The sequence below is a fragment of the Pseudomonas botevensis genome (genome assembly GCF_019145475.1).
Lineage (GTDB): Bacteria > Pseudomonadota > Gammaproteobacteria > Pseudomonadales > Pseudomonadaceae > Aquipseudomonas > Aquipseudomonas botevensis.
Window position 1 is genome coordinate 56,521 of record NZ_JAHTKI010000013.1, and the last position, 57,671, is coordinate 114,191.

General features: G+C 62.7%; 44 protein-coding genes and 2 pseudogenes (1 of these 46 running past the window's edge). 35 read left to right on the top strand and 11 right to left on the bottom strand.

The features are described 5' to 3' along the window. The 3 genes from KVQ74_RS17690 to KVQ74_RS17700 form a co-directional block, all read left to right on the top strand. On the top strand, positions 1 to 871 hold the 3' portion of the coding sequence (locus KVQ74_RS17690; protein ID WP_217832465.1) for a nucleobase:cation symporter-2 family protein. Its footprint begins 596 nt before the window's first position; 871 of the gene's 1,467 nt are visible here — the last part of the coding sequence; the start codon falls outside the window, past its left edge; its stop codon occupies positions 869 to 871. A gap of 79 nt (positions 872 to 950) precedes the next feature. Beyond that, positions 951 to 1,424, top strand: a complete 474-nt coding sequence (locus KVQ74_RS17695; RefSeq protein WP_217832466.1) for an LEA type 2 family protein — start codon at positions 951 to 953, stop codon at positions 1,422 to 1,424. A gap of 53 nt (positions 1,425 to 1,477) precedes the next feature. Next, a complete protein-coding gene (locus KVQ74_RS17700) occupies positions 1,478 to 2,029 on the top strand; it encodes a GNAT family N-acetyltransferase (protein ID WP_217832467.1) in 552 nt (183 codons plus the stop codon). A gap of 12 nt (positions 2,030 to 2,041) precedes the next feature. Here the strand turns inward: KVQ74_RS17700 and KVQ74_RS17705 are convergent, their stop codons facing one another. After that, positions 2,042 to 2,965: a carbon-nitrogen hydrolase family protein gene (locus KVQ74_RS17705; protein ID WP_217832468.1), complete on the bottom strand. Its 924-nt coding sequence runs from the start codon at positions 2,963 to 2,965 to the stop codon at positions 2,042 to 2,044. A gap of 84 nt (positions 2,966 to 3,049) precedes the next feature. Between KVQ74_RS17705 and KVQ74_RS17710 the strand changes: the two genes are divergently transcribed. Continuing rightward, positions 3,050 to 3,964, top strand: coding sequence for a LysR family transcriptional regulator (locus KVQ74_RS17710; RefSeq protein ID WP_217832469.1), 915 nt, complete (start codon positions 3,050 to 3,052; stop codon positions 3,962 to 3,964). A 7-nt stretch (positions 3,965 to 3,971) separates the two neighbouring features. Here the strand turns inward: KVQ74_RS17710 and KVQ74_RS17715 are convergent, their stop codons facing one another. Further along, positions 3,972 to 4,226 (bottom strand): hypothetical protein, encoded by a 255-nt coding sequence (locus tag KVQ74_RS17715; RefSeq protein ID WP_038363082.1) that lies wholly within the window; start codon positions 4,224 to 4,226, stop codon positions 3,972 to 3,974. Between the two features lie 152 nt (positions 4,227 to 4,378). Here KVQ74_RS17715 and KVQ74_RS17720 point away from each other — a divergent pair, with 152 nt between their 5' ends. Next, entirely contained in the window at positions 4,379 to 4,696 is a 318-nt protein-coding gene (locus KVQ74_RS17720) for a DUF883 family protein (protein ID WP_217832470.1), read from the top strand. A gap of 57 nt (positions 4,697 to 4,753) precedes the next feature. Here KVQ74_RS17720 and KVQ74_RS17725 read toward each other — a convergent pair whose 3' ends face one another. Continuing rightward, the gene (locus tag KVQ74_RS17725) at positions 4,754 to 5,785 is read right to left on the bottom strand and encodes an Ldh family oxidoreductase (RefSeq protein WP_217832471.1); all 1,032 of its coding nucleotides are present in this window, start codon (positions 5,783 to 5,785) and stop codon (positions 4,754 to 4,756) included. Between the two features lie 192 nt (positions 5,786 to 5,977). Here KVQ74_RS17725 and KVQ74_RS17730 point away from each other — a divergent pair, with 192 nt between their 5' ends. Further along, entirely contained in the window at positions 5,978 to 10,732 is a 4,755-nt protein-coding gene (locus KVQ74_RS17730) for a dermonecrotic toxin domain-containing protein (RefSeq protein ID WP_217832472.1), read from the top strand. 65 nt (positions 10,733 to 10,797) lie between these two features. Here the strand turns inward: KVQ74_RS17730 and KVQ74_RS17735 are convergent, their stop codons facing one another. Further along, positions 10,798 to 11,067 (bottom strand): PepSY domain-containing protein, encoded by a 270-nt coding sequence (locus KVQ74_RS17735; RefSeq protein ID WP_217832473.1) that lies wholly within the window; start codon positions 11,065 to 11,067, stop codon positions 10,798 to 10,800. 154 nt (positions 11,068 to 11,221) lie between these two features. Here KVQ74_RS17735 and KVQ74_RS17740 point away from each other — a divergent pair, with 154 nt between their 5' ends. Beyond that, positions 11,222 to 12,223 (top strand): FecR family protein, encoded by a 1,002-nt coding sequence (locus KVQ74_RS17740; RefSeq protein WP_217832474.1) that lies wholly within the window; start codon positions 11,222 to 11,224, stop codon positions 12,221 to 12,223. A gap of 186 nt (positions 12,224 to 12,409) precedes the next feature. Here the strand turns inward: KVQ74_RS17740 and pvdQ are convergent, their stop codons facing one another. Then, a complete protein-coding gene (gene pvdQ, locus KVQ74_RS17745; RefSeq protein WP_217832475.1) occupies positions 12,410 to 14,755 on the bottom strand; it encodes a bifunctional acylase PvdQ in 2,346 nt (781 codons plus the stop codon). Positions 14,756 to 15,058: 303 nt separating this feature from the next. On the opposite strand from pvdQ, the gene KVQ74_RS17750 reads away from it, so the two are divergent. Next, on the top strand, positions 15,059 to 15,436 hold the full coding sequence (locus KVQ74_RS17750; RefSeq protein ID WP_217832476.1) for a fe2+ zn2+ uptake regulation protein: 378 nt from the start codon (positions 15,059 to 15,061) through the stop codon (positions 15,434 to 15,436). A 17-nt stretch (positions 15,437 to 15,453) separates the two neighbouring features. Here the strand turns inward: KVQ74_RS17750 and KVQ74_RS17755 are convergent, their stop codons facing one another. Continuing rightward, entirely contained in the window at positions 15,454 to 15,642 is a 189-nt protein-coding gene (locus KVQ74_RS17755; RefSeq protein ID WP_217832477.1) for a hypothetical protein, read from the bottom strand. A 157-nt stretch (positions 15,643 to 15,799) separates the two neighbouring features. Here KVQ74_RS17755 and KVQ74_RS17760 point away from each other — a divergent pair, with 157 nt between their 5' ends. The 6 genes from KVQ74_RS17760 to KVQ74_RS17785 all read left to right on the top strand — a co-directional run bounded on the left by KVQ74_RS17760 (position 15,800) and on the right by KVQ74_RS17785 (position 23,260). Next, positions 15,800 to 15,937, top strand: a complete 138-nt coding sequence (locus KVQ74_RS17760; protein ID WP_217832478.1) for a hypothetical protein — start codon at positions 15,800 to 15,802, stop codon at positions 15,935 to 15,937. A 272-nt stretch (positions 15,938 to 16,209) separates the two neighbouring features. Continuing rightward, positions 16,210 to 17,478, top strand: a complete 1,269-nt coding sequence (locus KVQ74_RS17765; protein ID WP_217832479.1) for an MFS transporter — start codon at positions 16,210 to 16,212, stop codon at positions 17,476 to 17,478. Further along, entirely contained in the window at positions 17,475 to 18,605 is a 1,131-nt protein-coding gene (locus KVQ74_RS17770) for a LuxE/PaaK family acyltransferase (protein ID WP_217832480.1), read from the top strand. Before KVQ74_RS17765 ends, KVQ74_RS17770 begins: the two co-directional genes overlap by 4 nt. A gap of 1 nt (position 18,606) precedes the next feature. Then, positions 18,607 to 21,003: an aldehyde dehydrogenase family protein gene (locus KVQ74_RS17775; RefSeq protein ID WP_217832481.1), complete on the top strand. Its 2,397-nt coding sequence runs from the start codon at positions 18,607 to 18,609 to the stop codon at positions 21,001 to 21,003. Between the two features lie 38 nt (positions 21,004 to 21,041). After that, positions 21,042 to 22,343 carry a phenylacetate--CoA ligase family protein gene (locus tag KVQ74_RS17780; RefSeq protein WP_217832482.1) on the top strand — a complete coding sequence of 434 codons (1,302 nt, stop codon included), beginning with the start codon at positions 21,042 to 21,044 and terminating at the stop codon, positions 22,341 to 22,343. After that, positions 22,331 to 23,260 (top strand): GNAT family N-acetyltransferase, encoded by a 930-nt coding sequence (locus KVQ74_RS17785; RefSeq protein WP_217832483.1) that lies wholly within the window; start codon positions 22,331 to 22,333, stop codon positions 23,258 to 23,260. The genes KVQ74_RS17780 and KVQ74_RS17785 overlap by 13 nt, the downstream gene beginning before the upstream one ends. A 40-nt stretch (positions 23,261 to 23,300) precedes the next feature. Here KVQ74_RS17785 and KVQ74_RS17790 read toward each other — a convergent pair whose 3' ends face one another. Continuing rightward, a complete protein-coding gene (locus KVQ74_RS17790) occupies positions 23,301 to 23,834 on the bottom strand; it encodes a hypothetical protein (RefSeq protein ID WP_217832484.1) in 534 nt (177 codons plus the stop codon). A 383-nt stretch (positions 23,835 to 24,217) separates the two neighbouring features. Here KVQ74_RS17790 and KVQ74_RS29600 point away from each other — a divergent pair. The 18 genes and pseudogenes from KVQ74_RS29600 to KVQ74_RS17875 all read left to right on the top strand — a co-directional run. Continuing rightward, positions 24,218 to 25,348, top strand: a pseudogene (locus KVQ74_RS29600) (HAMP domain-containing protein); the annotation flags it as partial. Between the two features lie 333 nt (positions 25,349 to 25,681). Beyond that, positions 25,682 to 26,209 (top strand): annotated as a pseudogene (locus tag KVQ74_RS29605) (methyl-accepting chemotaxis protein); the annotation flags it as partial. 173 nt (positions 26,210 to 26,382) lie between these two features. After that, positions 26,383 to 26,829: a DUF411 domain-containing protein gene (locus tag KVQ74_RS17800; protein WP_217832486.1), complete on the top strand. Its 447-nt coding sequence runs from the start codon at positions 26,383 to 26,385 to the stop codon at positions 26,827 to 26,829. After that, positions 26,829 to 27,263 carry a YqaA family protein gene (locus KVQ74_RS17805; protein ID WP_217832533.1) on the top strand — a complete coding sequence of 145 codons (435 nt, stop codon included), beginning with the start codon at positions 26,829 to 26,831 and terminating at the stop codon, positions 27,261 to 27,263. Before KVQ74_RS17800 ends, KVQ74_RS17805 begins: the two co-directional genes overlap by 1 nt. An 86-nt stretch (positions 27,264 to 27,349) precedes the next feature. Further along, positions 27,350 to 28,369 (top strand): alpha/beta fold hydrolase, encoded by a 1,020-nt coding sequence (locus tag KVQ74_RS17810; RefSeq protein ID WP_217832487.1) that lies wholly within the window; start codon positions 27,350 to 27,352, stop codon positions 28,367 to 28,369. A gap of 13 nt (positions 28,370 to 28,382) precedes the next feature. Next, positions 28,383 to 29,336 carry a D-2-hydroxyacid dehydrogenase family protein gene (locus KVQ74_RS17815; protein ID WP_217832488.1) on the top strand — a complete coding sequence of 318 codons (954 nt, stop codon included), beginning with the start codon at positions 28,383 to 28,385 and terminating at the stop codon, positions 29,334 to 29,336. 941 nt (positions 29,337 to 30,277) lie between these two features. Beyond that, positions 30,278 to 31,861, top strand: coding sequence for a glycogen synthase GlgA (gene glgA, locus KVQ74_RS17820; RefSeq protein ID WP_217832489.1), 1,584 nt, complete (start codon positions 30,278 to 30,280; stop codon positions 31,859 to 31,861). An 18-nt stretch (positions 31,862 to 31,879) separates the two neighbouring features. Next, entirely contained in the window at positions 31,880 to 33,682 is a 1,803-nt protein-coding gene (treZ, locus tag KVQ74_RS17825) for a malto-oligosyltrehalose trehalohydrolase (RefSeq protein ID WP_217832490.1), read from the top strand. Next, positions 33,679 to 35,757: a 4-alpha-glucanotransferase gene (gene malQ / locus KVQ74_RS17830; RefSeq protein WP_217832491.1), complete on the top strand. Its 2,079-nt coding sequence runs from the start codon at positions 33,679 to 33,681 to the stop codon at positions 35,755 to 35,757. Before treZ ends, malQ begins: the two co-directional genes overlap by 4 nt. Further along, the gene (locus tag KVQ74_RS17835) at positions 35,754 to 38,546 is read left to right on the top strand and encodes a malto-oligosyltrehalose synthase (protein ID WP_217832492.1); all 2,793 of its coding nucleotides are present in this window, start codon (positions 35,754 to 35,756) and stop codon (positions 38,544 to 38,546) included. Before malQ ends, KVQ74_RS17835 begins: the two co-directional genes overlap by 4 nt. A 21-nt stretch (positions 38,547 to 38,567) precedes the next feature. Continuing rightward, a complete protein-coding gene (locus KVQ74_RS17840; RefSeq protein ID WP_217832493.1) occupies positions 38,568 to 38,885 on the top strand; it encodes a DUF2934 domain-containing protein in 318 nt (105 codons plus the stop codon). A gap of 105 nt (positions 38,886 to 38,990) precedes the next feature. Beyond that, positions 38,991 to 41,150, top strand: coding sequence for a glycogen debranching protein GlgX (glgX, locus tag KVQ74_RS17845; RefSeq protein WP_217832494.1), 2,160 nt, complete (start codon positions 38,991 to 38,993; stop codon positions 41,148 to 41,150). Between the two features lies 1 nt (position 41,151). Then, a complete protein-coding gene (locus KVQ74_RS17850; RefSeq protein ID WP_217832495.1) occupies positions 41,152 to 42,150 on the top strand; it encodes an acyl-CoA dehydrogenase family protein in 999 nt (332 codons plus the stop codon). Continuing rightward, positions 42,147 to 42,905, top strand: a complete 759-nt coding sequence (locus KVQ74_RS17855; RefSeq protein ID WP_217832496.1) for a PIG-L deacetylase family protein — start codon at positions 42,147 to 42,149, stop codon at positions 42,903 to 42,905. The genes KVQ74_RS17850 and KVQ74_RS17855 overlap by 4 nt, the downstream gene beginning before the upstream one ends. Beyond that, complete coding sequence (locus tag KVQ74_RS17860; RefSeq protein ID WP_217832497.1) at positions 42,902 to 43,501, top strand: SAM-dependent methyltransferase; 600 nt, start codon at positions 42,902 to 42,904, stop codon at positions 43,499 to 43,501. Before KVQ74_RS17855 ends, KVQ74_RS17860 begins: the two co-directional genes overlap by 4 nt. A gap of 271 nt (positions 43,502 to 43,772) precedes the next feature. Beyond that, positions 43,773 to 44,531 (top strand): PIG-L deacetylase family protein, encoded by a 759-nt coding sequence (locus KVQ74_RS17865; protein WP_217832498.1) that lies wholly within the window; start codon positions 43,773 to 43,775, stop codon positions 44,529 to 44,531. Positions 44,532 to 44,623: 92 nt separating this feature from the next. Beyond that, positions 44,624 to 45,418, top strand: a complete 795-nt coding sequence (locus KVQ74_RS17870; RefSeq protein WP_217832499.1) for an endonuclease/exonuclease/phosphatase family protein — start codon at positions 44,624 to 44,626, stop codon at positions 45,416 to 45,418. 384 nt (positions 45,419 to 45,802) lie between these two features. Further along, positions 45,803 to 46,873 carry an autotransporter domain-containing protein gene (locus tag KVQ74_RS17875; protein ID WP_217832500.1) on the top strand — a complete coding sequence of 357 codons (1,071 nt, stop codon included), beginning with the start codon at positions 45,803 to 45,805 and terminating at the stop codon, positions 46,871 to 46,873. Positions 46,874 to 46,951: 78 nt separating this feature from the next. Here the strand turns inward: KVQ74_RS17875 and glgB are convergent, their stop codons facing one another. The 3 genes from glgB to KVQ74_RS17890 all read right to left on the bottom strand — a co-directional run bounded on the left by glgB (position 46,952) and on the right by KVQ74_RS17890 (position 54,690). Then, entirely contained in the window at positions 46,952 to 49,183 is a 2,232-nt protein-coding gene (gene glgB / locus KVQ74_RS17880; protein WP_217832501.1) for a 1,4-alpha-glucan branching protein GlgB, read from the bottom strand. A gap of 2 nt (positions 49,184 to 49,185) precedes the next feature. Then, positions 49,186 to 52,527, bottom strand: coding sequence for a maltose alpha-D-glucosyltransferase (treS, locus tag KVQ74_RS17885; protein ID WP_217832502.1), 3,342 nt, complete (start codon positions 52,525 to 52,527; stop codon positions 49,186 to 49,188). A 165-nt stretch (positions 52,528 to 52,692) separates the two neighbouring features. After that, positions 52,693 to 54,690 (bottom strand): alpha-1,4-glucan--maltose-1-phosphate maltosyltransferase, encoded by a 1,998-nt coding sequence (locus KVQ74_RS17890; protein WP_217832503.1) that lies wholly within the window; start codon positions 54,688 to 54,690, stop codon positions 52,693 to 52,695. Between the two features lie 207 nt (positions 54,691 to 54,897). Here KVQ74_RS17890 and KVQ74_RS17895 point away from each other — a divergent pair, with 207 nt between their 5' ends. Further along, positions 54,898 to 55,062, top strand: coding sequence for a hypothetical protein (locus tag KVQ74_RS17895; RefSeq protein ID WP_217832504.1), 165 nt, complete (start codon positions 54,898 to 54,900; stop codon positions 55,060 to 55,062). An 83-nt stretch (positions 55,063 to 55,145) separates the two neighbouring features. On the opposite strand, the gene KVQ74_RS17900 is transcribed toward KVQ74_RS17895, so the two are convergent. Next, positions 55,146 to 55,649, bottom strand: a complete 504-nt coding sequence (locus KVQ74_RS17900) for an MgtC/SapB family protein (protein WP_217832505.1) — start codon at positions 55,647 to 55,649, stop codon at positions 55,146 to 55,148. A 124-nt stretch (positions 55,650 to 55,773) separates the two neighbouring features. Between KVQ74_RS17900 and KVQ74_RS17905 the strand changes: the two genes are divergently transcribed. Then, a complete protein-coding gene (locus KVQ74_RS17905; protein WP_217832506.1) occupies positions 55,774 to 56,007 on the top strand; it encodes a DUF3203 family protein in 234 nt (77 codons plus the stop codon). A gap of 195 nt (positions 56,008 to 56,202) precedes the next feature. Then, the gene (ccoG, locus tag KVQ74_RS17910) at positions 56,203 to 57,633 is read left to right on the top strand and encodes a cytochrome c oxidase accessory protein CcoG (protein WP_217832507.1); all 1,431 of its coding nucleotides are present in this window, start codon (positions 56,203 to 56,205) and stop codon (positions 57,631 to 57,633) included. The last annotated feature ends 38 nt before the right edge of the window (positions 57,634 to 57,671 follow it).

Sequence of the window (57,671 nt, forward strand, 5' to 3'; positions counted from 1 at the left end):
GAATCGGGTCGATGTGCCGTTTCTGCGCCTGGGCGCGATTGTCATCGGCCTGACCCTGGGTTACGGAGTGGCGTGGATGATGGGCAGCGTGGACTTCGCCAGCCTGCCTGAAGTGCCGCTGGTCAGCATACCGGTGCCGTTCAAGTACGGTTTCAACTTCGACTGGGTGGCGTTCGTGCCGGTCGCGGTGATTTTCCTGGTGTCGCCCCTGGAAGCCGCCGGCGACCTGACCGCCAACTCGATGATTTCCCGGCAACCGGTCAAAGGCCCGCTGTACATCCGAAGGATCAAGTCCGGGCTGCTGGCCGACGGCCTCAATTCGGCGATGGCGGCGGTGTTCAACAGCATGCCGATGGTGACCTTCGCCCAGAACAACGGGGTGATTCAGCTCACCGGCGTCGCCAGTCGTTACGTGGCGTTCTTCATTGCCGGCCTGCTGGTGTTGCTGGGGCTGTTCCCGATGATCGGCGCGGTGCTGCAACTGATGCCGAAACCTGTACTCGGCGGCGCCGAACTGGTGATGTTCGGCACCGTGGCCGTGGCCGGGATCAAGATCCTCGCCGAAGCCGGCCTGCATCGGCGCAACATGCTGATCGTGGCAATTTCCATCGGCATGGGCCTGGGCATCGCCGCCGTGCCGGAAGTGCTGCGCGAACTGCCGCAGGCACTGCGCAACATCTTCGAATCGCCGATCACCGTCGGTGCCCTGTGCGCGATCGTGCTGAACATCTTCCTGCCGGAAGAGTTCATCGAGCTGGAAGAGGATGACTTCGACCCGGAAGCCTCTATCCTGCAAGTCATGGAAAACCCGGAAATCCCGGCCAAGGCTGAACCCGCGCCGGCACCTGCGGTCGCACAGTTGAACCGCTGATCCTGCCCGCTCAACGACAAAGGGCTGAACCGGTGGCGGTTCAGCCCTTTTTTATTGGAGTCCATTGGTGGAGAGCTTCATGCGCCGCATCCAAGCCGTCATCCTGTCCTTGCTTCTGTTGTCCCTCAGTGCTTGCGCGCTGTTCCCCAACCGCGACCCGGTAAACATCAACGTGGTCGGCCTCGAACCACTGCCGAGCCAGGATCTGGAAGTACGCTTCGCCATCAAGCTGCGCGTACAGAACCCCAATGAAACGCCGATCGACTACAACGGCATAGCCCTGGACCTGGAGGTCAACGGCCGCCCGCTGGCGTCGGGCGTGAGTGATCAGAGCGGCTCGATCCCGCGTTTCTCGGAAACCATCGTCAGCGTGCCGGTGAGCATTTCGGCGTTCTCGGTTCTGCGCCAGACCCTCGGCCTGAGCCAGACCCAAACCCTCGACAACCTGCCCTACGTGCTGCGCGGCAAACTGGCCGGCGGCGTGTTCGGCACCATGCGCTTCACCGACACCGGCAAGCTCAGCCTGCCACGCGCCAGTGCCGCAACCTGGTAAAGATGCGGTAGCCTCCAGCGTTCAGTATGGACACACAGGGAGGCAAGTGGTTTATGGAAGCGATACCTACGTTGTACACCGAGCGGCTGATCCTGCGACCGCTGGAACTGGCCGATGCCGACGCCGTCCAGGCGCAGTTCCCGCACTGGGAAGTGGTGCGTTACCTCAACGCCCAGGTGCCCTGGCCCTACCCGGAGGACGGCGCCCTCACCTACCTGCGCGACATCGCACTGCCGGCCATGGCCGCCGGCAAGGAATGGCACTGGTCGATTCGCCTCAAGTCCGCGCCGGAGCAGTTGATCGGCAATGTCAGCCTGATGGATCAACCGGACAATCACCGTGGCTTCTGGCTGGGGCCGGCGTGGCAAGGCCAGGGGTTGATGACCGAGGCCAGCGCGGCGGTGACCGAATACTGGTTCGAAACCCTCGACCGTCGTGTGATGCGCGTGCCGAAAGCGGCGCCGAACATCGCTTCGATCAACCTCTCCGAACGGACCGGCATGCGCCTGATCCGCAGCGATGAAGACGACTTCGTCGGCGGCCGCTTTCCTCGACAGATCTGGGAGATGACCCGGGAGGAATGGCGGGGGTTACGGGGGAAGTGACATGCCCCCACCTCAACCGTTAAAACGCACGCCAGGCTTGGCACGCTCGTCGACGTTGAGCTCAAAGATGTCCGGCCGCGCATAATGACCCACGACATCGTAGTCGTAACGCGCACGGACCAGTTCATCCGTGTCAATTTCAGCCGTCAGCAACCCCGCCCCGCCCTTCAGCGGCCCGGCCAGCACATCGCCCATCGGCCCGACGATCACGCTGCCGCCAGCGATCAACGGCCGATCCGCCGGCCAATTGGCGATTTCCAGGCCCAACGCGTTCGGCGAGTCCTGCACCTGGCAGGCGCTGACCACAAAGCAGCGCCCTTCATGAGCGATGTGGCGCATGCTGACCTGCCACATCTCGCGCTCGTCCACGGTCGGCGCGCACCACACCTCAATGCCCTTGGCGTACATCGCCGTGCGCAGCAGCGGCATCATGTTTTCCCAGCACACCACGGCACCGAGCTTGCCGACCTGAGTGTCGAGCACCGGCAGCGTCGAGCCGTCGCCCTTGCCCCAGATCAGCCGTTCGGTGCCGGTCGGCATCAGTTTGCGGTGTTTGGCGACCAGACCGGCCTGCGGATCGAAATACAGCACGGTGCAATACAAGGTGCTGCCCGCGCGCTCGATCACGCCAATCACCAGGTTGGCCCCGGTGCGCGCCGAGAGCCCGGCCAGCGCATCGGTTTCAGCGCCCGGCACGTCAATGGCATTGGCGAAATACCGCGCGTAAGCGTCCCGACCTTCGGGCAAGCGATAGCCCAATTGCGTGCCAAAGCCCTCGCCCTTCGGGTAGCCGCCCAGCAATGCTTCGGGCATCACCACCAGCGCGGCGCCGGACTCGGCGATTGCCGCTTCCCAGCTCAGAATCTGCTCCAGGGTTTCACCCTTGCCACCGGGCAAGGCGCCGATTTGCAGGGCGGCAACGATTGATTTGGGCATGACATTCACTCCAGCGGGTTCAGGTGTTGCTCATTCTCCGGCGCCACGGGATCATGAATAAAGCCCGATCCACTGCTGAATGATATGAACCAAATGAATATCGCAACCGTCGATCTCAACCTGTTGAAAGTCTTCGAAGCCCTGCACGAAGAGTCCAGCGCCAGTCGCGCCGCCCTGCGCCTGGGCGTGACCCAATCGGCGGTCAGCGCGGCGTTGCGCCGGCTGCGCGAGGTCTATGGCGATCAGTTGTTCGTGCGCACCGGGCGCGGGCTGGCGCCGACACTCAAGGCCAATCAGTTGAAACCGGTGGTCAGCGATGCGCTGAACAAATGCCGGCAGAGCCTGGCGATGGTCGATCCCTCGGCCCACCATTACGACGGTCGTTCGGTCACCGTCGGACTTTCGGACGATTTCGAGATCGCTTACGGCCGGCGCCTGATCGAGGAAATCGCCATCAGCGCACCGAAGCTGCGCCTGATTTTCCGCCAGACCCACAGCCAGATCGTCGCCCGTGCCCTGATGGAGCGCAGCATCGACCTGGCGATCACCGCCGGCGGTTTTGCCGAGCGTCTGCTCAGTCGTCAGGTGTTGGGTGAAGGGGGTTATGCGTGCCTGGTGGACCCGGCGAGCCTTGCACCGGGCCAGCAGCAGATCGAACTGGAAGAGTTTGTCGCCCGCGAGCACATTCTGGTGTCGTCCGGCGGGTTCATCGGCATCACCGATGAAGGGTTGGCGGCCGTGGGCCTAAGTCGCCGGGTGTGCGCCTCGACCACGCACTTTGCCGCCCTGCCGCACCTGCTCAAGGGCAGCGAGGCGGTGGCGACGATCCCGAGCCATGCCGCCGAGGCCATCGCCGCGCTCAGCGGACTGGCGCTGCTGCCCTGCCCGCTGAACCTGCCGCGCTATCCGGTGGAACTTGGTTGGCGCACCAGCACACAGATCGATCCGGTGGTGCTCAAGGTGCGTGAAGCGATCGCCGCCAGTTTCGCGGCGGGCTGAGAGGTTGTTACTTGTTGGCAGCCATCAGTCGGTTGACCTCGCTGCGCACCATGTTGGCGAACTCCGGCGGCGACATGCCGTCCAGTTCCGCACGTACCCACTCGGCCCATTTGCCCTTGCGCTTGGCGCGCTCGCCGAACAACCGTGCGGCTTCGCCCTTGGCTTTGCCCAAGTTGTTTTGCCAGAGTTCGAACAGACGGGATTTCTCGTCTTCCAGCGCGGCGCGCTCTGCGAGGGATTTGTCGGCCAGATTGAAACTCATGGGGAATTACCTGTTGCGTAAAATTGGCGACATCTTACACGCTGCAAGGAAATCTCCCGCGAAGGATTTCTTCTCGAACAAATCCGGTGCAACTTTTACAAAGCCGCCACACTCCATTGATCACTGTCCATTCACCTGCAAGGAGTCACCCAATGGCCCGAAAAACCACCGTGCAAGCCGCTGAAGACCAAATCAAGGATCAAGTCTTCAGTGAACTCCAGGCGCTGATCCAGGAGTCGGAGAAGCTGCTCAACAGCAGTGCCTCGCTGGTTGGCGAGGAAGCGGAGACCCTGCGCGGGCAGATCGCCCAGAAATTGCAGCAGGCACTGGATTCGGTTTCCAGTGTGCGCGAGCGCACCAAGCCTGCGGTGGACGCCACCGAAACCTACATCGGCGGGCACCCGTGGCAGACCGTGGCGATTTCGGCCGGCTTCGGCCTGGTGGTCGGGTTGTTGCTGGGACGTCGCTGAATCCGGCGCAAAAAAAGGGCGGGCCATAGGGCTCGCCCTTTTCATGTCCGCTGCGTTTCACTCCCCGGCCAGCTCGCGCAATTGCGCCAGGGTCTGCTCGTCCAGCACGATCCCGTTGGCCAGCGATTTGGCCCGCTGCAAGTGCCGTCGATCCCCCGGCAAGCGCTTGAGCCCTACCCCGTGCATCTGCCGCACCAGTTCCTGGCTGCGCTCGGCAAAGCTCTGCCCGGCGGATTTGCTCGGGTCGATGACGATCAGCAACTGCCCGGTCCACGGCGATTTCGCGCCGGGATGGTTCTTCCAGTCGAATTCGAACGAGAAGTTGCCACCGGTCAGGGCGGCGGCCAGCAGTTCCACCATCATCGACAACGCCGACCCTTTGTGTCCGCCGAAGGGCAGCAATGCGCCACCTTCGAGAATCGCTTTCGGATCGCAGGTCGGCTGACCGAGACTGTCCACGCCCGTCCCCTCCGGCAGTTTTTCGCCTTTGCGCGCAGCGATCTGCACGTCGCCGTGGGCAATGGCGCTGGTCGCCAGGTCGAACACGATGGGCGCGCCGTCGGCCCTGGGGGCGGCAAAGGCAATCGGGTTGGTGCCGAACAACGGCCGGTCGGCACCGTGGGGCACCACGCAGGTCATGCTGTTGACCACGCTGAGCGCCACCAGACCTTCTTCGGCGAAAGGTTCGACATCCGGCCAGAGTGCGGCGAAGTGATGGGAGTTGCGGATCGCCAACACGGCAATCCCGGCGCTGCGGGCCTTTTCAACCAGCAGCGGGCGTGCCGCCGCCAGCGCAGGCTGGGCGTAACCGTTGTCGGCATCGACCCGCACGAACCCCGAGGCAACGTCCTCGACCTTGGGCACGGACTTGCCGTTGACCCAGCCGCTGTTCAGGGTCGAGACATAACCGGGAATCCGGAACACGCCATGGCTGTGAGCGCCATCACGTTCGGCGCTGGCACAGTTGGTGGCGAGAGAGCGTGCGACCTCGGCGGAGGTGCCGTGACGCAGGAATATGGTTTCCAGCAATCGGGTCAGCGCTTCGACTGACAGAGTGGACGCAGAAGCATGATCGTGTGGCGCAGACATCTGAAGCTCCAGAATAATTATTGGAGGGAACAACAGCGTACGAACAAGGTGCGAGTCGATTAATCCCGTGCGCCCCTTCGCGTGTCAACCCCGCAATAGCGCCCGGCGTGCAATATCTATGTACCACCTGCGTTGCCCGCGCGATTCCTACTCTCAAGCCTCGATCAACTCATCGCCCTGCGAGGCTCGACGATGTCCGCCCCTGAAAAACCGCTGCTGTTTCCCGAAGCCTTCGACGCACCCGGTCTGTGGAAAGCGCTGGGCACACTCCATGACCTGACGGAAAAGGACTTCCGCTGGCTGGCCCATGCCAGGCTCGCCAGCGATACCCTGCGTAGTCAGCAGACACCACCGATGCGGGCCGAACGTATCCTGCTGACCGCCGACAAGGAAATCCCGGTGCAACTGCCCGGCAGCTTCGTGCTCGGCGCCACCCCCGACGACAACGGCGAAATCCTCTACACCCCGTTTGCCGGCCTGGAAAAATTCAGCGATCGCGCCGCCCTGCAGGAAACACTCGAAGAGCGTCTGAACAAGGCTGAGGAAGCGGATGATCTGTTGGCGTTTTTTTCCCTGGTGCAGCGCAAGCGGCTGCTGGATGCCGGCGGCATTTCACTGAGTTTCGAAACCATTGAACGCAGCACCTCGCTGCTGACCGCGTTGCAGCTCAATGCCCAGACCCTGTGCGACGAACTCAGGCAGTTGCCATCGCTGGGCAACATGCTCGAGAGCGCCCTGGATGAACTGCTCGAACCGGCGTTCGGCAACGTTCGACAGAGTGGAACGCGAGTGACATTCCACGCGGCCGACAAGGGCCAACCGACGACCACAAGCGACGCCACGAGCCTGACCGAAGCGGTGCTGATCCATTACCGCCACCAGTCCTGGCCGGATCACCGCCCCCGCGAATTCTCCAACTCCGGCCACACCTCGACACCTGCGGATCGCCTGCGCTGGGAAGAGGCTGTCGTCACGGCATCGAGCAAGCTGCCGATCCTGCTGTTCCGGCAACTCGATGAATATTGGCATGCGCCCTCTGTCGACGGCTCGCCGCGTTGCACGCTGTTTCGCCAGATGCTCGAAGACCAGGCTCGCACCGAACTGATGCTCAAGCGCGATGCCCGGGTGCTCGACGCGCAACAGTTCCAAACCCTGGTCAAACGCCTTCGACCGGACAGCGAGGCAAACCCCGCTCTGGTGCTCGAAACCGTGCGCTTGTGGGAATACCGGCCCAATTTCATCGAGCTGGCCGGTTCACTGATGGTCAGCGGCACGTTTGCCTGCCTGTACACGCCGTCCCAGGGGCTGCAAATGCTCAAGGATTACGCCGATCTCAAGACCACCCTGCAAGCCAAGTTCCTCGCCCCCGGCCACGAGGACGAATTGTATGCGCTGCTGGGCCTGGACGAACGCAACCGGTTTCTCGGCTTCGACCAGCCCCAGGTATCCGGCGCGAGGCTCGCGGGCAATGTGTTCAACACCCTGTTCGAGGCGATTCTCGCCAAGCAGCGGCAGAACGTCGAATACGCCTTGCAGGTGTTCCGGCACAGCGATGGCGCCGTCGAACTGCATGCGCTGTTCGACAAGGCGCTGGACATCCGCTCGATGATTCATGAACGGCTCATGCCCCTGAATGTCGGCGGGCGCTGGAGCACCAGCCCGGCCCTGTCCGGGAGCCAGCAACCATCCATTGTCCTCGCGGATACGGCCATGGCGGCGGTGAAGACGTTCAACAGCATCGAATGGCCGATCAGCCAGGACTTCAGCGTCCAGCCCCTCGCCCCCTCCGTCGAACAACGTCGCCACCTGGACGCCATGAAGAGCCAACTGGCCCACGCGCTGTTTGTCGGCATCAGGGGCGAAGCCCGGCTCAGGGCGCTCAATGGCAGCCTGCCGAAAGCGGCGAAGGCCATGGTCGAAACGGTGTTCGACGCCGACCGGCCGTCGCGCGAGGAACGCCTGGCACTCAACGGCTTCCGCCCCGATGCCTACTCGCTCACCGTGACCGCGCCTGGCGACAGACGTCTGTTGCCGCTGGCCGGTTGCGTGCTGATCACCGAGCGTGGCGGACTCGATACCGCTCACTCGGGACGCGCCGTCCTGTGGACACCGGCCCTTGGGCTGGAGCTGTTCGGCAATGTGGCAACGCTGCGCAAAGTGCTGGACCGGCGGCTGCTCGACAGCGTTCAGCGCCTGACGCTGGTGGAGAACCTTGCGCCCACCCGGCAACACTTCCACCAGCGCTATACGCTCGGGCCGTTGAACCTGATTCCGGACAACGTGCTGTATCACTGCGCGCAGTCGGGGATCGACCACTTCATGGATCGCTGCGATCAACTGCGCACGCGGATCACCGAGCCGGCCCGACAAGGTCCGGCCCTGCTCACGCAGCTCAAAACGCCGATCATCAGCAACCTGCAACGGGCGAAGGCGCATGCCCAGGCCATCAGCCAACAGCAGACCCTGCCCGCGTGGCTGAGCATGGCGTCGCCGGAAGCACAGCGGTTGCATGTCGAGTTGCTGGAGCAGTGGCGTCACAGCGTTCCAGACAGCAAGGACTATCTGGACGGCGTCACCCCGCTCGACAGCTACGTCGCCGAGACCCTGAAAGCCCTGCTCGACAGCCGATTCCCGGGGAGCGATCTTGATCCGAGACAAATAGAAATCACGCCGAACCTGGCACTGGCCGGCCCGGCCCGCAATCTGGTCGAATTTGCTCAGGATCACGTCAACGTCGCCCAGGGCACCGGGTTCAAGGTGACCTCCAATACCGGCAAGGCCTTGCCGGACAACCTGGATCAGACGGCCGTTCGCCAATTGCTGTCGTCCCTGGCGATCGCCAGCACCTACAGCGCAAAAGTGACGGACGCGCTGACGGCCAACGATGCCGAGGGCCGTGCGCGCAAACAGCGTTTTATCCGCCAGCTACCCTGGCAACTGCTGCAACACGCCCACGCCCTGCAGTTGCAACAGCAACTGTCCGCCAGCGCTTTCGACTGCCTCCTGCAAATATTCGACATGCCGGACGGCATCGCCCGGGCGACGGTGCAAGGTGCCCACGGGACGATCTCGCCGCTCTCTCTGGTCAAGACAACCGGCTCCAGCGCGGTCACCGCTCAGGGTCTGTACCTGATCGAATGCGCCGGGCACAACGCAGCGCAGACGCTGCTCACGCTGTACGGCGGGCCGCTGTTTCGGGAATTTGAAAATGAAGCGGCGCTGATCGCCGCCTTCAACACCCCGGGTGAATTGCAGGATCTGCTGCTGCGGCGTCTGCCGGACGCGGAACAGGCCGGATTTCGCAACCTGCTCCAGTCCAGCCGCGGGCAGGTCAGCGAAATCAGCCTGTCCGGGCAGCCCATCGACGGCAACGCACTGGAGCAACTGTTCGAGGACAACACCCGCCTGCTCAAGCACATGCTCGGCTGCCAGGCGCAACGCAATGCTCAATCCGACTGGGAAACGGCGAAAACCCTGGTGGCCAAGGCCATCAGGCAGGTGCCCGGACCGCTGCCGGGCAAACTGTCCTATATCCCTCTGCTCTGGCAAGCCTATGAAAAGTTCAAGGGCTCGGCCCAAGCCCTGCAAGACCATCACTGGATGCGCGCACTGAAAAACTTTGTCGACGGCGCCGCGCAGATGGTTCAGGTCGCGTTTCTGCCGCTGGAACCGGAAGTGTCGGCCATCGAATCCTTCGTTGAAGGCGCGGCGCAAAAGATCGAGGTGCCCGGCTGGTCGCGCATTCGCCCGACCTCCTCGCTGCGCACCCGCTTGCAGCCGTTCGAAACCAGCGCCGTGGCGCTGAAGGATCTGACGCTTGCGCGCAAGGACGGCACTTACAGCCACTCGTTCAGCAACCGCACCTATGCCGCCGTCGCCGGCAAGGTTTATCAGGTGGTCAAGAACGGTTCCGACTGGCAAATGGCGCACGATGACCTGCGCGGCCCGATATTGGTCAACAGCGCCGGCAACCAAGTGCTGAATCCGGCTCGACACATTGTCCAGTACGGCAAGGCCATCTCGAAAATGTACGACCGCTACACCACCGAACGCGAGCGTCGGGAAATCTTCAACATCGAAGCCGAGGGCATGGACGAGATCCGCAACAAACACCCGCACAAGGCCCGGATGCTGATGCGCGCCCTGGATCTGGCACGCTTTTACGCGTTCAACTGCCTGCACAATCTGGCGGTGTTCAACCACGAATTGTCCGGCACCCGGTTGCACACGTTGATCAAGGGCGTTTTCGATGTTCCGCAGATCGGTATCGGCCTGCTGGACAAGCTCAAGAAGTCGATCATTCCGATCTGCAAGGCCTTGGTCGACCCGACTGAAGATTGGCTGAACAGCGATCGTTTCGTCGTCGGCTCGAACAAGTTCTACTCCGACGTGATCGCGTTCGTACTCGACGGCGATGCGAAGAAAAAGGTGCACTTCACCGAGAAGTTCTTCGATCAGCAACTGGACTGGTACAAGTCAGGCCTGACCGATCCGCTGGACGTCGACAGCCATGCCCAGGCCGCCACGCTGATTCATGAGTTTGCCCACCAGTTCAGCAAGGCCCTGGACATTGCCTCGATGGAGGCGCGGCGACCGTTTACCGATCTCATCTCGACGGTCACCGGCTACGGTTTGGCCCAGAAGGAGAGTCAGCAACGATATCAACGCCAGGCCCTGTCGCTTGCCACGCCCCGTGAAGCCTTGTTCTGCATCTGGAACGAGCCGCTCAAGACCTGGCTCAGCGTCGACAACATCAGCGCGTTATCCAGTGTGGCCAAGACCATTCTCGAACTCACCGGCAAACCGACCCTCAAGGAAGCGCGTCAGGCGTTTTACGATCAGAACAGTCCCGATGCGCGAATCAACGTGATTTTGCGCAACGCCGATTCGCTGGCCTTTCTGATCTGCGGCATGGGCAGGCAACTGGACCCGGTGCCGTCTCCCTGAATCCGCCGCAAAAAAAAACGCAGGTCAATGACCTGCGCTGTTTATTCGTTGAGCGGACAGCGGGATCAGTCCTTCTGGTCCCGCAACACATTGCCCGAGGCGCCATCGATGCGGAATTCATAGACGACGCCATCGGCCTTGCGCCCTTCGCCCTTCCAGTACCCGTTGTTGTCGGCTTCGATTTCATAGACCTCGACGTAACCGGCCTTGGTCTTGACGGTTTCGATCGCTTTCTCGATCGTGATCCACCCGGCTCCCGGACGATCGGCCAGCGCGGCACCGGCACTCAGCAGACCGACAGCAGCAATCAGCGCGGCAAAGGTTGTTTTGATCATTTTTTCACTCCATTTGTGGATAGTGTGCAAAGGACGTCCTGGTTTTTGGGCGCTTGCGTGAAAAATAAGTTCCAACTTTGATGGGTAATTGCCATGACGGTTGTTCTCGGCACCTTGCCGTCAAGGGTAGAATGCGCGAAATCAGGACGAGTCAATGACCCAAGAAACCCTTTCGGAAGCCGAATACGATGCAATCACCGATGCCGCCGCGCATTGGTGCATGCGTCTGCATGCCGTCGACTGCACAGCCGAGGAGCGCCGTGAGTTCGAGCAATGGCACGCGGCGCATCCGCTGCACGCATTCGAATACGAAGCCATGCTGGAAATCTGGGAAGTCGCCGAGCATCTGCCGCGCCCCGAACCGGTGGCCACGCCGGTGCCGCTCAAGCCTGCCCGCACCTGGCGCCAGTACGCCGTGGCAGCCGGCGTCTGCGCGCTGGCGCTGCCCTTGGCGGCGTATACCGGCTGGAGCCTCGGCTGGCTGCCCAACAGCTATCAGCACTTCGCGGCGTCGGACAATGTCCGCCAGATCAACCTGGCCGATGGCAGTCAGGTCGAACTGAACCTGAACACCGACCTGACCTTCACCAACTACAAGAACGAGCGCCGGGTCACCCTGAACAAGGGCGAGGCGTTCTTCGAAGTCAGCCATGACAGCAATCATCCGTTCATCGTGCGCGCAGGCGAAGGCCGGATCCGCGTGACCGGCACCCGGTTCAACGTGTGGATGTATGAAGATCAGGTACGGGTCAACCTGGTCGAAGGCTCGGTGCTGGTCACCAGCAACACCGCATTGAACGGCGACGGTCTGCGCCTCGGCCCGTCGATGCAGGCGCGCTACAAGCACGGCGATTACATGCCGCAGATCAGCCAGACCTATGCCAACGACACCTCCCTGGCGTGGCTCAACGGCAAACTGGTGCTGAACGACCTGCCACTGAGCGAGGCGCTGCCGCTGATCAACCGCTACCTCGACAAGCCCTTGATGCTCGCCGACAACAGCAGCGGCTCGATCCGGATCGGCGGTGTCTACAACATCAAGCAGCTCAATGGCCTGATCGGCTCACTGCCCAAGGTCTTGCCGATCTACCTGACGCGCAACAGCGACGGCAACCCGGTCATCAACCCGCTGCCGCAGCATTCGCCAAAAAACTGAGAGTCGCCAACCTGTGGCATTGAATCTGCGCGGATCTGAAAACCGCGCAGACGTCCCCACTCATCGGAACGCCGCCCGCCCAGCCCGCTCCCGGAGGGAAACGGCCAGGGTGAGGGGCTACGCTCCAATCGTCACCCCTCTCCCGGAAAACAGCCCCCGGCCTTTGCGGCACGGAGGCCAAACACCTTATTTCGCCGCCACTTTCCCCACCTTCTCCGCCGACTCACGAACACTCTGCAACTGATACTGCGGATCCGCCTTGATCTGTTGCTCGGTGAACGGCAGCACGCTCCACTGCTTCTTCGAGAACGCTTCGGTCTGGTCCCGCGAGTACTTCGACGCCGGATCGCTGGACAGCGAGAACGCCAGCAGTCCTTGGGCATGCGGTCCCTTGTCGTCGAAGGTCACCACTTGCAGATAGCTGGTGCCGCTGACCACTTCAAGCCTGCCGTCTTCACGTGGCACGCTCTGGATCGCGTTGTAGATCCCCAGCGTACCCGGCCCGCCGTGAATCGGCGTCTGCTGCCCGCCGCTGCTGACCACCTGGACATCGCCCCAGCGCATATCCGGTTGCAGGCCCATCTTCGCGGTCATCTGCGCCGATGCCAGCATCGCTTCACGCACAGCCTTCGCCACAGCCGCCTGTTCGATGGCAAGGCCGCGCGGGGTGTGTTGCGCATCCTTGGGATCGAACGCCACGCGCCACACGTCCGGCGACTCCTGCAAGGCCTGCATGATGTTCTGGAAATGCACCAGCCCGACGCCGGAATCCAGATTCGCCCGGCCGTCCCAGCCCTTCAGACTGGCGCAGACCGGTTTGAGTGCGGTCGCATCGGCGCCCAGGTCAGCGGCGCAGAACTTCAACAGGTCCGGCATGACCTGGCCCGCCAGATACACCTGATCGTCCATGACCATCTGTTGCAGATCTTTCACCGCCAGCGTGCCGGCCTTGCCCGGCGTTGCCAGTCGGCTCAGGGCGAACCGCGCGCGCAGCCCCAGCGGTTGGCCGTCCTGGCTGATCAGCGGCGAGAAACCGGTGAGCGGTTGCGCCGGGTTGGCCAGCCACGCCGAGTCGTTGGAGTGCTGAACGAAATCCTTGCGCAACAGTTGCGGCAACTGACTGGAGGCGTAGATGCCCTTCTGCGCCGCTTGCGGGTCGATGTCCCAGGCGCAGGCACTGTTGGAACCGTCGAGTACGATCATTTGCAGGCCGGCACGCGGATCGCTGCACTGGCCCAGTTTTTCAGCGCTGACGTTCGGCACCACCGAGAGGTTCATGTACAGCGTCTGGCCCTTGTCATCCACCGCCAGGGTGTTGACCCACGGGATGCCCTGGATCTTGTGGACGGAATCCTGCAACTCTTGAAGATTCGCCGCGCGGTTCATCGCATACCACTGCTTGAGCACGCGGTCGTTGTCCAGGTTGGCGTCGCGCAGGCTGAAGGCGTACTGGTGATCCCAGTCGAGCTTGCCCGGCCACTGCACGATCGGGCCGAACTGCGAGCTGTAGATGTCACGGGACACCGGCACCACTTGCCCGTCGGCCTGCTTCACTTGCACGGTCACGGTTTGCTTGCTCATCGGCAGCGACTTGCCGTCGAGCAGATAGCGCGTCGGGTCCTTCGGATCGAGTTGCAGGCGATACAGGGTGAAGTGCTTGGACGAGTCGACCGTGTGGGTCCAGGCCAGGTGCTGATTGAAGCCGATATTGATCATCGGCAGGCCGGGCAATGCGGCACCCATCACATCGAGCTTGCCGGGGATGGTCAGGTGCATCTGATAGAAACGCATGCCGCCGACCCACGGAAAATGCGGGTTGGCGAGCAGCATGCCGCGCCCGTTGAACGAGCGCTCACTGCCCACGGCCACGGCGTTGCTGCCCCGGTCCAGGGCGAAGCGTTGCAGGCGCGTGGAGGCCAGTTGATAGGCACGGTCATCGGCGTCGATGCGGGCGGTCGCCTGCGGCGGTGTAGCGCCCGCCAGAGCTTCGGCGAACTGACCGACGCCGCCCTCGACCAGCAGACGACGCGTCAGCTTCACCAGGTCTTCGGCAGCGATATCGCGCACCCATTCGCCCTGGCATTGCTGCGGCAGCCCCTGCTGCCGACGCTCGGCGAGGTACTGGTTGTAACCGGCGGCATAACCCTGCACCAGTTCACGCACTTCCACGGGTTGAGCCTGCCAGAACTCGCTCACCGCTTGCGGGGTGTTGAGCCAGGTGAAGAACAGATCGCTGACGCGGTTCTCGCGTTCTTCGACGGTGAACTGCTCAGGCCCGAAGTAACGCGAACGTTCGCCGTTGACCGTGACGATCTCGTTGGCCAGCAGGCACAGATTGTCCTGCGCGTAGGCATAACCGATGCCGAAGCCCAGACCACGCTCGTCCTGCGCGCGAATGTGCGGCACGCCAAAAGCTGTCCGGCGGATATCGGCGCCGGTCTGTGCGGCGGGACTCAACGCATGGGCGGACAGACTCAGTCCGAGAAACATACCGGCAAGGGCCAGTCCGGTTAATTGCCTGGAAATAATCACGCTCGCTCCTGATCGAAATGCCGAAGAGCGGAGGTCGCGCCGTGCCTGGACGGTAAAGGCGCGACAAGTCCGCTCCGGGGAAACACCCACACGCGTCCACGCGCAATGAGCCTGTTCAGGAAACGAAGCGGAGGAAAAAAATTTAACCGGCCGGACACCGGTCTGGCCCCGTGATTACGGAGAAACGACGAATTGGCGACAAATTTTCTACATTTCGCCCTTCATGATTTGTCGGGCTGATTCGTCTTTTACAGAGAGAGCACCCAAAATTTTCCCCGAGCAGGCTCTGAAAGGAGACCCCACATGTACAACTCGCAACTACCAACGGACGGTAGCCAGACGCCAAATGGAGCACCTATGGGTTCGCGCGTGAGCGATTTCGGACAACGTGTCGAGCGTCACGGCAACGAACGCATTCGACTGCTGCTCAAGAGTTTCGGCCTGCGGACCAGCCTGATCCGCCTGAAAGTCATCGACGCCCTGCTGGTCGCCGCTGAAAACGACCGCCGCCTCGGTGTGCGCGGCGTCCACAGCCAGTTGCTCGACCTGGATATCCCGCTGTCATTTCTCAGTGTGCGCGAGGTACTGAAACGTCTGTGCGCCGAAGGTGTGATCACCTTCAACGCCGACAAGAGCTACAGCCTGCATCCACAGGCTGCGGCGGTCCTCAACAGCGACTGAAGCCCCGATGATCGCCGTCAGGGCTTGACCTTGCGGCGCATCACTCCGTTGATCACCACCACGACCACCGCCACACCGATGGCGATGTACTGGAACATCTTCTCGCTGAGCATGCCCTGGTTTTGCAGCCAGGACAGACCGAGCATGATTGCCAGCACCACGAGGGCGATCAGAATCGAGTATTTCAAGCGTTGCGACTGAGTCATTGCAGGTTCCTGGAACGTTGGAAATGTATCCGGTTTGTATCGACTTTCATGCCATGCGCATACCTTTTCTCGGGGATGCGGTGCGGCAAACGGAGTCTCATGTTACAGCCGCTGGAGAGCTTTGGCTCCATGCGGCGTTAACCTTGAGGATTTTGAAATGTTACGTCGAATCACCTGGCTGATTCCTGTTCTGGCGCTGCTGACCCTGAGCGGCTGCATTATCTTCCCCCACGGCGGCTGGCATGGCGATCACCATCGCTACTATCAGGAAGGCCCCGGTTACTATCATCGATAGCATGACTTTTTACGTCACCCGTTCACCCATGGAATAAACAGTCGCCACAACGGATTCGATCCCACTGAAACAATGCCCGCCTCTCGCGGGCATTTTTGTTGGCTCACGCGAAACTCGCGAAGCTCATGCAAAGTTCACTTATCGGCGATATCACCAGACTTTAAATATGCTGTAAGTCTTTGACACTTAATGTCGCGGCAAACCGTTTGGTGCGGTCTGGCGAGTTTAATTAGTCTCTGTGCATCTTTTATCCATACGAAACAAGGATGTGTATGCACAGAACATTGATAGCGATACAACCCGTTCAGGTTATCGGTTTCTGCCTGGCAATTGCCGGTTTCGAACTTCTGACTTACATGGCCAGCGATATGGTGATGCCGGCCATGCTCGCGGTGACCGGCGAATTCAACGCCGATCCGCGTCACGTGCCCAACGCCTTGAGTCTGTATCTGGTCGGCGGCGTCTGCCTGCAATGGCTGATCGGCCCGCTGGCGGATCGGTTCGGCCGGCGACCGTTGCTGTTGAGCGGTTGTGCGCTGTTTGGCATCGCCTGCGCCGCAGCCTCCGCCAGCACCAGTATCGAAGCGTTCAACCTGCTGCGACTGATACAGGGCATGGGCCTGGGCTACGTGGTGGCGGTGAGTTATCCGGCCGTGCAGGAAGTGTTCTGCGAGGCCGATGCGGTGCGGCTGATGGCACTGCTCGGTAACGTGGCCCTGCTGTCGCCCCTGCTCGGCCCGTTACTGGGCAGCCTGCTGCTGGAGTGGCTGAGCTGGCGGCAACTGTTCGTGGCCCTGGCCGTGAGCGCGGCGCTCGTCTGGCTGGCGCTGTACGCGTGCATGCCGGAAACCGTCGGTGTCCTGCGCCGCGACGGTCAGGTGCAGGCGCCGATTGCGTTCTCCTGGCGGCATATCCTGCGCCGTTATCGGGCGCTTCTGGGCAATCGCAGGTTCCTCGGCGCCAGCCTCGCTCTGGGGTTGATGAGCCTGCCGCTGATTGCCTGGATCGGTGTCGCCCCGCTGCTGCTGATTCAACTGCTGGGCCTGTCCACGCTGGAATACGGCTTGTGGCAGATCCCGGTGTTCTCGGCGGTGATCGGCGGCAACCTGATCCTCGACCGGCTCTTGCTGAGCCACGATCTGCCGCGCCTGATCCATCTGGCGCTCTGGCCTTACTGCCTGGGCCTTCTGACCCTGATGGGCGCCGCCGTGCTGGGCGCCTCCCTCGGCGTGCTGATCGGCGCTCTGTCGCTGTACGCGCTGGGACTGGGCATCAGCAACGCCGCGCTGTATCGCCTGGCGCTGTTTTCCAGCGATGACAGCAAGGGCCTGGTGTCGGCGGCCATCGGCATGATTTCAATCACGGTGATGGGCGCCGGTGGTTCTTTAATCGCCGCCATTGGCGGTGGCTCGCAGCTTGAATCCTTCGCCCTGTGGGCGGCCCTCGCCGGCCTGCTGGCCCTGCCCTCGCTCTACCGTTTCCTGCGCGGCGCCACAACAGCGCTCCTCCCTCCACCCACACCGAAAAGGAATTTCGGATGACCCCTTTACCCCACAGCGACGCGCTCTGCGCCTTGCCGCACCCTTATTGCCCGGAGGCCGTTCCGCCAGGTCTGTTCGACCGGGCCATGGCCGAAATCAGCCGCTTTCACTGCGACCAGACGCCTGGCTACGCTGACTGGCTGCGCGCCAACGGCCTCGATCCCAACGATCTGCAGCATCTCGACGACTGGTCGCAACTGCCGCCCATATTCGCCAATTTCTTCAAACAACACCTGTTGCTCAGTTCCAGCGGCGAAGGCGCCATGGAGCTGACCTCCTCCGGCACCAGCGGCCAGAAAAGCCGCATGCGCTACGACGAGCGCAGCCTCGGCGCCGCGCAATTCATGGTCGGGCAAATCTTCAATCATTACCGCTGGAACACGCCGGACACGCCGTGCAATTACCTGCTGCTGAGCTACGAGCCTCAGGGCCGGATCAGCCTCGGCACGTCCTACACCGATCAGTTCCTGTGCCGGTTCGCCCCGGCCAATCGCGTGGTCTACGCGCTGCGCAATACCGGCGACGGCCATCAGTTCGACCCGTTCGGCGTGGTCGAGGCCTTGCAGGCGTTTGCCGAGGAAGGCCTGCCCGTGCGGATCTTCGGTTTCCCGGCGTTCCTTTGGCAGGTGCTGCAACACATGCAGGCCACCGGCGTCGCCGATCTGCGCCTGCCCGAGCAATCCCTGGCATTTTTCGGCGGCGGCTGGAAAACCCGGACCGCCGATGAAATTCCCAAACAACACCTGTATGCACAGATCCACCGGCAACTGGGCGTCGAGCTTTCCAGATGCCGGGATGGTTACGGTGCCGTCGAACATGCGGTGCCCTACGTCGAATGCGCCCGGCACCATTTTCATGTGCCGGTGTACGCCAGGGTCTTCGTGCGCCATCCGGCGGATTTCACTGTCCAGCCTTACGGGGAGCCCGGTTTGCTGGGTTTCGTCTCGCCGTACATTTCATCCAGTCCGGCCCACGCGGTGGTCATGAGCGACCTCGCCACCCTGCACCCCGGCGCGAGTTGCGGCTGCGGCCTGGCGAGCGACTGGTTCGAACTGCACGGCCGCGCCGGCACCGGCGCGGGCAGAAGCTGCGCCATGGCTGCCGCCGAATTGCTGGGGAGGCACTGACATGTACCTCATCAATGGCCAACTGCACGCCGATTACCACCTCGACGACGCCCTGCAACAGCTGCACCGGCAATTGCCGGAACAACTGAACACGGCGCTCGACAGCGCCACGGTCATCGACGCCGTGAGCGCCTTCGCCAGACGATTACGCAGCGGCGAACCGGCGCTGAATGACGAGCAACGGCAAGCGCTGATCGACTTCTGCGAACCCGAAGCCCTGCGCCGCAAACTTGAACGCGAACTCGGCCAGCAAGCCGATTCGCTGCGACGTATCGACTACCGGCAAGCACGCTTCGAACGCTGGAGCCCGTTGGGCCTGGTGGTGCATATCACCCCCGGCAACGCGCCGCTGCTGGCCTTCTGCGCGGTGATCGAAAGTCTGCTGGCCGGCAACATCAACTGGTTGCGTCCCAGTGCCAGCGACCAGGGTCTGACCGCACGGCTGCTGCAAGCGCTGGTGCAATGCGATCCCGGCGGCCGGCTGCGCGGGCATGTCGCGGTGCTCCCCACCACCACTGCGCAGATCGGCCAGCTCTGCCAATGGGCCAACGGGGTCAGCGCCTGGGGCGGCGAATCGGCGCTACGAGCGATCCGCCAGCAGCTCCCGGCCGGTTGCCGCTGGATCGACTGGGGGCATCGCATCAGCTTCATTTACCTGACGCCGGACAGCGCCACGCCAGCGTCGCTGGATGCCGTGGTCGATGAAGTCTGCCGGCTGGATCAGCAAGCCTGTTCGAGCCCGCAATGGTTGTTGGTGGACAGTGACGACCCCGGCGTCCTGCGTGAGATCGGCGCCAATCTCGCCGAGGCATTTACCCGTCGCGCCGGACAATGGCCGGCACTGACGCCGTCGATCCAGGAAGCCTGCGAAATCACCACCCACACCCGGATGGCACAGCTGGCGCAGAGCTTTTGCGCGCAGACCGGGCAGGTCTGGAGCGCGCCGGGCTGGCGGGTGATCTGGAGCCATGATCCACAACTCGGCCCCTCGCCGCTGTTCCGCAGCCTGCTGCTCAAGCCAATGCCCCGCACCTCGCTTAGCACCGCGTTGCTGCCATGGCGCAACGTCCTGCAAAGCTGCGCGCTGATTTGCGCCGAGCGCGAGATCGCCGGGCTTTCGCGCACGCTGGTCGCCGCCGGGGTCACCCGTATTGCGCCGATCGAGACGATCCACGATGGCTACGACGGCGAACCCCATGACGGCGTGTATGCCTTGCAACGTCTGAGCCGGCGGGTTTCGATCAGCCTGCCCGCCACCGTGCTGGCGACCCACGCCACGCTCGATGCGCAACCGGCGAACCCGGTTCCGCGCGATCTGCCGATCATGAGCAAGGACACTTTCACCACCCGGCCGATCCATCCGGCGGCACAGTTGTACTTCCGCTCCGGCGGTAGCAGCGGCACGCCGGCGCTGTCGGGCTTCAGCTACCACGACTTCCGCAGCCAGATGCGCGCGACGGCCGATGCCTTGTTCGCCGCCGGCCTGGAGCCGCAACGGGATCGGGTGATGAACCTGTTCTTCAGCGGCGGGTTGTATGGCGGCTTTTTCAGTTTCTCCAAAGTGCTGGAATTGCTGGATGTCACCCACCTGCCGATGGGCGCCCCCGCCAACGACGATTACACCGAAATTGCCCAACTGATCGTCGAGCAACGGGTGTCTGTGCTGATCGGCATGCCGAGCACCCTGCACCGCCTGTTTCTCGATCAGCAGCAGACCCTGCGCGACTATGGCGGCATCGAAAAAGTCTTCCTCGGCGGCGAGCATCTGAATGAACAGAGCCGTGAGCTGATGCAGAGTTGTGGCGTGAGCAGTATCCGTTCGGCTATTTACGGCAGCGTCGATGCCGGACCCCTGGGTCACGCCTGCAAGGCCACCAGGGATGGCGTGTTTCATTTGATCAGCGATATCCAGCAACTCGAGATTGTCGCCTTCGATCGTGACGAGCCGGTTCAGGGCGATGAAGTCGGGCGCCTGTTGTTCACCTCCACCGCGCGCCAGGGTCAGGACGTGTTGCGCTATGACATTGGCGACAGCGGCCGCTGGCTGGCTGGCCCGTGCCCCTGCGGCCTTGAATCGCCACGCTTCGAGTTGTTGCAGCGCCACGGTCGACTGGTGCGCATCGGCACCGATTTCATCTGCCTGTCGGAACTGGCGCAGCACCTGCAAACGCCGTTTCAAGTGATCCTCGAACACGCCCCGGACGGCCTCGAGCGCCTGCGTTTTCGCAGCGCCTGCGAACCCCGGGAGATCCGGCAACGCCTGCTGAACTACCCGACGCTGACCACGCTGGTACAGACCGGTCTGTTGCGCGTGGAAGTTGAAGTTTGCGCGCCGCAGCAATTCACTCGAAACAAGCACAGCGGCAAAACGCCGTTGCTGATTGATTCGCGCCGTTAATTATCAAGCCCCCATTAAATACCGATAAAGAGAACACCATGATTGCAACTTCACAGTTCGGCGAGTTGGTTACTTATGCTCGCCAGCACTCTCCGTATTACCGCAAGCATTTCGCACAAGTTGCCGAGTCCGTCAGCTCCCTCGATGAACTTCCGATCATCGATGGCGCGACTTATTGGCAAGACAGCCAGCACTTGAGCCAGTGGCCGGTGTTGACCCGTTCCATTGAAAACGCACTGGTCTTCAAGACCGGTGGCACCACCAGCGGCGGCAAACTGTCGGTCTTCGAACGCCACGAATGGCAGGCGCTGGTAAAGGATTTCGGCAACAGCCTGACGGCGCATCTCGAGCCGGGGGATCGGGTTGCCAATCTGTTTTTTGCCGGGGATCTGTATGCCAGTTTCATTTTCGTCCACGACGCCCTGGCGCACGTTGCAAGCGGCGTGGTCGAATTCCCGTTCACCGGCCAGGTCGACTCGATGAACCTTGCTGACTCGGTGCAACGGCATCGGATCAACGTCCTGGCCGGCGTGCCGGCGCAATTGCTGACGTTCGCAGCCTGGCTCGAACGCGAAGGCCGCACGCTGGAGGGGGTCGACACCCTGCTCTACGGCGGCGAAAGCCTGTTCGCCGCACAACAGCGCCTGCTGCGTCGGGTGTTTCCCAACGTGCGACTGGCCTCCATGGGCTATGCCAGCGTCGACGCCGGCTTCATCGGCGTCAGTGACCGGGGCTGCGCGCTGGGCGAACATCGGGTGCTGGAGCGCCATAGCGTGGTGGAAATCATCGACGAGCAGACCGGCGAAGTCATCCGGCAAAGCGATCGCCCCGGCTTGCTGGTGGTGACCAATCTGACCCGACGCCTGATGCCTCTGATCCGCTATCCGGTCGGCGACTGTGCCTGCTGGCGCGAACCGCCCGAGACGCCGAATCGCAAGTTCGCCCTGCTGGGCCGAAGCGCCGGCAGTCAGCGCGTCAGGGTCGGCATCCTGACCCTGCTGATTGCCGAGATTGGCGAAATCGTCCAACGGATCACCCACACCGAGGACTGGCAGTTGCTGATCGAACAGACCGGGGAAAAAGACTTGCTGAGCCTGAAATGGCAAGCCGACACCCAGACCTGCGACCTCGCCGCGAAGAACCGCCAATTGCGAACCGCGCTGGTCAATCACTACCCGCTGATCGAACAGCTCGAAAGCGATTGCTTGCTGGCGCTGCGGGTGACGCATTGCCTGGCTGAAGACCTGTCGCGCCACCCGCGCTCGGGCAAGCACCAGCGGGTGGTCGATCTGCGCGTCTACGACGACTCGCCATTAAAACCCGAGAGGTGGACGCCGTGATCCTGCGCAACTATCGCCCCGGCGATGCCACGGCGATCAGCCGGCTGTTCCGCAAGATTTACGGCGACCACTATGCGCACCATCAGGTGTACCTGCCGTGGATGATCAACCAGAACCATGCCGAACGCCGCTGGCACTCGCTGGTGGCAGTGGAAGGTAAAAAAGTCCTGGGCCACGCCAGCCTGTGCCGCGACGCGGGGTCGCATATAGCCGAACTGGCGCTGACGGTGGTCGATCCACAGACCCGTGGGCAACACATCGCGACCCGGCTGGGCGAGCAACTGCTGGTGCATGCGCAGGCCCTGGGTTGCCGGGGCGTGACGATCAAGCAAGTGACCCGGCATCCGTACACTCAACGCATGGCCGCCACGCTCGGTTTTCAAAGCACCGGACTGCTGCCGGATTACGTTCCGTCGCCCTATGGCGATCCTGTCCCGGAGACGCTTGTCATCGGCTACAAGGCCATCGACGGCTACCATCGGCCACTGCCGGCGCTGGCCTGGCCATCAGGTTGCAGCGAACTGCCGAGCCATTTGAGCCAGATATTTGGCATCACGGAAAAACCCTCGAAGTGGCCGCACCCGGCGGTGCGCTTCGAGCACTGCCGGGGCCGCTATGACGTGGTGATCGGGTCGCTTGACGGCAATCTGCTGACTCAGTTGCGGCAATTGCCGGGGCACTGGCGGATCTCGCTCCGGCTGCGGCTGACAAGCGGGTTCACAGCAGCACTGGCACGACTGTCGGCCATCGGCTTTCTGTTCACCGGACTGGCGCCCGATGAACGCGGCAGCGGCTGGGTGGCCCTGCTCCACCGGGGCCACCCGCGCCGACGCTTGCAATTGCAGTGCCCGCACATGCAGCGTCTGCATGACCAGCGACGGCAACCTGCCGAGTCGGCACTTCTCGACCTGCCATAAACCAACAAGCCCGCTCGGTTACCGAGCGGGCTTGCGTGGGTCATGCCTTGGCGTTGACGCCTTTATCGGTCGGCGGGGCGCGTTCCCCGCCCTGACCGTAGACCTTCAGGTTCTGCAGCACGTAAATGGCTTTCTTGTACTGCGGGATCAACGTGTTGGCGTACTTGTTGCCCTTGAGGCTGTTGTTGTTGATCGTGTCCAGTTGCGTGGCGAAATACTCCAGCGCGTTGAACTTGGCGTCCGGGTCTTTCTGGATGCCGAAGCGATCGAACTTGTCGCCCGCGTTGAGCAAGGTGATCGCGGTGATGTCGGAAATAAGGCCCCGACCGCGCAGGAATTCGCTGAGGTTGCCCAATTGCTTGGCCGACACGTTTTCCGGATCGAAACCCTTGATGTTCTTGTGCAGGCGCTGCTTGTCCATTTCCACCGTGTTCAGCGCGGTGGGATCGTTACCCACCAGGGCCAGCATCTGCTTGACCTTGACGCTCTGGGAGACCGGCTTGCCCGAGGTTCCGGGATCCCGAACCAACAGACCCGCCTTGCTTTGCCATGCACCGGTATAGCCGACAGTCATGAACAGGCTCCTTGCGCGAGAAACATGAAAATTCCTTGTTGAACGACGTGAAATTGCCGCGAGTATCGACGGGCAAACTAATGGCACCAACTGTTTTCTGCGCTTTTTAACAATTCTTGTACATTTCAGATACAAATCCAGCAAAGCCGCGTAAATGTTGAGCCAGAGCGATTGTGCCGATCAGCGAAATATCGACTTTTTACTCTAACGAACGAGCTGGTTAGTTCCCATGTATCCGTCTTGATACCCGCCGGTCATCGCCTTCGCGCTTTTTTAGTACGTAAGTACCTAAAGCTTCTCCGTGCCACGACGATAGCTAAGGGATACCCCTACTGCCTTGCTCCCTGCCCCTAACAAGAATCCCTGCTCAAGGACCGGTTTCCATGCCCGCATTCCGCACCATTCAGGCTCGCTACACGCTGTTTCTGGTTCTGTTCATTCTGTTGCTGTCGGTGCTGACCGTGGTCGGCATCAGCCAGCTGGTCGCGCCCAAACTGCGCCATACCGAAGAACAGGTGGTGCTCAACCGCATCGCCGAAGTCGCCGAGCAGATCCAGGGCGAACTGAACAAGGTTCAGTCCCAGCAGCGCAGCATCACCCAGACCATTCCGTTGCTCGACAGCGCAGCCATCGACACGGTGCTGCCGGGGCTGGTGGATCAGTACGGGGAGCTGAAAGTGTTTGGTGGCGGGATCTGGCCGCTGCCGGGACAGCGTGAAGCCGGACGCAACAAGTTCAGCACCTTCTGGCACCGCGATGCCTCGGGCAAACTGGCGGTGAACACCTTCTGGAACAGCGACGCAGCGCCCAACTATTACGACCAGAGCTGGTACAAGGGCGGCATGCAGACGCCGCGTGGCCAATGCGCCTGGGCCGCCGCCTACAAGGACGACGCCAGCGCCGAACCGCGCACCAACTGCGCCATGGCCATCCAGAAGAACGGCAGCGCCTGGGGCGTATCGACCATCGACGTCACCCTCGGTTTCTTCAATGACCTGGTGGCGCGCAAGGAAAAAGACCTGAACGCCGAAATGCTGATCGTCGAGGCCGACGGCAAGATCATCAGCAACAGCTCGCGCATCAGCGGCCCGATCGTGTTGAAAAACATCAGCGACCTGGCCGCCAGCTCGCCGTTCGCCAGCCAGGTCAAGGCCGGGCTGCAGAATCGCGATCAGGCGCAACGCGTCGAGTTCGACAACAACGGCGAAGCCAGCACCTTCTTCATGCGTCCGATCGAAGGCACGCCATGGTTCCTCGCCACTGCCCTGCCGACCAAGCTGATCACCGCCCAGCGCGATGACGTGCTCAGCACCCTGAGCCTGTTGCAGATTCCGCTGGTAATCCTGCTGGTGCTGTTGCAGGTCTACGCGATCCGTCAGTTGATCCAGCGCATGAAGGCCCTGAAAGCCAACATTGATTCGCTGTCCAGTGGCGACGCCGACCTGACCCGCCGCATCACCATTCGCGCCGAAGACGAACTCGGTGCCATCGGCCATTCGATCAATGCCTTCATCGCCTATTTGCAGAACATGATCGGCGAGGTGACCCACGCCACCGGCGCCATGGCATCCAGCCTCGACAACCTGCAACGCACCTCGGCGCACACCAGCCAGATTCTTGAGCGTCACGCTTCGGAAACCGACCAGACCGTCACCGCCATCAACGAAATGAGCTCGACCGCCGAAAGCGTCGCGCAAAACGCCGCCGAAACCGCTGCTTTCACCCAGCGTGCCAACCAGGACGCCGACCGTTCGCGAGTGGTGGTCGGCGAAGCCTCGAACAGCGTGGTGGCGTTGATCGACGAAGTGGCCAGCGCCACGCAGAAAGTCGAAGGCATGCAGCAGGATGCGCAGCGCATCACCGAAATCCTCGGGGTGATCGGCGCGATTGCCGGGCAGACCAACCTGCTGGCGCTGAACGCCGCCATCGAAGCCGCCCGGGCCGGCGAACAGGGTCGCGGTTTCGCGGTGGTGGCTGACGAAGTGCGCGCCCTCGCCGCCCGTACCCAGGCCAGCACCTCGGAAATCAACGAGATGTTGACCCGCCTGACCCAAGGCGTGACGTCGTCGGTCAGCGCCATGGAAAACACCCAGGCCAGTTGCCAGTCTGCCGCCGACGCCACCGCGCGGGTCAACTCCGGGCTGGATGAAATGGCCGGTTCCGTCAGCCACATCAACAGCCTGAGCACGCAGATTGCCACCGCCGCCGAGCAGCAGAGCGCGGTGACCGAGGAGATCAACCGCAGCATGGTGCAGATCCGCCACATGGTCGACGAACTGGTCCAGAGCGGTCACGCCAGCGAACAGAACACCCGTCAGTTGCTGGAGGCCAACAGCCGCGTGAGCGCGATCATGGGACGCTTCAAGGTGCAGTGATTGCGCGGCGAACCTGACAGATTTGTCATGCTCCACTCAGCGGGCTGTCAGCCGTGATCTACGATCATGCTGACAGCCCGCTTTGTATCACTTGGAAACACTCCGTTGATGCCAGGGCGGAAAAACCGGTCAGAATGCGTTCTTTTTGACCGCCACCCGAGCCGAGAATCCCCATGCGAAACCACCTGCGTCTGGCCGCCCTGAGCGTGCTGTTCGTCTCGTCCCTGGCGCAAGCCGCCGACCTCATTCCCATCGAAGTCCACCGCGACGCCAATTGCGGCTGCTGCAAGAAATGGATCAGCCACCTGGAGGCCAACGGCTTCAAGGTAGAGGATCACGTCGAAAGCGACATGAGCCGTTTCAAGCAACAGCATGGCGTGCCACCGCGCCTGGCCTCCTGCCATACCGCAATCATCAACGGCAAGTTCGTCGAGGGCCATGTGCCGGCGGAACAGGTGCTGGCCTTGAGCAAGCGCAACGACCTGCTCGGCGTGGCGGCGCCCGGCATGCCGATGGGCTCGCCGGGCATGGAAATGGACGGCATGAGCGACGCCTATCAAGTGATCGGCTTGAAGAAAGACGGCACTGATCTGGTGGTCGCGGACTACCCGGCCCATTGATTTCGGCGGCCTACCCGGGGCTGTTCGTTGCGGCGTTCGGCGCCGCGACCCTGCTGCCGTTGCAATCGGAGGCGCTGCTGGTCGGACTGCTGCTCAGCGACCGTTATTGGCTCTGGGGGCTGCTGGCGGTCGCAACGCTGGGCAATGTGCTCGGCTCGCTGGTCAACTGGTGGCTGGGCCGGGGGCTGGAACGTTTTCAGGAGCGACGCTGGTTTCCGGTCAGCCCGGCCCATATGGCCAGGGCACGCAGCCACTATCAGCGCTGGGGCCACTGGTCGCTGCTGCTCAGTTGGCTGCCGGTCATCGGCGATCCGCTGACCCTGATCGCCGGTGTCATGCGTGAACCGCTCGGCCGCTTCCTGTTGATCGTCACCCTGGCCAAGGGCGCGCGTTACGGGGTGCTGGCGATGATTACCCTGGGCTGGTCCGGTTGAACGTTCGGGCGTGGACATTGCCTGTGTTTAACGTCGCCCTAATCCGGCCGTTCCAGCATCGGCCGATTTCACACGGAGTTCGCCTTATGTCGCTTTCGCGCTGGCTGCCCGGTCTGGCCCTGACCGCCGCCCTGCCCCTGTTCGCCCACGCCGAAGGCCCGTCCTACGGGCCGGAGCTGCAAGGTTTCGAATACCCCTACACGCTCAAGCACTTCGCCTTTGAGTCCCAGGGCAAATCGCTGCAAATGGGTTACATGGACGTCGCTGCCCACGGCAAGGCCAATGGCCGCAGCGTGGTGCTGATGCACGGCAAGAACTTCTGCGCCGCGACCTGGGACAGTTCGATCAAGGCCCTGAGTGACGCCGGTTACCGGGTGATCGCCCCGGATCAGATCGGTTTCTGCACGTCCAGCAAACCGGACCATTACCAGTACAGCTTCCAGCAACTGGCGACCAACACCCAGCAATTGCTCAAGGCCCTGGGCATCCAGAAAGCCACCCTGCTCGGCCACTCCACCGGCGGCATGCTCGCCACCCGCTACGCCCTGCAATACCCCGATCAGGTCGAGCAACTGGCGCTGGTCAACCCGATCGGCCTGGAAGACTGGAAAGCCCTCGGCGTACCGTACCGCACAGTGGACCAGTGGTATCAGCGCGAACTCAAGGTCAGCGCCGAGGGCATCCGCGAATACGAACGCACCACCTATTACGGCGGTCGCTGGAAGCCGGAGTTCGATCGCTGGGTCGACATGCTCGCCGGCCTGAGCAAGGGACCGGGCAAGCCCCAGGTGGCCTGGAATTCGGCGCTGATCTACGACATGATTTTCACCCAGCCGGTGTACTACGAGTTCAAGGACCTGAAAATGCCGACCCTGCTGCTGATCGGCACAGCCGACACCACCGCCATCGGCAAGGACATCGCGCCGCCCCAGGTCAAGGCGAAGATCGGCCACTACGACGTCCTCGGCAAGCAGGTGGCAAAGCTGATTCCGCAGTCGACCCTGATTGAATTCCCCGGCATGGGCCACGCCCCGCAAATGGAAGAACCGGCGCAGTTCCATCAGGCACTGCTCGGCTGGCTGAACAAAACCAATCCCGTTCGTTGATGAGGTAAGGCTGATGGCGGTGCAGATTGCAGTGATCGATGACTGGCAGGACGTGGCGCGCGACGTGGTCGACTGGTCGGTCCTCGACAGGCTGGGCGAGGTGACCTTCGTCCACGAATACCCGGCGGACAACGCCACCCTGGCCGAGCGCCTGGGCCGGTTCGAAGTGATTTGCGTGATGCGCGAGCGCACGCGTTTCGACGCAGACCTGCTCAAGCGCTTGCCGAACCTGAAGCTGCTGGTGACCGGCGGCATGCGCAACGCGGCGCTGGACATGCAGGCAGCGGCAACGCTGGGGATTCAGGTCTGCGGCACCGACAGCTACAAACACGCAGCCCCCGAACTGACCTGGGCACTCATCATGGCCGCCACCCGCAACCTGGTGAACGAAGCCAACGCCCTGCGCGCCGGTAAGTGGCAACAAGGCCTCGGCGGCGACTTGCACGGCAAGACACTGGGTATTCTCGGGCTCGGCAGCATCGGCCAGCGGGTGGCCCAGTTCGGCCAGGTGTTCGGCATGCGCGTGATCGCCTGGAGCGAAAACCTCACCGCCGAGCGCGCGGCCCAAGCGGGCGTCACTTACGTCAGCAAACAGGAACTGTTCGAACAGGCCGATGTGCTGTCAGTGCATCTGGTCCTCAGCGAACGCAGTCGCGGACTGGTCGACGCCCAGGCACTGGCCTGGATGAAACCCACCGCGCTGCTGGTCAACACCGCACGCGGGCCGATCGTCGACGAATCCGCGCTGATCAAGGCCTTGCAAAAGAACCGGATCGCCGGCGCGGCGCTGGACGTATACGAACCTGAACCGCTTCCGGCACTGCATCCGTTTCGGACTCTGGACAACGTACTCGCCACGCCGCATGTCGGGTACGTCACCCGACAGAACTATGAGCAGTTCTTTTCGCAGATGATCGAGGACATTCAGGGCTGGTCGAAGGGTGAACCGGTTCGGGTGTTGAACTGATTGCTTCTGATGGGGGCAAGGGTGAATCCACTGACGCCTTCGCGGGCAAGCCCACCCCCACAAAAGCAAAAGACGCCCACCTCCGCCCTTCACCACTCAACACAATGAGCGTTAGCTCGAGTACCGCTTTTGATCTTGCCGTGCCGGCCCCTTCGGCAGGCTGAGTGGAGGGGTTCATCCGGGGGTGGGCGCGTAGCGCCGTTTGGCGAAGCCAAACACATCGAGAGGAGGTGCAGCGCAGCAAACCGTAGGCGATGCCCCCGGATGAATACCGGAACGAAGGAACCCCGAGCCCCAGCGAGGGGCCGAACGCCGGGGCCAAGCCTTTTGGGTTACCTTTTTGGCGTTTGAAAAAGGTGACTCGCCGTAAGGGCGAAACCGCCAGCCGCCACACCCGAAGAAACGGATATTCACCCCAAACCCCAAGAGCATGGCCGGCCCAAAGGCCGCCACCCCCATCCCAAACACCCAATCAACAAACCTGCCCGCACCGCAACAGTGCAACCGCCCATCCGACGCGCACAAAAACATGACTACCCAGTCACCGTTTTGTCTCATTACGCCTGCTAAAACTGCACTTCGTCGGCGCATTCCCTCGTACAACCCACGATTTGCGCGGCCTGCAAGCCCATTGTCGAACAATTCATCCGATTGCCATGGCCCGCTCTAGGATCTGGCCTAGACTGGTTTTCGCGGGACGAAACCGACCGGTCACAAAGCGGAAAAATTATCGAAACTTTTGCTGATTGCGACGGGTCATCTGAAATACAAGGCCAACGCGACTGGTTCATTCCTTGCAACGGCCACTCCACCCATTCTGCTTGCGCGTGTTGGGTAGCGTTTGCTCACCGATGCGTGGCGCGTTTGCGCCCGGTCAAAGGATTTGGCCATGGACATCGCTTGTTCAAGACAAGAATCAGATCAATAGACGGGAGAGACATATGATCAGTGCGGCATTGGATATTCAGGGAGAGCGTGCTCACCAGGTTGGCGAATCGAGCACCATGAACGTACCCGACAGCCGATCGATCAACGTTCCCGCCAGCAAAGTGCTGACGCCGGTTGCCAGTCGGAATCGCAACAAGAAGAAAGTTCTGTTCGTGACCTCGGAAATCAACGATCTGGTAAAAACCGGCGGCCTGGGTGACGTCTCCGCCGCCCTGCCCCGGGCGATGGCCCATCTGCATGACGTGCGCGTGTTGATCCCCGGTTACCGCCAGGTGATGAACAGCGAAAACCCGATCCATATCATCGGCGAACTGGGCGGTCACGCCGCGCTGCCACCGTGCAAGATCGGGCGCATGGACATGCCGGACGGCCTGGTGATCTACGTGCTGATCTGCCCCGAACTCTACGAGCGTGAAGGCTCGCCGTATGGCGCCAATAACGGCCGCGACTGGCCGGACAACCACATTCGCTTCGCCCGTCTGGGGCTGGCCGCCGCGGATATCGCCGCCAACCTCGCGCAAATCCACTGGTGCCCGGATCTGGTGCACGCCCATGACTGGCCCGCCGGGCTGGCGCCGGCCTACATGCACTGGCGCGGTCAGCGCACCCCGACCCTGTTCACCATTCATAACCTCGCCTATCAGGGCGTGACCAGCCTCGCTTCCTGCCCGGAGCTGGGCATCCCCGCCCATGCCCTGCAACAGGAAGGCATGGAGTTCTACGGCAAGATGTCGTTCCTCAAGGCTGGCATGGCTTATTCGAGCCACATCACCACGGTCAGCGCCACCTACGCCCAGGAAATCACCACTCCGGATTTCGGCTGCGGCCTGGACGGTTTCCTCGCCGCCAAGACCCATCAGGGTCTGCTCAGCGGGATTCCCAACGGCATTGACGAGAGCTGGGACGCCGCCACCGATCCGCACCTGTTCGCCCCGTTTGCCATTGGCGACTGGGACGGCAAGGCAATCAACGCCGCCCATGTTCGCCAGTTGTTCGGCCTGCACGACTCCACCGGCCCGTTGTTCGCCGTGGTGTCGCGACTGGTCTACCAGAAAGGCCTCGACCTGACCCAGGCGGTGTCCGAGTACATCGTGCAGAACGGTGGCCAGATTGCGATCATCGGTCGCGGCGAACCGGAAGAAGAACAGGCCATGCGCGAGCTGGCACTGCGCTTCCCCGGCCAGATCGGCGTGCGCATCGGCTTCAACGAAACCGACGCCCGGCGGATGTTCGCCGGCAGCGATTTCCTGCTGATGCCGTCGCGCTATGAACCCTGCGGCCTGAGCCAGATGTACGCCCAGCGTTTCGGCTCGTTGCCGGTGGCGCGCAACACCGGCGGGCTGGCCGACACCATCGAAAATGGCGTCACCGGGTTTCTGTTCGACGAGTCCACCGTCGAAAGCTACCGCGAAGCCCTGAGCCGCGCCTTCAAGGTCTTTGCCTTCCCCGAGCTGCTCAACGCCATGCGTTGCCGCGCCATGGCCGCGCCGTTCAACTGGTGCAAGGCAGTCGAACCCTACGCCGAACTCTACGAACAACTGGTCGCCAAGGCGCTGGGTAAATCACAACACAAATAAACCAGGGAGGTTTCCACCATGCCGTTACGGACACCTGAAAACTGGCCCCACGGCGCGATCATGCTGGACGACGCCCACACGCAATTCGCGTTGTGGGCGCCGGATGCGTTTTACGTCAGTGTCGAACTGGAAAACGGCCAATCCCTGCCGATGCTGCCCCAGGCTGATGGCTGGTTCGTGATCAAGGCGCGCTGCCCCGCCGGCAGCCGCTACCGCTACAACATCGACGGCGAACTGGAAGTGCCGGACCCCGCCTCCCGCGCACAGGACGGTGACCTCGACCGCCACAGCGTGGTGGTCGACCCCCACGCCTACACCTGGCGCCACAGCGCCTGGCACGGTCGGCCATGGAGCGAGGCGGTCATCTACGAACTGCACGTCGGCGCGCTGGGTGGTTTTGCCGAGGTCGAACAGCATCTGGCGCGGCTTGCCGGACTGGGCATCACCGCCATCGAACTGATGCCCCTCGCGCAATTCCCCGGCACACGCAACTGGGGCTACGACGGCGTCCTGCACTACGCGCCGCAGGCCTCCTACGGCAGCCCCGAACAGCTCAAGCATTTGATCGATACCGCCCACGGCCATGGCCTGGCGGTGATTCTCGACGTCGTTTACAACCACTTCGGCCCCGACGGCAATTACCTGCATCGCTACGCCAAGGGCTTTTTCCGCGAGGACAAACACACGCCGTGGGGCGCGGCCATCGACTTCCGCCGCCGCGAAGTGCGCGACTTCTTCATCGAAAACGCCCTGATGTGGCTGCTCGAATACCGTTTCGACGGCCTGCGCCTGGACGCCGTGCATGCCATCGACAGCGCGGACTTCCTGCCGGAGCTGGCGCAGCGTATCCGCCAGCAGATCGACCCGATGCGCCATGTCTGGCTGACCGTCGAGAACGAACACAACCAGGCCAGCCTGCTGGAAGAACACTACGACGCGCAGTGGAATGACGACGGCCATAATGCCCTGCATGTGCTGCTGACCGGTGAAACCGACGCCTATTACGCCGACTATGCCGAGCATCCGACCGAACAACTGGCCCGCTGCCTGAGCCAGGGTTTCGTGTTTCAGGGTCAGATCAACCGCCACGGCGAATCCCGCGGCGAGCCCAGCGAACACCTGCCCTCGACCGCATTTGTGCTGTTCCTGCAGAACCACGACCAGATCGGCAACCGGGCTTTCGGCGAGCGCCTGCATCAGCTGGCCGATCCTCGGGCACTCGACGCGGCCACGGTGTTGCTGTTGCTGTCGCCGATGATTCCGCTGCTGTTCATGGGCGACGAATATGCCGCCGAGCAACCGTTCCTGTTTTTTACCAGTCATCACGGTGAACTGGCGCAGTTGGTGCGCGAAGGCCGGCGCAACGAATTCGCCGCGTTCAGCGCCTTCAAGGATCCACACCAGCGCGAACGGATTCCCGACCCGAACGCCGAGCAGACCTTTCACGCCGCGCAACCGTCGCTGATCGGCGAAGGCAGCGTGAAGCAGCGACAGACGCTGGCGCTGTATCGAAAACTGCTGCAACTGCGCCACCGCCACATCATTCCCAACCTCTCCGGCACCCAGGCGCTGGGCGCGCAAGTGCTGGGTCATGGCGCGATCAGCGCGCGCTGGCGACTGGGCGATGGCAGCGAGCTGCGCATCGACCTGAACCTGGGCAACACGCCAGTGGTCAACCCTCCACGGGCCGACGCGGACTGGCTGTTGCGCCAACCGCCCGATGTCGAGCCGACGGATCAGGGCCTGCTCCCGCCGTATTGCGCGCTTGTCAGTCTCACGGCCGCAACCCCTTTGCACCTTCTGGATGGAGAGCGCCTATGAGCGATGCGCAACTGGAAATACTGGCGAGCCGGGCCGGCCTCGCCGTCGACTGGATCGACGCCAACGGCCGCCCGCAGAAAGTCGCCCCGGCGGTGCTGCGCAATGTCCTCACCGCCCTCGGCCATCCGGCCGGTTCGGCGCAGGAAATCGACGCCAGCCTGCAACAATTGCAACAAGCCCAACTGGATCGCCACCTGCCGCCCCTGTTGACCTGCGACGTCAACGTCGGCCTGGATCTGGCGCGCTATTTCGAGCCTGGCACGCCGTGCGAGATTCATCTGGAAGACGGTTCGCGCCTGAGCCTGAAACTCGACGACGCGGCCGTGTTGCCGGGACTGATTCCGGTGGGTTACCAGCACGTTCACATTGCCGATCAACAATTCACCCTGGCCGTGGCGCCCGAGCGCTGCTACAGCGTCGGTGACGCGGTCGACAGCCCGATCCCCCGCGCCTGGGGCCTGAGCGTGCAGCTCTACGGCCTGCGCCGCGCCGGTGACGGCGGTTTTGGCGACACCCAGGCCCTAGAGGAAATGGCCCGGGTCGCCGGCGAGCGCGGCGCCGATGCTCTGGCGATCAGCCCGCTGCACGCGATGTTCAGCGCCGACACCGGGCGCTACAGCCCCTACTCGCCCTCCAGCCGTCTGTTTCTCAATTCGCTGTACGCCGCGCCGGGCGCAATTCTTGGTGAGCGCGCCTTGCGCGATGCCATCGAATCCGCCGGTCTGGCCGAGACGTTCGGGCAACTGGAGGACTTGAGCCTGATCGACTGGCCGCGCGCCGCCGATGCCAAGCAAAAACTCCTGCAAGCGCTGTACGAAGGCTTTGTCAGCGGCGACCACCCGCTGCACCCGGACTTCGCCAGCTTCCGCCATGCCGGCGGCGAAGCCCTGGAAAACCACTGCCGTTTCGAAGCGATTCAGGAAATGCGCGCGGTCCGTGGCGAAAACCTCGACTGGCGCGAATGGCCGGAACACTGGCACGACCCACGGGGCGCGGCACTCGGCGCCTTCGCCGAGGAATATGCCGAGCGCATCGGCTACTTCGCCTTTTGCCAATGGCTGATCCATCGCTGCCTGGAACGCGCGCAAACCGCCGCCCGCAGCGCCGGCATGGGCATCGGCCTGATCGCCGATCTGGCGGTCGGTGCCGACGGTGCCGGCAGTCAGGCCTGGAGCTTCCAGGATGAGTTGCTGGCCTCGCTGACCGTCGGCGCGCCGCCGGACATCCTCAACCGCTCCGGCCAGGGCTGGGGGATTTCTGCGTTTTCTCCGGAAGGTCTGGTGCGCAACGGCTTTCGCGCGTTCATCGACATGCTGCGCGCCAACTTCGCCCATGCCGGCGGCTTGCGCATCGACCATGTGATGGGCCTGCAACGGCTGTGGGTGATCCCCAACGGCGCAATTCCGGCCGATGGCGCTTACCTGTATTACCCGGTGGACGACCTGCTGCGGCTGCTGACCCTCGAGTCCCACCGGCATCAGGCAATCGTGCTCGGCGAAGACCTCGGCACCGTGCCCGACGGCCTGCGGGAAAAACTGGTCGCCCGCGCCATGCTCGGCATGCGCGTGCTGTTGTTCGAACAAGACAATACTTACTTCAAGCCGATTCTCGACTGGCCGGACAACGCCCTCGCCACCACCAGCACCCATGACCTGCCGACGCTCAATGGCTGGTGGCATGGCCGCGACATCGACTGGAATGCGCGACTGGGGCTGATCGACGCCAATGGCGAAATCGAATGGCGGCGTCATCGCGAGCGTGAGCGCGACGGCCTGCGCGGTGCGCTGAGCCAGGACCCGCAGAACTTTCGCGAGGAGTCCCACGAAGCCGACCAGGTGGTCGACGCCGCCGTGCGCTTCCTCGGCCATACCCGTGCGCCACTGGTACTGTTGCCGCTGGAGGATGCGCTGGGCCTCAACGAGCAGGCCAACCTCCCCGGCACCATCGACACCCACCCGAACTGGTCGCGACGTTTGCCCGGCACTGCCGAAACCCTGCTCGATGGCATCGACGCGGCGCGGCGTCTGGAATTGCTGGCCTGCGCGCGCCTTCAGGCTGCCGAGCGTGACCGATGAGTGAGCTGCTGATTACGCCGCTGCGCGCCACCCTGCGCCTGCAATTTCACAAGGGCTTCACCCTCGACCAAGCCGTGCCGCTGGTGCCGTACTTCGCCCGGCTCGGCATCAGCCATGTCTACGCTTCGCCATTGCTCGCCGCCCGCGCGGGCTCCATGCACGGCTACGATGTGGTCGACCCGACCCGGGTCAACCCGGAACTTGGCGGCGAACCGGCGTTGCGTCGATTAGTGGCGAGCCTGCGCGAACACGGCATGGGACTGATCGTCGACATCGTCTCCAATCACATGGCCGTCGGCGGCGGTGACAACCCGTGGTGGCTCGACTTGCTCGAATGGGGCCGGCTCAGTCCCTACGGCGAGTTTTTCGACATTCAATGGCACTCCCCCGACCCGCTGATGGAGGGCCAATTGCTCCTGCCGTTCCTCGGCAGCGACTACGGCGCCGCCTTGCAGGATGGCGCCCTGCCACTGTGCTTCAACGCCGAGGGCGGGACGTTCCACGTCGAGCATTACCAGCATCACTTCCCGATCTGCCCCAGCGATTACGGCGAACTGCTCAGGCCTGACGACACCCTTTCAGGCGAAACGGCGGATCAACTCAAGGCCCTGGCCGAGCGTTTCAGCACCCTGAGCTACCAGACCGACGCCCATTCCCTGGCGGGTCCGCTCAAGGAAGAACTGGCACAACGGGCAAGCGACCCGCCGATCCTGCATGCCATCCAGCGCAATCTGGCTCTCTACGATTCGAAGACCGAAGCCGGTTTCGCCCGTCTGCATCAACTGCTGGAACGCCAGAGTTACCGGGTGGCGAGCTGGCGCACCGCCGCCGACGACATCAACTGGCGGCGCTTCTTCGACGTCAATGAACTCGGTGGTTTGCGGGTCGAACGGCCCGCCGTGTTCGAAGCCACCCACGGCAAGATTTTCCAGTTGATCGGCGAAGGCCTGATCGACGGCCTGCGCATCGACCACATCGACGGCCTCGCCGACCCGCGCGGTTATTGCCGCAAGTTGCGTCGTCGTCTCGACGCGCTGGCGCCGGGGCGGCACTTGCCAATCTACGTTGAAAAAATCCTCGGCGAAGGCGAAACCCTGCACGCCGACTGGGCAGTGGATGGCAGCACCGGTTACGAATTCATGAATCAGTTGGCGTTGCTGCAACATGACCCGGCGGGCGAAGCGGTGCTGGGAGAGCTGTGGCAACGTCTCGCCGAGCGCCCCGCCGCGTTTGCCGAAGAAGCCCGGCTGGCACGCCAGCAGATTCTCAACGGCTCGCTCGCCAGCGATTGCGAAAGCGTCGCCCAGGCATTGTTACAAGTGGCGCGGGACGACCTGATGACCCGCGACCTGACCCTCGGCGCGATCCGTCGGGCGCTGCAGGCGCTGATCGTGCACTTCCCGGTGTATCGCACCTACATCAGCGCCATGGGCCGCTCGACCCAGGACGAGGTGTTTTTCCAACGGGCGATGGACGGTGCGCGGCAGAGTCTCGGCGAAGGCGACTGGCCGGTGCTCGACTGTGTGGCCGGCTGGCTCGGCGGCCATCCGTGGCGCCGCAAGCCGCGCGGGCGCTCGCGCAAGCTGCTCAAACATGCCTGCGTGCGCTTCCAGCAACTGACCTCGCCGGCCGCCGCCAAAGCCGTGGAAGACACCGCGCTGTACCGCTCGGCGGTGCTGCTGTCACGCAACGACGTCGGCTACAACACCGAACAGTTCAGCGCGCCGGTCAGTGATTTCCATGAGGTTTGCCAGCAACGCCTGACGAGCTTCCCCGACAACCTGCTGACCACCGCCACCCACGACCACAAACGCGGCGAAGACACCCGCGCGCGCCTCGCCGTGCTGAGCGAACGCAGCACCTGGTACGTCGAGCAGATCGGCTTGTGGCACGTCCTCGCCAGGCCCCTGCGTGAGGACGATCAGGCGCCGTCCTTCGGCGATGAGTTGATTCTGTTCCAGGCGCTGCTCGGCAGTTGGCCGCTGCACTTGCGCGATGACGATCAGGACGGCTTCGCCGAGTACGCCCGGCGAATCTGGCAATGGCAGCAAAAGGCGCTGCGCGAGGCCAAATTGCAAAGCAGCTGGAGCGCGCCGAACGAGGCTTATGAACAAGCGGTGCAGGCCTTCACCGAACGTCTGCTGCTCAGCCGCGAAGGAGCCCTGCTGCGCGGCAAACTGGCCGAGGCGGTCAACAGCATCGCAGCGGCCGGGGCACTCAACGGTCTGGCGCAAACCTTGCTGCGCATGACCGTACCGGGCATTCCCGATCTGTATCAGGGCAACGAGTTCTGGGATTTCAGTCTGGTCGATCCGGACAACCGCCGGCCGGTGGATTACCCCGCTCGGGAACAGGCCTTGCGCGCTGTCGCTCCGCTGCCGGAACTGCTGGCGAACTGGCGCGACGGGCGCATCAAACAGGCGTTGATCGCGCAGGTGCTGAACCTGCGCGCCGAACACACGGAGTTGTTTCGCCGAGGCTCGTACCAGGCCCTCGAGGTGCTGGGCAGCCAGGCGCACAACGTGCTCGCGTTTACCCGCGAGCACGGGGAGCAACGGGTCATCGTGATTGTGCCGATCCGTTGCGCGACGTTGCTGGAAAACGGTGCCGTACCTCAGGTGGATGCGCTGCGTTGGGGCGATACGCGGGTGGTTCTACCGTTCGCCGCTTGCGACGCAAATCTGAAGGGACTTTTTTCCAGCCGCGCAGTCACAAAAAACAGGGAGCTGGAAGTCAGCGCCGCGCTGGGGGATTTCCCGGTCAATCTGTTTATCTTGCAAGAGCATTGAGTTCAGTTCAGGAGCATTGCGATGAGTACCGACGATAAACGCATCCGCGAATTCGCCTATCAGATCTGGGAATCCGAAGGTAAACCCGAAGGTCACGAAGCCCGCCACTGGGAGATGGCGCGCAAACTGGCCGAAGCTGAAGCGCTGGCCCCAAAGAAACCGCCGAAGGCTGCGGGCAGCAAGACGGCGAACGGCAAGGCCAGCGAGCCCAAGGCCGCCGCCGCAAAACCCAAGGCGACGACGAAGGCCAAGCCAGCCAGCGCCGCCAAAGTGCTGCCCCCGGGCGAGAAAGCCGCCGAGAAAAAGCCCCGCGCGCCACGCAAGCCGCCGGCGGTCTGACGCTTCTCCTCTCTTTGAATTGAATCAAACGTGTGGCGGGTTTACCCGCCACCAGGACTCGCTCGCCCTCGGAAAACAGACCCAAACGATTTTGCAGGAGCAATCATGACCCAACCGAAGAAAGCCGAACCCGCACCGCACGCCGAGCCTTCGAGAATCCGTGAAGGCCTGCCCTTCCCGCTCGGCGCGACCTGGGATGGTCTGGGGGTGAACTTTGCGCTGTTTTCCGCCAACGCCACCAAGGTCGAACTGTGTATTTTCGACGATGCCGGCGAAATCGAACTCGAACGCATCGAGTTGCCGGAATACACCGACGAAATCTTTCACGGCTACCTGCCCGACGCGCATCCGGGACTGGTCTACGGCTACCGCGTCCATGGCCCATACGACCCGGCCAACGGCCACCGCTTCAACCCCAACAAACTGCTGATCGACCCTTACGCCAAACAGTTGGTCGGCAAGTTGAAATGGTCGGAAGCGCTGTTCGGCTACACCATTGGCCACCCCGACGCCGACCTCAGTTTCGACGAGCGCGACAGCGCGCCCTTCGTCCCTAAATGCAAGGTCATTGACCCGGCGCACACCTGGGGCAACGACCATCGCGTCAGCGTGCCGTGGGACAAGACGATCATTTATGAAACCCACGTGCGCGGGATCAGCATGCGCCACCCCTCGGTGCCGGAAAACGTCCGTGGCACCTTCGCCGGGCTGATGGTCGACGACGTGCTCGAACACATTCGCAAGCTCGGCGTCTCGTCGGTGGAATTGCTGCCGATCCATGCCTTCGTCAACGACCAGCACCTGTTGCACAAGGGCATGACCAACTACTGGGGCTACAACAGCATCGCGTTTTTCGCCCCGGACCCGCGTTATCTGGCGAGCGGCAAGATCGCCGAGTTCAAGGAGATGGTCGCGCACCTGCACGAAGCCAATCTCGAAGTGATTCTCGACGTGGTCTACAACCACACCGCCGAGGGCAACGAACAAGGCCCGACCCTGTCCATGCGCGGCATCGACAACGCCTCGTACTACCGGCTGATGCCCAACGACAAGCGCTTCTACATCAACGATTCCGGCACCGGCAACACCCTCGACCTGAGCCACCCGTGCGTGCTGCAAATGGTCACCGACTCGTTGCGCTACTGGGCCAGCGAAATGCACGTCGACGGCTTCCGCTTCGACCTGGCGACCATTCTTGGGCGCTATCACGACGGCTTCGACGAACGCCACAGCTTCCTCGTCGCCTGCCGCCAGGACCCGGTGCTGCGCCAGGTGAAAATGATCGCCGAACCCTGGGACTGCGGCCCCGGCGGCTATCAGGTGGGCAACTTCCCGCCGGGGTGGGTGGAGTGGAACGACAAGTTCCGCGACACCGTCCGCGCGTTCTGGAAAGGCGATGAAGGCCAACTCGCCGACTTCGCCGCACGGATGACTGCCTCCGGTGAAATGTTCAACCAGCGCGGCCGCCGGCCGTATGCGTCGGTCAATTTCGTCACCGCCCACGACGGCTTCACCCTCAATGACCTGGTGTCGTACAACGACAAGCACAACGAGGCCAACGACGAGAACAATCAGGACGGCAGCAACAACAACCTGTCGTGGAACCACGGCGTCGAAGGCCCCACCGACGATCCGGAAATCAACGCGCTGCGCCATCGGCAGATGCGCAACTTCTTCGCCACCCTGCTGCTGGCCCAGGGCACGCCGATGCTGGTGGCCGGCGACGAGTTCGCCCGCACCCAGGACGGCAACAACAACGCCTATTGCCAGGACAGCGAGATCGGCTGGGTCAACTGGGACCTGAGCGAGGACGGCAAGGCCCTGCTCAAGTTCGTCAAACGCCTGATCAAGCTGCGCCTGACCTACCCGATCCTGCGGCGCGGGCGCTTCGTGGTCGGCGAATACAACGAGGACATCGGGGTCAAGGACGTGACCTGGCTGGCGCCGGATGGCACCGAGATGACCACCGAACACTGGCACGACGCGCACAACCGCTGCCTCGGCATGCTGCTCGATGGCCGCGCCCAGGAAACCGGGATTCGCCGCAAAGGCGCCGACGCCACGCTGCTGCTGGTGGTCAACGCCCATCACGACATCGTCAATTTCAGGTTGCCGGAAGTGCCCGAGGGCAGTTTCTGGACCTGCATGATCGACACCAACCAGCCGTCGATCCGGGGTCAGGAACGCTTTGAGTTCGGGCATGAATATTCGGTCACCGGGCGCTCGCTGCTGCTGTTCGAACTGCAACGCGAAGACGAGGACTGACATGGATCTGCACGAATATCTGCGCGAGCGCCCGCCGGACTTTGCCGACACTGAAGCCCTTGGGCGCGGTCTGCGGGAAATGGTCGAGGCCGGCCTCGATCAACTGCCGCTGCCCGGCAGTGGTCATACTCTGGAACGTTTTCAGCGCCTGGCCGAGGTCGGCGGCCATGACTTGGGGTTGTGCAAACTCTACGAGGGCCACACCGACGCGCTGGCGATCATCCAGCAGCTCGGCGGCTCGCCGACACCCGGCAGCACCTGGGGGATGTGGGCGGCAGAACCGCCGCAAGCACGGGTCAAGGTCAGCCCGAGCGGGCACATGGTCATACTGAACGGGCGCAAGGCCTGGTGCTCCGGCGCCGCCGTGCTCAGCCATGCGCTGCTGACAGCCTGGGATGAAGAAGGACGCCAGCAACTGGTGGCCGTGGCCCTCGATCAACCCGGCGTGCGCATCACCGATCAGGGCTGGCAAGCCGTCGGCATGGTTGCCACCGGCAGCATCGAGGTGCTGTTCGACGGCGCCGAGGGCCAGGCCATCGGCAACCCCGGCGATTACCTGCTCCGGCCAGGGTTCTGGCAAGGCGCAATCGGCATCGCCGCCTGCTGGTACGGCGCCGCGCAGCAGATCGCCGAACGCCTGCGCCGACACGGCGGGCAACGCGAAGAACCCCACGCCCTCGCCCATCTCGGCGCCGTCGACAGTGCCTTGCAGGCGGCGGCCGCCGTGCTGCGCTTCAGCGCCCTGCACATCGATACCCATCCCGAGGCCGATGCCGAGCTGCTGGCCCGCCGTGCGCGGGCGGTGGTCGAGCAGGCTGCCGAGCAGGTCATGCGTGACGTCGGCCGCGCCCTCGGGGCCGGGCCGTTCTGCCAGGATCGTCACTTCGCCCGCCTGAGCGCCGATCTGCCGGTGTTCCTGCGGCAAAGCCACGCCGAGCGCGATCTCGCCGTCCTCGGCCAATTGATTGCCGGCCAGCCCGGCGAGACATGGACGTTATGAAAACCAATCCGATCGTCGGTCAGGGTACGACCCTGCACCAGTGGCAAGGCTCGCGGCATCTGGCGGAACTGGACAGCATCGACATTCTCAGCCTGGTGCCGCCGGGGTGTCGCGCGGTCATCATCGCACCGCACCCGGACGACGAAGTGCTGGGTTGCGGCGGCCTGCTGCAACTGCTCGCCGCCGCCGGGCGTTCGCTGCAACTGATTTCAGTCACCGATGGCAGCGCCAGCCATCCCGGTTCCGACCGCTGGCCGGTGGAGCGCCTGAGCGTGGTTCGCCCACAGGAATCGGCCGAAGCCCTGCGCCGCCTCGGCCTGCCGATGCACCGTTTGCAATGGCTGCGCGGCGGCTTCGATGACACTCGGGTGGCGGCTCAGGAGGGGCAACTGCGCGACTTCATCGAGCGCTACCTGCGGCCGACCGACGTGATTTTCACCACCTGGAGCGAGGACGGTCATTGCGACCATGAAGCCTGCGGCCGGGCCAGTGCAGAAGCGGCCCGGCGCGTCGGTGCGCGCTGCCATGAACTGCCGGTCTGGACCTGGCATTGGGCAACCCCCGAAGACGCGTTCGTGCCCTGGCAACGGGCGCGCAAGATTGCCCTGACGCCGGCGCAGGTCGCCCGCAAGCGCCACGCCGTGCACGCCTTCGCCAGCCAGTTGGAGGGCGACCCCGAGGCGGGCCTGGGGCCGGTGCTGGCGCCCTATGTGCTGGATCGCCTGCTGCAACCGTTCGAAGTGGTGTTTCTGTGAGTGTCGAGGATCGCTATTTCGACGGTCTGTACGCCGGCAGCGATGATCCGTGGGCGTTTCGTCAGCGCTGGTACGAGCAGCGCAAACGCGCCATCACCCTCGCCGCCCTGCCACGCCCGCGTTATCGGTCGATCTTCGAACCCGGTTGCGCCAACGGTGAGCTGAGCGGCGAACTGGCGCAGCGTTGCGATCGCCTGTTGTGCTGCGACACCGCGACCGCTGCCGTGCAACTGGCGCAAATCCGCTTGAGCCTGTTCGACCATGCGCACGTGGAGCAAAGGCGCCTGCCTGCGGAGTGGCCGGAGGAAAAATTCGACCTGATCGTATTTAGCGAAATCGGCTACTACCTCGATAGCGCGGATCTGACAGCCGCGATCCAGCACATCGCCGACTCGCTCACGGCTGACGGTCAATTGCTGGCCTGCCACTGGCGACCGCCGATCGACGGCTGCCCGTTGAATGCCCGCCAGGTTCACGACCGGATCCACGAAACCCTGGGGTTGCCGCGGCTGGTGTTGCATCAGGAGGCGGATTTCATTCTGGAAATCTGGAGCCGCGAGCCACGGTCGGTGGCGGCGCTGGAAGGTTTGCGCTGAACGATGCGTCTGACGGGCAAAATCTCCTGTAATTGTTATGCAGGGGAAAGTTTTTACAGCCCCGTGCGAATTCAGCCACAGGTTGAATAAAAAAAAACGGATCAGTTCGATCTGCGACGCGACGAACCGCGTGTCTTGAGCAATACTCTGCGTCGCGGCAATCCAGGGTCAGGAGCGCCGCACGGCGATCAATTCGCCTTCAAGGGGTTCGGCACGTCCAGCGTTCATGGCGTGCGCGACCGAAGGCAGACAACACAAGGACGTATCCATCATGAAACCGTTTCCCCTGGGTGAAAGCAGCCTGCCGGCGCAAATCTGGAACAGCGCTGCGCAACTCGACAATATCCCCGTCATCAACACCCACAGTCTGGTCCCTGCCGGTGCCCGCGCGGTGGTCATCGCTCCGCACCCCGGTGATGAAGTGGTGACCTGCGGCGGCTTGCTGCAACTGCTGTCCAGCCTCGGCCACCCGCTGCAATTGCTGTCGATCACCGACGGCAGCGCCAGTCACCCCGGTTCGCGGCAGTGGTCGGAAAAACGCCTGAGCGTGTTCCGTCCCCAGGAAAGCGTCGAAGCCCTGCGGCGCCTGGGCTTGCCGATGCACAGCCTGAAATGGGTGCGCGGCGGTTTCACCGACAACGCCCTGAACGATCAGGAAGAGCCCCTGACGGAATTCATCGGCCGCTACCTGCGCCCCGGCGACGTGGTGTTCAGCACCTGGCGCGAGGACGGCAGCGACGACCATGAAGTGGTCGGCCGCGCCAGCGCCAAGGCCGCACAGCAGATCGGCGCCACCTATCACGACGTGCCGGTCTGGGCCTGGCACTGGCCGGAGCGCGATCAGGAGCTGATTCCCTGGCACCGGGCACGCAAGCTGCGCCTGGACACCTGGACCGTCGCGCGCAAGAGCCACGCCACCCACGCCTATGCCAGCCAGTTGAACGGCGAGCCGGCCATCGGCATCGCGCCGCTGCTGCCCCGGGTGATTCTGGAGCGCATGCGCCTGCCCTATGAAATCGTCTTCGTCTGAACAGCTACAGTGAAGGTTGCGGCGATTGCAACTGAACTGCGCGGTCACCCATCAGTCGCATGGAAAGGCAGTCATGATTCAGAGGAGCGAACGTGTCCAGCGATCCGAAGCGCCACGCCGAGGCGCAACCCTTGAACCCGTCAACCATCCATCGCCTGCGTGTCCTGACGGTCAACACCCACAAGGGATTCACCGCGCTCAATCGCCGTTTCATTCTCCCGGAGCTGCGCGAAGCGGTACGCAGCACGTCGGCCGACCTGGTGTTTCTCCAGGAAGTGGTGGGTGAGCATGAGCGGCACTCGAGCCGTTACAACGAATGGCCGCAGACTTCACAATACGAATTCCTCGCCGACAGCATGTGGAGCGATTTCGCCTACGGGCGCAACGCGGTCTATCCAGATGGCCATCACGGCAACGCGCTGCTGTCCAAATACCCGATCCGCGAATACCGCAACCTCGACGTCTCGATCACCGGTCCCGAGCGCCGAGGGTTGTTGCACTGTGTCCTGGATGTGCCGGGCCACACCGAAGTCCATGCGATCTGCGTGCACCTGAGCCTGCTGGAAAGCCATCGGCAATTGCAGTTGCAATTGCTCTGTCAGTTGCTCGAATCCCTGCCCGATGACGCCCCGGTGATCATTGCCGGCGACTTCAATGACTGGCAGCTTCAGGGCAATCAGGCCCTTTCGCGCCGCGACTATCTGCACGAAGCCTTCGAACGCCACCACGGGCGTCCGGCCAAGACTTACCCGGCACGTTTTCCGCTGCTGCGCCTGGACCGCATCTACCTGCGCAACGCCAGCAGCCATGACCCAAAGATCCTCGGCAACAAGCCGTGGACGCATCTGTCGGATCATTTGCCGCTGGCCGTCGAAGTGCATCTTTAAGAGCAGTTTTGACAGCAGTCCGCGCCGTCTCCCGGCATCGTCCAAAGCTGTACCCATCGACCGATTGTCGGCGGCGCAACGTCTCTGCCTCGGGGGTCGCGGCGCGTTTTTCCCTGCAAACAAGAACTTAGATATGTGCAGAAAAACAAACGCTTGCATCAGGTATTTTGCTCATACCGCTTATCGTCCAATTTCTTGACGCCGGGTCAACGGTCTTCTTAGCTCTAGCGTACTACCCCCGGAAAAAACACTTGGGGCCAGCCTTCGGACGCTCGCAAAACGGGCGGCTGAAGTCTTGCCTCGCTCCATTCGGTCGCCCCTCATTCGGGGTAGGAGAGACGCCAAATCGAGATACCGCATGCGATTGCTGCAAGGTAGACCTCCATGAGAACCTCACTCACCCAACACGAGATCAAAATCACTTTCTGCACCGTTTCAAGCTCCCTTCTGCTGTGCTCATCCATGGAGGCGCAGGCCGGCCCTGCGGCGGATGAGACGACACCCTGGTATCGAGCGGACGTGCCGGTCATGACCTTGCCGGCCACGGTCATCACGCCCGGCCCACAGCGTTTCAGCCCCCGCCCCGACTTGCAGGGCAGCAATCTCATCACCGAAGACCTGGCCCCCGGCGCCTGGGAACGCCTTTACGGGCAAAGCTCCCGCCAGGCGCAAATCGATGTGCTCAGCCCCACTCTGGCGATACCCGGCACGGGCGATTTCAAAGGCCCGGCGATCATGACCCTGCAAAGCAGCAGCGGCCACACCCAACAGATCGGGTTGATCGGCGGGGTCACCCAGATTCAGGGCAACAGCAACGGTTTGATCGCCACCCGCGCGCTCACCGATCCGACCACCGACACACTGAACATCCAGGGCCAGAGCCTCGGTGCCTATTACAGCCTGACCGGACCCCAGGGCTGGCACGTCGACCTGTCGGCCAGCGGTGGCCGGGTCAGCGGTTTCAGCCGTAACGAACAAGGCGCACGGCTGGCGACTGAGGGCAGCGCGATGACCCTGTCGGTGGAAGGTGGCTTTCCGATCGGATTGACCGAAAACTGGGTGGTGGAACCCCAGGCGCAATTGATCAATCAGCGCATCACCCTCGACACGCCCTACGCGGGGTCGGGCAACGCTTCGTCCAGCGATATTTCATCGTGGAGCGGCCGGGTCGGTGCGCGCTTGAAAGGCAGTTACGATCTCAATGGCCTGCCGGTCGAGCCTTACGTCAGGACCAACCTGTGGCACACGGTCTACACCGGCAACACGGTGACACTGGATCAGGTGGACAAGATCAGCAGCAGCCGCAAGTCCTCCACCGTCGAACTGGGCCTGGGCCTGGTGGCGCGGGTGACACCGACGGTGAGCCTGTACGTCAGCGCCGATTACAGCAGCGATGTGGATGACAATGATCTGAACGGGTTGATCGGCAGTCTCGGCGTGCGGATGCGGTGGTGAGGAAAAACACTCAAGCCACACCGAAGTCCTCTCAATGGGGGAGCGGGAAAGCCAGCTCCCTCATTGAGATCCGGTGAATCAACCCTCAGGCTTGAGGATCAACACCGCCAACGGCGGCAGGTTCAGCTCCAGTGACAACGCCTGGCCATGACTCGGCACCTCGTCGGCAAACGCCCCGCCACCATTGCCATAATTGGAGCCGGCATAGGTGTCGGCATCACTGTTGAACAATTCTTTCCAGCGCCCGGCAAACGGCACACCGACCCGATAAGCCTGACGCGGCACCGGGGTGAAGTTGGCGACCACCAGCACCGGCGTGCCCTCCTTACTCCAGCGCAGCCAGGCGTAAACGCTATTGATCGCGTCATCGCCAATCAGCCACTGGAAGCCCTGCGGCGCATCGTCCTGCTCGTGCAGCGCCGGCTCCTCGCGGTACAGACGGTTCAAGTCACCCACCAGTTTCTGCACGCCTTTGTGTTCCGAGTACTGCAGCAGATACCAGTCCAGTTGCTGGTCGTGATTCCACTCGCGCCACTGGCCGAATTCGCAGCCCATGAACAACAGTTTCTTGCCGGGATGGGTCCACATGAAGCTCAGGTAGGCACGCAGGTTGGCGAACTTTTGCCAGCGGTCGCCGGGCATCTTGTCGATCAGCGAGTGCTTGCCGTGGACCACTTCGTCGTGGGAAATCGGCAGGATGAAACGCTCGGACCAGGCGTAGACCAGGCCGAAACTCAGCTCGTTGTGATGATGGGCGCGGTACACCGGGTCCTGCTGGATGTAATGCAGCGAATCGTGCATCCAGCCCATGTTCCATTTGTAGGCGAACCCGAGGCCGCCCTGCTGGGTGCTCTGGCTGACACCGGGCCACGCCGTGGATTCTTCTGCGATGACCAGGGCGCCCGGCGCTTCCAGCGCCACCACGTCATTGAGGTGTCGAAGGAAGTCGATGGCTTCCAGGTTTTCCCGTCCGCCATGGCGGTTCGGCACCCATTCCCCGGCCTTGCGCGAATAGTCGCGATAAAGCATCGAGGCCACCGCGTCGACCCGCAAGCCGTCGACGTGGAAATGCTTCAACCAGTGCAGCCCCGACGCCAGCATGTAGCCATGCACCTCGGTGCGGCCGAGGTTGTAGATCAGCGTGTCCCAATCCTGATGAAAGCCCTCCAGCGGGTTGCCGTACTCATACAACGCCGTGCCGTCGAACTGCGCCAGTCCGTGGGTATCGGTCGGAAAATGCGCCGGCACCCAGTCAAGGATGACGCCGATTTCTGCCTGGTGGCAGGCGTTGACGAACGCCGCAAACTCGTCCGGCGAACCGTAACGCGCACTCGGCGCGAATTGTGACAGCAACTGATAACCCCACGAACCGCCGAACGGGTGTTCCATGATCGGCATGAGTTCGATGTGAGTGAAACCCAGCTCTTTCACATACGGAATCAGACGCTCGGCCAGCTCGGGCCAGGTGTATTGCCGGGCCACTTCACCCAGATCATCCAGCTCGCATTGCCAGGAGCCCGCGTGCAGTTCGTAGATCGACAGCGGCGCCGAATGCCGCTGACGCTCGACGCGCCCGCTCATCCAGTCCTGATCCTGCCAGTCGATTTGCAATGGCGAGGCGACCTTCGAGGCGGTGTCCGGCGGCAGGCTGGTGGCCAGCGCCATCGGATCGGCCTTCAACGGCAGGATGCCGTGCTGGCCGAGAATCTCATACTTGTACAGATCCCCCGCTTGCAGACGCGGAATGAACAATTCCCAGACCCCGGACGGATGCCGCGCGCGCATCGGATGACGGCGGCCGTCCCAGACGTTGAAATCCCCCACCACCGACACCCGCTTGGCATTCGGCGCCCACACGGCAAAGCGCACGCCGTCAACGCCGTCGACGGTTTTCAATTGCGCACCGAGGCAACTGCTCAGGTCACGGTGATTGCCTTCGGCGAACAGGTACAAATCCATTTCACCGAGCAACTGGCCGAAGCTGTAGGGATCTTCCGCGACCTGCTCGCCACCGGCCCAGCGCGTGCGCAAAAGATACGGCCGCGTCTGCTCGAAATGGCCGACGAACAGCCCCGGCGTTTCCGTCTGTTCCAGCGGGCCGCGCTCTTCGCCGGTGTCCTTGTCCAGTACCGAAACGCTCAACGCACCGGGCAGATAGGCACGAATGAATTGCCCGCCGACGCCATCGGCATGGGGACCGAGAACGGAAAACGGATCGTGGTGTTCAGCCCGTACCAGGGCGTCGATGTCCCGAGGCTTGGGCAACAATCGTTCTTTGACGTGACCCTGTTCCTTGTTCGAGAAACTCATGACTACTCTCCACCAAGATCGGAAAAGGGTTTAAGCCCCGTCAGTAACCCGTGCAGACCGTGCAACGGCACGGCCAGCCAGCTGGGGCGGTTTTCGGCTTCATAGGCCACTTCGTAGGCCGCTTTCTCCAGACCGAACAACGCCAGTGCGGCGTCGGCACCTTCAGGATCTTGCCAGGCATGTTCAAGACTAGCTGCCGCCCGGCGATATGCCTCGACAAATGCTTCACGGGCTTCACGCAGGTAACGTTCGGCCACTCGCTGACGCGCTGCTTCGGCCTCAGGGCTGTTGTCGACGTTATGCACATTGGCGGCCATCGCCGCAGCGTAATCGAAGGAGCGCAGCACCCCGCTGACGTCCTTGTACGGGCTGTGCTTGCCCCGACGTTCGGACAACGGCCGCGCCGGCTCGCCTTCGAAGTCGATCAGGTAGGCATCGCCCTTGATCACCAGCACCTGACCCAGATGCAGATCGCCGTGGACGCGAATGCGCAAGCCACCGACCGACCGCTTCGCCAGTTCCTGCACGTGGGCGAGGATGGCTTTCTTGTTGTCGAGCAGGCGCGTGACCAATGCCTGATCCGCCGCGCCGAGCTCCTGTTGATGCTGCTTGAGCAGCTTCAACGCATGCTCGACCTGGGCCGCGACGTCCTTGCCGGTGGCCTGCGCATCTTTGGCAGTGCAGATCTGCGGTGCAAAATCCGGATGGTCGGTCGGCGTCGCCAGCACCTGATGCATTTCCCCCAGGCGCTGGCCGAGCATGCCGGCAAAATCCCGTAACTCGCCGAGGGCGTTGTAGTGCTGCTCCTGCTCGGACATGGCATCGGCCAGCTCATCGCGCAGCGCCCGTTCGAGGTTGTTCTGCGTCCATTCCCACGCATCGCCCTGATTGCTCAGATAGCCTTGGGCAATCATCAGCAGAGTGTCTTCACCGTGGCCATCGCGACGGATCACCGAGCCCAGCAGCGGGGAGATATTGGCAAATCCGGCGGCCGTCAGGTAAGCGCTCATCTCCAGTTCCGGGTGTACGCCGCCAGCGACTTTACGGATCAGCTTAAGCACCAGACTGTTGCCGATCACCACCGAACTGTTGGACTGCTCGGCCGACAGATAACGCACCTCGGAATCGGCGCCGAGGCCCAGCGCCTCCAGCTGCGGCGTCGATTCGAAGCGGATCTCGCCTGCATCGCAGGCCAGCACCGTGTTCGCCTGCATGCCTTGCAGCACCGCACGAATGAACGCTTCCAGACTGAACGCATCGGTAATCAACCCGACCTGACGCACGCGTCTTACACGAGACAACGCCAATTGCTGCGGCAACGCCGGGCCGACCTGATCTTCGGAAATGAAGCCGAACGGCAGTTGATAGCGACTGGTCTGCCCGCCGCTGCTGACTTCGATTTCGCTCAGTAGCACCGGATGCTGCGCATCGCCGAAACGCACGCCGTACACCAGATTGACCTGCTCGATGGCCGCGTCCTTGCCGGCGAACCAGCGGCGGTTCTGCAACCAGCTCGGCAGGATGCCCTGCTCCAGCGTCGCACGGGACGGCGCTTCGAGCAGTTCTTCCATGCGCTTTTTCAGCACCAGCGTGGTGAAGTCCGGCAGGCTCTGCGCCGGTTCGACGTGCCAGCTCGGCATCTGGTTTTCCGCCGCCAGCACAAACCAATAGAAGCCGTACGGCGCCAGGGTCAGGAGGAAGTTCAGTTGGCCGATCGGCGGGAAGGCGTTACCGCCGAGCATCTCCACCGGCACCATGCCGACGTAGGCCGACAGGTCCAGCTCCGCCGCCTGCGCGCTGCGCGAGACGTTGGCCACGCACAGGATCACTTCATGCCGGCCATCGGCGTCGGTGAATTCACGGGTGTAGGCCAGAATCCGCCGGTTGCTCGGCGAGAGCATTTTCAGGCTGCCGCGACCAAAGGCCTTGGACTGCTTGCGCACCGCCAGCATGCGCCGCGTCCAGTTCAGCAGCGAGTGCGGATCGCCGGCCTGGGTTTCGACGTTGACCGACTGGTAACCATAGAGCGGGTCCATGATCGGCGGCAGCACCAGGCTGGCCGGATCGGCGCGGGAGAAGCCGCCATTGCGGTCGATCGACCACTGCATCGGCGTACGCACGCCGTCGCGGTCGCCAAGGTAGATGTTGTCGCCCATGCCGATTTCATCGCCGTAATACAGGGTCGGCGTGCCGGGCATCGACAGCAGCAGGCTGTTGAGCAATTCGACCCGACGCCGGTCGCGCTCCATCAATGGCGCGAGTCGGCGACGGATGCCCAGATTGATTCGCGCGCGGCGATCGGCGGCGTAGTAATTCCACAGGTAGTCACGTTCCTTGTCGGTGACCATCTCCAGGGTCAATTCATCGTGGTTGCGCAGGAAGATCGCCCACTGACAATTGGCCGGGATTTCCGGGGTCTGGCGCAGAATATCGGTGATCGGAAAGCGATCTTCCTGGGCCAGCGCCATGTACATGCGCGGCATCAGCGGGAAGTGAAACGCCATGTGGCATTCGTCGCCATTCACGCCTTGGGCGTCGGTGTCGCCGAAGTACAGCTGGGTGTCTTCCGGCCATTGGTTGGCTTCGGCCAGCAACATGCGGTCGGGGTAATTGGCGTCGATCTCGGCACGGATCTGCTTGAGGACGTCGTGGGTCTCCGGCAGGTTTTCGTTGTTGGTGCCGTCGCGCTCGATCAGGTACGGAATCGCGTCCAGCCGCAGGCCGTCGATGCCCATGTCCAGCCAGTAACGCATGACGTTGATGACCGCTTTCATCACCTGCGGGTTGTCGAAATTCAGGTCTGGCTGGTGCGAATAGAAACGGTGCCAAAAGTATTGCCCGGCCACCGGGTCCCAGGTCCAGTTGGACTTTTCGGTGTCGAGAAAAATGATCCGCGTGCCGTCGTATTTCTGGTCGTCATCCGACCACACATAAAAGTCGCGCGCCGCCGAACCGGGCTTGGCCTTGCGTGCGCGCTGGAACCACGGGTGCTGGTCGGAGGTGTGATTGATGACCAGCTCGGTGATGACCCGCAAGCCACGCTTGTGCGCCTCGGCGATAAAGCGTTTGGCATCGGCCATGGTGCCGTAGTCAGTGTGGACGCCTTTGTACTCGGCGATGTCATAACCGTCGTCGCGGCGTGGCGAAGGGTAGAACGGCAGCAGCCAGATGGTGTTGACGCCAAGTTCGGCGATGTAATCGAGTTTGGCAATCAGGCCGGGAAAATCGCCGATCCCGTCGTTGTTGGAGTCGAAATAGGATTTGACGTGAACCTGATAGATGACCGCGTCTTTGTACCAGAGCGGGTCCTTGATGAAGGTGGCTGATTTAGGTTTCTTCGCCATGTGAAACTCCTGGAAAAATCGTAAGAGCGACAACCACTCGAAGGGAGAAATGCGTTCCCCGTGGGAGCTGGCTTGCCTGCGAAAGCGTCGGGGCAGTCAACGAGGAGCCGGCTGACAAGCCGCTTTCGCAAGCCAGCCCGCTCCCACGCTTGATCGTCACCGGCCCTACGAACTGCTGATCCGCCAGATCCCGAACGGCTGATGCCACGGCTCGATCCGCATGAACTGGTACTTGCCGTGCCAGTCCCAGCGATGGCCGTTCATCAGGTCTTCGCCATGGGTGGTGGCATCGTCCGGCAGGCCCATTTCCCACAGCGGCAGCTCGAAATTCGCCTCCTGCGCGTTATGCGGATCAAGGCTGACCGCCACCAGAATGAAGTTGCTGCCATCGGCACTGCGCTTGCCGAAATACAGGATGTTGTCGTTCCACGCGTTATAGATGCTCAGGCCCAGATGGCTGTGCAACGCCGGGTTCTGCCGGCGGATGCGATTGAGCTGGGCGATCTCGGCAATGATGTTGCCCGGTGCATTGAAGTCGCGGACGCGGATTTCGTACTTCTCCGAATCGAGGTATTCCTCCTTGCCCGGCACCGGCGCCGACTCGCACAACTCGAACCCCGAATACATCCCCCACAGGCCCGAACCCATGGTCGCCAGCGCCGCGCGGATCAGAAAACCCGCCCGCCCCGACTCATGGAGGAACGCCGGGTTGATGTCCGGGGTATTGACGAAGAAGTTCGGCCGATAGCACTCGCGCCACGGCGATTGATTGAGTTCGCTGAAATACGTCGCCAGTTCAGCCTTGGTATTGCGCCAGGTGAAATAGGTGTAGCTCTGGGTATAACCGACCTTGCCCAAGCGCGCCATCATCGCCGGCGTGGTGAAGGCTTCGGCGAGGAAAATCACTTCCGGGTGCAAGGTGCGCACATCGGCGATCAACCACTGCCAGAACGGCAGCGGCTTGGTGTGCGGGTTGTCGACCCGAAAAATCTTCACCCCCTCCTGCACCCAGCCGACGACGATGTCGCGCAACTCGACCCACAGGCTGGGAATCGCTTCCGGCGCATAGAAATCGACGTTGACGATGTCCTGGTATTTCTTCGGCGGGTTTTCCGCGTATTTGATCGTGCCGTCCGGCCGCCAGTTGAACCAGCCCGGATGCTGCTTGAGCCACGGATGGTCCTGAGAACACTGAATGGCGAAATCGAGGGCGATTTCCAGGCCGTGCTCAGCGGCGGCGGCCACCAGTCGGCGGAAGTCTTCACGGGTGCCGAGCTGCGAGTGAATCGCTTCGTGCCCGCCCTCCTCGCTGCCGATCGCATAGGGGCTGCCGGGATCGTCGGGACCGGCGGTCAGCGAATTGTTGCGACCCTTGCGATGGCTGCGGCCAATCGGGTGGATCGGCGTGAAATACAGCACGTCGAAGCCCATGTCCTGAATCATCGGCAACCGCGAGTGAACGTCATTGAAGGTGCCGTGGCGGGCGGGATCGTCGGTGATCGAGCGGGGAAACAGCTCGTACCAACTGGCGAACTCGGCGAGTTCGCGCTCCACGTCCACAGGGAACTCGGCACTCAGGCTCAGGTAGGCCCGGTGATCGGCCTCGGCCATCAACTGCGCACTGCGCGAGTGCAGGAACAACGCGACCTGCTCGGTTTCGAGCAGGCCGGACAATTCGTGGTGCAGGGCCGCCAGTTGTTCGCTGAGCGGACCTTCGCTGCGTTCGGCGGCCTGCTGCACCATGCTTCGCCCTTCTTGCAGTTCAAGGCTGACCGGGACGGCGGCATTGTGCTTCTTCTCCAGTTCGTACTGGAAACTGGCGAACTGATCGATCCACGCCTCGATCAGAAACAGGTAGCGCCCCTGGCGCTCAGGCCGGAAGCGCCCCGCCCAGCCATTGTTGCCCTGATCGGCCATCACCTCGCTCTGCCAACTCTCGTCGCCGACTTCCCGCCAGCGAATCCGCACCGCCAGTTTGTCGTGGCCATCGGCGAATACCTTGCTGGTGACCGGCACCTCGCGCCCGACAATCGCCTTGACGGCAAACTGCCCGCCTTCGAGGGTCGGCATGGTGTCTTCAATGACAATGCGCGGCAGCAACAGCGCCTGGGACAGCGGAATATGCGGGTTGTAGCTTTGTTCGGAAGGTTTTTCAGCAGTCACTGAGCATCTCTCCTTAACGCCCCAAGGACGCTCGTTTGCCTGTTCGGCCTGATGAACTCACTTAGGTTCCGAGCGACCCTCACCGGCAAAAGTTCACCGCGATTGGCCGCGACTTTTCACCCGCCCAAAAAAGCGGATCGAATTCGCTGCGAGGTGGTCAACCCACTTAAGCACTTCTCACGCCATGTGCCACACGGAGGTCCACCTATGACTATCCCGATCCCGGCGGAAACGCCCGATCCCAACATCGACAAACCGGTCCTGCCCGAGACCGAACCGCAACCGATCCCCGAACAGGAACCACCGGGCACCACGCCACCACCGAAGGAAGAGCCGCCGACGACGATGCCGCCGGTGATTGTTTCGCCGTAGGGGTGGATCGTAACTGCCCGGGGTGACGTTTCTTCGAGCCAGGTGGATAGGTGATTCGTTCTGGATCGCTGGGTGAGGGGCAGTCAGTGCGGGGAATCGTCCTTCTCGAACACCTTCACGATCCTCGGCATCACACTGAAAATCCCCAACGCCAACAACGTACTGAGCACCGCCGTCGCCTCGCGCCCCAACCCGGCCGCGACGCCGATGGCGGCGGTCATCCATAGCCCGGCGGCGGTGGTCAGGCCCTTGACGTGGCCTTCGTCACCCTCATGGTTTTTCAGGATGGTGCCCGCCCCCAGAAACCCGATCCCGGCAATGACGCCCTGCACCACGCGGCTCATGGCGTCGGCCTGGGAGCCGGACAATTGCGGCACCAGCACAAACAGCGCCGCACCGAGAGCCACCAGCATGTGAGTCCGGACGCCAGCAGCCTTGCCCTTGTGTTCGCGCTCGAAGCCGAGAATCCCGCCCAGCAGCGCCGCCATCAACAGGCGCACGGTGATGCGGGTCAGTTGTGCGGCATCGCCAATGTCGGCGAACTCCGCTTGCAGGGTCACCCAGACTTCGTGCCACCAGGCGTCCATCGCGCTGTCCTTGTGAAAGGTTCGATAGACGGTGGACAGCGCCGACCATTAATCGGTTGCGTAGAACGATCATTCGCACCCGCGCCCTAACCTTTCAACATCCACTGGAAAAAAGGACAGCCCCATGAGCCTGCGCATCGAGAACCAGACCTGCTTTTTCGCCACCGAAAAGGGTGAGCAAATCCGTCTGTGCGGCGACCTGACCGTGATCACCGACAGCGAAAAGGCCATGTCGGCCGTGGAGATCGAGGGCCGGCGCATCTACATCACCGAAGCCGAGGCGGACGCGTTGACCGTCGCAGGTGCCACCGACGGTCGCAAACACCTGAAAGCCGATAGCGGTGATTCGGTGATTTGACTGACCCCGGTCAACGTGCATCGCAGGCGTCTGGGATAGGCGTCCGCGCCCCGTCGGCCGGGCTGCTTCAAGTTGTCGCAGGCGTTGCGTAAAAATCCATCTGATACGCTTTTTATTGAAATACCTGAGTCTGTTATGCAAACAGATCGGCGCTCATAGTGCTCTGGCCTGATGGAGGCTGATGAGCTAAAGACCATGAGCGAACAAATCCCCGTCCGAACCGTAGAAGCAACGCCAACCATTAAAAAAGTGCCGGCCCGTCCAATGAAGACGAAGGCCGCCTCCAGCGACAACCAGATCTTCACCCGCAGCTTCACCGGCCTGTTCCGAACCCTGCGCATGAGCGGCGCGGGGTTTCTGTTTTTGCTGTTCTTCGGCACCGTCTGGCTGAACTGGGGCGGTCGCCAGGCCGTACTCTGGGATCTTTCCGAAAGCAAATTCCATATCTTCGGTGCGACGTTCTGGCCGCAGGATTTCATTCTGCTGTCGGCACTGCTGATCATCGCCGCGTTCGGCCTGTTCGCGATCACCGTGTTCGCCGGGCGGGTCTGGTGCGGTTACACCTGCCCACAGAGTTCGTGGACGTGGATTTTCATGTGGTGCGAGAAGATCACCGAGGGTGAGCGCAACCAGCGGATCAAGCTGCAAGCCGCACCGTGGAGCCTGAACAAACTGGCCCGGCGCGCAGCCAAGCACAGCCTTTGGCTGGCAATCAGCGTACTGACCGGCCTGACCTTCGTCGGTTACTTCGCGCCGATCCGGCCATTGGCCGAGGAACTGCTGACCCTGCAGATCGGCGGCGTCAGCCTGTTCTGGGTGCTGTTCTTTACCGCCGCCACCTACATCAACGCCGGTTGGCTGCGCGAAGCAGTGTGCATGCACATGTGTCCGTATGCGCGGTTCCAGAGCGTGATGTTCGACAAGGACACCCTGGCGATTTCCTACGACGTGGCCCGTGGTGAAAACCGTGGCCCGCGCAAACGCGAGGTCAAACCCGCCGAGGCCGGCCTCGGTGACTGCATCGACTGTCAGCTGTGTGTGCAGGTGTGTCCGACCGGCATCGACATCCGCGACGGTCTGCAAATGGAGTGCATCGGTTGCGCCGCGTGCATCGATGCCTGCGACTCGATCATGGACAAGATGAACTATCCGCGCGGCCTGATCCGCTACACCTCCGAGCGCGAGTTGCAGGGTGGCAAGACGCACCTGCTGCGACCCCGCTTGATCGGTTACGTCGCGGTGCTGGTGGTGATGATCGGCGCGCTGGCCCTGGCGCTGGCCGAACGACCGATGGTGTCGCTGGACGTGACCAAGGATCGCGGGCTGTTCCGTGAAAACGGCCAGGGCCAGATCGAGAACATCTACACCCTCAAGGTGATCAACAAGACCCAGCAGCGCCAGGAATACAACCTGAGCCTGGTCGATGGCGATGGCTTTCAGCTGCAAGGCAAGACCGACCTGAGTCTGGCGCCCGGCGAAATTGTCGACGTGCCAGTGTCGGTGGCGATGACCACGGATCGTCCGGCCAGCAGTTCGCAGACCTTGAGCTTCAAGATTGCCGATAGCGATGAGCCTGAGGTTTACAGCGTGGCCAAAAGCAGGTTTGTGGCGCCGATGAATCGCTGAGCCGCTAGAATCCCCCCTCACCTCAACCCCCTCCCCAA

What these genes read in the sequence shown, in the direction of transcription:
- glgB (WP_217832501.1), bottom strand. Translation starts at nt 49,183, where the DNA reads ATGAGTTTCTCGAACAAGGAACAGGGTCACGTCAAAGAACGATTGTTG.
- KVQ74_RS17770 (WP_217832480.1), top strand. Translation starts at nt 17,475, where the DNA reads ATGACCCCTTTACCCCACAGCGACGCGCTCTGCGCCTTGCCGCACCCT.
- KVQ74_RS17865 (WP_217832498.1), top strand. Translation starts at nt 43,773, where the DNA reads ATGAAACCGTTTCCCCTGGGTGAAAGCAGCCTGCCGGCGCAAATCTGG.
- KVQ74_RS17720 (WP_217832470.1), top strand. Translation starts at nt 4,379, where the DNA reads ATGGCCCGAAAAACCACCGTGCAAGCCGCTGAAGACCAAATCAAGGAT.
- KVQ74_RS17850 (WP_217832495.1), top strand. Translation starts at nt 41,152, where the DNA reads ATGGATCTGCACGAATATCTGCGCGAGCGCCCGCCGGACTTTGCCGAC.
- KVQ74_RS17875 (WP_217832500.1), top strand. Translation starts at nt 45,803, where the DNA reads ATGAGAACCTCACTCACCCAACACGAGATCAAAATCACTTTCTGCACC.
- ccoG (WP_217832507.1), top strand. Translation starts at nt 56,203, where the DNA reads ATGAGCGAACAAATCCCCGTCCGAACCGTAGAAGCAACGCCAACCATT.
- KVQ74_RS17735 (WP_217832473.1), bottom strand. Translation starts at nt 11,067, where the DNA reads ATGATCAAAACAACCTTTGCCGCGCTGATTGCTGCTGTCGGTCTGCTG.
- KVQ74_RS17695 (WP_217832466.1), top strand. Translation starts at nt 951, where the DNA reads ATGCGCCGCATCCAAGCCGTCATCCTGTCCTTGCTTCTGTTGTCCCTC.
- glgX (WP_217832494.1), top strand. Translation starts at nt 38,991, where the DNA reads ATGACCCAACCGAAGAAAGCCGAACCCGCACCGCACGCCGAGCCTTCG.
- KVQ74_RS17835 (WP_217832492.1), top strand. Translation starts at nt 35,754, where the DNA reads ATGAGTGAGCTGCTGATTACGCCGCTGCGCGCCACCCTGCGCCTGCAA.
- glgA (WP_217832489.1), top strand. Translation starts at nt 30,278, where the DNA reads ATGATCAGTGCGGCATTGGATATTCAGGGAGAGCGTGCTCACCAGGTT.
- KVQ74_RS17760 (WP_217832478.1), top strand. Translation starts at nt 15,800, where the DNA reads ATGTTACGTCGAATCACCTGGCTGATTCCTGTTCTGGCGCTGCTGACC.
- KVQ74_RS17725 (WP_217832471.1), bottom strand. Translation starts at nt 5,785, where the DNA reads ATGTCTGCGCCACACGATCATGCTTCTGCGTCCACTCTGTCAGTCGAA.
- treS (WP_217832502.1), bottom strand. Translation starts at nt 52,527, where the DNA reads ATGGCGAAGAAACCTAAATCAGCCACCTTCATCAAGGACCCGCTCTGG.
- KVQ74_RS17775 (WP_217832481.1), top strand. Translation starts at nt 18,607, where the DNA reads ATGTACCTCATCAATGGCCAACTGCACGCCGATTACCACCTCGACGAC.
- KVQ74_RS17740 (WP_217832474.1), top strand. Translation starts at nt 11,222, where the DNA reads ATGACCCAAGAAACCCTTTCGGAAGCCGAATACGATGCAATCACCGAT.
- KVQ74_RS17800 (WP_217832486.1), top strand. Translation starts at nt 26,383, where the DNA reads ATGCGAAACCACCTGCGTCTGGCCGCCCTGAGCGTGCTGTTCGTCTCG.
- KVQ74_RS17715 (WP_038363082.1), bottom strand. Translation starts at nt 4,226, where the DNA reads ATGAGTTTCAATCTGGCCGACAAATCCCTCGCAGAGCGCGCCGCGCTG.
- KVQ74_RS17815 (WP_217832488.1), top strand. Translation starts at nt 28,383, where the DNA reads ATGGCGGTGCAGATTGCAGTGATCGATGACTGGCAGGACGTGGCGCGC.
- KVQ74_RS17840 (WP_217832493.1), top strand. Translation starts at nt 38,568, where the DNA reads ATGAGTACCGACGATAAACGCATCCGCGAATTCGCCTATCAGATCTGG.
- KVQ74_RS17710 (WP_217832469.1), top strand. Translation starts at nt 3,050, where the DNA reads ATGAACCAAATGAATATCGCAACCGTCGATCTCAACCTGTTGAAAGTC.
- treZ (WP_217832490.1), top strand. Translation starts at nt 31,880, where the DNA reads ATGCCGTTACGGACACCTGAAAACTGGCCCCACGGCGCGATCATGCTG.
- KVQ74_RS17705 (WP_217832468.1), bottom strand. Translation starts at nt 2,965, where the DNA reads ATGCCCAAATCAATCGTTGCCGCCCTGCAAATCGGCGCCTTGCCCGGT.
- KVQ74_RS17730 (WP_217832472.1), top strand. Translation starts at nt 5,978, where the DNA reads ATGTCCGCCCCTGAAAAACCGCTGCTGTTTCCCGAAGCCTTCGACGCA.
- KVQ74_RS17905 (WP_217832506.1), top strand. Translation starts at nt 55,774, where the DNA reads ATGAGCCTGCGCATCGAGAACCAGACCTGCTTTTTCGCCACCGAAAAG.
- malQ (WP_217832491.1), top strand. Translation starts at nt 33,679, where the DNA reads ATGAGCGATGCGCAACTGGAAATACTGGCGAGCCGGGCCGGCCTCGCC.
- KVQ74_RS17810 (WP_217832487.1), top strand. Translation starts at nt 27,350, where the DNA reads ATGTCGCTTTCGCGCTGGCTGCCCGGTCTGGCCCTGACCGCCGCCCTG.
- KVQ74_RS17700 (WP_217832467.1), top strand. Translation starts at nt 1,478, where the DNA reads ATGGAAGCGATACCTACGTTGTACACCGAGCGGCTGATCCTGCGACCG.
- KVQ74_RS17895 (WP_217832504.1), top strand. Translation starts at nt 54,898, where the DNA reads ATGACTATCCCGATCCCGGCGGAAACGCCCGATCCCAACATCGACAAA.
- KVQ74_RS17855 (WP_217832496.1), top strand. Translation starts at nt 42,147, where the DNA reads ATGAAAACCAATCCGATCGTCGGTCAGGGTACGACCCTGCACCAGTGG.
- KVQ74_RS17765 (WP_217832479.1), top strand. Translation starts at nt 16,210, where the DNA reads ATGCACAGAACATTGATAGCGATACAACCCGTTCAGGTTATCGGTTTC.
- KVQ74_RS17790 (WP_217832484.1), bottom strand. Translation starts at nt 23,834, where the DNA reads ATGACTGTCGGCTATACCGGTGCATGGCAAAGCAAGGCGGGTCTGTTG.
- KVQ74_RS17750 (WP_217832476.1), top strand. Translation starts at nt 15,059, where the DNA reads ATGTACAACTCGCAACTACCAACGGACGGTAGCCAGACGCCAAATGGA.
- KVQ74_RS17900 (WP_217832505.1), bottom strand. Translation starts at nt 55,649, where the DNA reads ATGGACGCCTGGTGGCACGAAGTCTGGGTGACCCTGCAAGCGGAGTTC.
- KVQ74_RS17755 (WP_217832477.1), bottom strand. Translation starts at nt 15,642, where the DNA reads ATGACTCAGTCGCAACGCTTGAAATACTCGATTCTGATCGCCCTCGTG.
- KVQ74_RS17780 (WP_217832482.1), top strand. Translation starts at nt 21,042, where the DNA reads ATGATTGCAACTTCACAGTTCGGCGAGTTGGTTACTTATGCTCGCCAG.